At 71.0% G+C, this 57,671-nt stretch carries 49 protein-coding genes and 1 tRNA gene (2 of these 50 running past the window's edge); 26 read left to right on the plus strand and 24 right to left on the minus strand.

The features are described from left to right. The 4 genes from DER29_RS29105 to DER29_RS33975 form a co-directional block, all read left to right on the plus strand. Positions 1-24, plus strand: partial view of an SDR family oxidoreductase gene (locus tag DER29_RS29105; RefSeq protein ID WP_121400824.1) — the 3' portion only. 768 nt of this gene lie to the left of the window's left edge; only the last 24 of its 792 coding nucleotides appear in the window; its start codon lies off the left edge, out of view; its stop codon occupies positions 22-24. A 302-nt stretch (positions 25-326) separates the two neighbouring features. Further along, entirely contained in the window at positions 327-671 is a 345-nt protein-coding gene (locus DER29_RS29110) for a PadR family transcriptional regulator (RefSeq protein ID WP_233600204.1), read from the plus strand. Then, positions 668-1,729 carry a hypothetical protein gene (locus DER29_RS29115; RefSeq protein ID WP_148710114.1) on the plus strand — a complete coding sequence of 354 codons (1,062 nt, stop codon included), beginning with the start codon at positions 668-670 and terminating at the stop codon, positions 1,727-1,729. The genes DER29_RS29110 and DER29_RS29115 overlap by 4 nt, the downstream gene beginning before the upstream one ends. 58 nt (positions 1,730-1,787) lie before the next feature. Then, entirely contained in the window at positions 1,788-1,976 is a 189-nt protein-coding gene (locus DER29_RS33975) for a hypothetical protein (RefSeq protein ID WP_148710115.1), read from the plus strand. Positions 1,977-2,044: 68 nt separating this feature from the next. Here DER29_RS33975 and DER29_RS29120 read toward each other — a convergent pair whose 3' ends face one another. The 7 genes from DER29_RS29120 to DER29_RS36385 all read right to left on the minus strand — a co-directional run bounded on the left by DER29_RS29120 (position 2,045) and on the right by DER29_RS36385 (position 15,973). After that, on the minus strand, positions 2,045-3,751 hold the full coding sequence (locus tag DER29_RS29120) for a substrate-binding and VWA domain-containing protein (RefSeq protein WP_233600205.1): 1,707 nt from the start codon (positions 3,749-3,751) through the stop codon (positions 2,045-2,047). A gap of 479 nt (positions 3,752-4,230) precedes the next feature. Then, entirely contained in the window at positions 4,231-5,298 is a 1,068-nt protein-coding gene (locus DER29_RS29125) for a DUF2855 family protein (RefSeq protein ID WP_121400828.1), read from the minus strand. A gap of 178 nt (positions 5,299-5,476) precedes the next feature. Then, the gene (locus tag DER29_RS29130; protein WP_370040780.1) at positions 5,477-7,867 is read right to left on the minus strand and encodes a transglutaminaseTgpA domain-containing protein; all 2,391 of its coding nucleotides are present in this window, start codon (positions 7,865-7,867) and stop codon (positions 5,477-5,479) included. A gap of 2 nt (positions 7,868-7,869) precedes the next feature. Then, positions 7,870-9,042, minus strand: a complete 1,173-nt coding sequence (locus DER29_RS29135; RefSeq protein ID WP_121400829.1) for a DUF58 domain-containing protein — start codon at positions 9,040-9,042, stop codon at positions 7,870-7,872. Between the two features lie 12 nt (positions 9,043-9,054). Beyond that, complete coding sequence (locus DER29_RS29140) at positions 9,055-10,050, minus strand: MoxR family ATPase (RefSeq protein WP_121400830.1); 996 nt, start codon at positions 10,048-10,050, stop codon at positions 9,055-9,057. Positions 10,051-10,078: 28 nt separating this feature from the next. After that, positions 10,079-12,652, minus strand: a complete 2,574-nt coding sequence (locus DER29_RS29145) for a fibronectin type III domain-containing protein (protein WP_233600230.1) — start codon at positions 12,650-12,652, stop codon at positions 10,079-10,081. Positions 12,653-12,871: 219 nt separating this feature from the next. After that, complete coding sequence (locus DER29_RS36385; RefSeq protein WP_370040752.1) at positions 12,872-15,973, minus strand: tetratricopeptide repeat protein; 3,102 nt, start codon at positions 15,971-15,973, stop codon at positions 12,872-12,874. A gap of 221 nt (positions 15,974-16,194) precedes the next feature. Here DER29_RS36385 and DER29_RS29160 point away from each other — a divergent pair. The 3 genes from DER29_RS29160 to DER29_RS29170 all read left to right on the plus strand — a co-directional run bounded on the left by DER29_RS29160 (position 16,195) and on the right by DER29_RS29170 (position 17,899). Beyond that, positions 16,195-16,278, plus strand: a tRNA-Leu gene (locus DER29_RS29160). A gap of 282 nt (positions 16,279-16,560) precedes the next feature. Then, complete coding sequence (locus tag DER29_RS29165) at positions 16,561-16,887, plus strand: AbrB/MazE/SpoVT family DNA-binding domain-containing protein (RefSeq protein WP_233600206.1); 327 nt, start codon at positions 16,561-16,563, stop codon at positions 16,885-16,887. A gap of 403 nt (positions 16,888-17,290) precedes the next feature. After that, entirely contained in the window at positions 17,291-17,899 is a 609-nt protein-coding gene (locus DER29_RS29170) for a site-specific integrase (protein WP_233600231.1), read from the plus strand. Positions 17,900-18,918: 1,019 nt separating this feature from the next. Here DER29_RS29170 and DER29_RS36390 read toward each other — a convergent pair. Beyond that, complete coding sequence (locus tag DER29_RS36390) at positions 18,919-19,356, minus strand: helix-turn-helix domain-containing protein (protein WP_121400832.1); 438 nt, start codon at positions 19,354-19,356, stop codon at positions 18,919-18,921. A gap of 622 nt (positions 19,357-19,978) precedes the next feature. On the opposite strand from DER29_RS36390, the gene DER29_RS29180 reads away from it, so the two are divergent. The 17 genes from DER29_RS29180 to DER29_RS29260 all read left to right on the plus strand — a co-directional run bounded on the left by DER29_RS29180 (position 19,979) and on the right by DER29_RS29260 (position 36,810). Then, on the plus strand, positions 19,979-20,743 hold the full coding sequence (locus tag DER29_RS29180; RefSeq protein WP_148710116.1) for a hypothetical protein: 765 nt from the start codon (positions 19,979-19,981) through the stop codon (positions 20,741-20,743). 34 nt (positions 20,744-20,777) lie between these two features. Beyond that, positions 20,778-21,143 (plus strand): hypothetical protein, encoded by a 366-nt coding sequence (locus DER29_RS29185; protein WP_233600207.1) that lies wholly within the window; start codon positions 20,778-20,780, stop codon positions 21,141-21,143. Positions 21,144-21,155: 12 nt separating this feature from the next. Beyond that, positions 21,156-21,863: a hypothetical protein gene (locus DER29_RS33980; RefSeq protein ID WP_148710117.1), complete on the plus strand. Its 708-nt coding sequence runs from the start codon at positions 21,156-21,158 to the stop codon at positions 21,861-21,863. 208 nt (positions 21,864-22,071) lie between these two features. Further along, entirely contained in the window at positions 22,072-24,009 is a 1,938-nt protein-coding gene (locus tag DER29_RS29195) for a hypothetical protein (RefSeq protein WP_121400836.1), read from the plus strand. 13 nt (positions 24,010-24,022) lie between these two features. Next, the gene (locus DER29_RS29200; RefSeq protein ID WP_121400837.1) at positions 24,023-25,519 is read left to right on the plus strand and encodes an SCO6880 family protein; all 1,497 of its coding nucleotides are present in this window, start codon (positions 24,023-24,025) and stop codon (positions 25,517-25,519) included. After that, positions 25,516-27,090 (plus strand): hypothetical protein, encoded by a 1,575-nt coding sequence (locus DER29_RS29205; protein ID WP_233600208.1) that lies wholly within the window; start codon positions 25,516-25,518, stop codon positions 27,088-27,090. Before DER29_RS29200 ends, DER29_RS29205 begins: the two co-directional genes overlap by 4 nt. Further along, on the plus strand, positions 27,090-28,943 hold the full coding sequence (locus tag DER29_RS29210) for a type IV secretory system conjugative DNA transfer family protein (protein WP_233600209.1): 1,854 nt from the start codon (positions 27,090-27,092) through the stop codon (positions 28,941-28,943). The genes DER29_RS29205 and DER29_RS29210 overlap by 1 nt, the downstream gene beginning before the upstream one ends. Then, positions 28,943-29,539 (plus strand): hypothetical protein, encoded by a 597-nt coding sequence (locus DER29_RS29215; protein ID WP_121400838.1) that lies wholly within the window; start codon positions 28,943-28,945, stop codon positions 29,537-29,539. Before DER29_RS29210 ends, DER29_RS29215 begins: the two co-directional genes overlap by 1 nt. Next, the gene (locus tag DER29_RS29220; protein WP_121400839.1) at positions 29,536-29,796 is read left to right on the plus strand and encodes a hypothetical protein; all 261 of its coding nucleotides are present in this window, start codon (positions 29,536-29,538) and stop codon (positions 29,794-29,796) included. Before DER29_RS29215 ends, DER29_RS29220 begins: the two co-directional genes overlap by 4 nt. Next, entirely contained in the window at positions 29,793-30,017 is a 225-nt protein-coding gene (locus DER29_RS29225) for a hypothetical protein (RefSeq protein WP_121400840.1), read from the plus strand. Before DER29_RS29220 ends, DER29_RS29225 begins: the two co-directional genes overlap by 4 nt. Continuing rightward, a complete protein-coding gene (locus tag DER29_RS29230) occupies positions 30,014-30,517 on the plus strand; it encodes a hypothetical protein (RefSeq protein ID WP_148710118.1) in 504 nt (167 codons plus the stop codon). The genes DER29_RS29225 and DER29_RS29230 overlap by 4 nt, the downstream gene beginning before the upstream one ends. After that, entirely contained in the window at positions 30,514-31,593 is a 1,080-nt protein-coding gene (locus DER29_RS29235; RefSeq protein WP_121400842.1) for a M23 family metallopeptidase, read from the plus strand. The genes DER29_RS29230 and DER29_RS29235 overlap by 4 nt, the downstream gene beginning before the upstream one ends. A gap of 196 nt (positions 31,594-31,789) precedes the next feature. After that, positions 31,790-32,323 (plus strand): MarR family winged helix-turn-helix transcriptional regulator, encoded by a 534-nt coding sequence (locus tag DER29_RS29240; RefSeq protein WP_233600210.1) that lies wholly within the window; start codon positions 31,790-31,792, stop codon positions 32,321-32,323. Continuing rightward, entirely contained in the window at positions 32,320-32,775 is a 456-nt protein-coding gene (locus DER29_RS35670; protein WP_233600211.1) for an amino acid permease, read from the plus strand. Before DER29_RS29240 ends, DER29_RS35670 begins: the two co-directional genes overlap by 4 nt. Before the next feature lie 81 nt (positions 32,776-32,856). Further along, positions 32,857-34,269, plus strand: a complete 1,413-nt coding sequence (locus tag DER29_RS29250) for an MFS transporter (protein WP_233600212.1) — start codon at positions 32,857-32,859, stop codon at positions 34,267-34,269. A gap of 32 nt (positions 34,270-34,301) precedes the next feature. Continuing rightward, complete coding sequence (locus DER29_RS29255) at positions 34,302-36,107, plus strand: hypothetical protein (RefSeq protein ID WP_121400845.1); 1,806 nt, start codon at positions 34,302-34,304, stop codon at positions 36,105-36,107. Positions 36,108-36,429: 322 nt separating this feature from the next. Next, on the plus strand, positions 36,430-36,810 hold the full coding sequence (locus DER29_RS29260) for an Lsr2 family protein (protein WP_121400947.1): 381 nt from the start codon (positions 36,430-36,432) through the stop codon (positions 36,808-36,810). A gap of 418 nt (positions 36,811-37,228) precedes the next feature. On the opposite strand, the gene DER29_RS29270 is transcribed toward DER29_RS29260, so the two are convergent. After that, positions 37,229-37,429, minus strand: a complete 201-nt coding sequence (locus tag DER29_RS29270; protein ID WP_121400948.1) for a hypothetical protein — start codon at positions 37,427-37,429, stop codon at positions 37,229-37,231. Positions 37,430-38,019: 590 nt separating this feature from the next. Continuing rightward, a complete protein-coding gene (locus DER29_RS29275) occupies positions 38,020-38,745 on the minus strand; it encodes a hypothetical protein (RefSeq protein ID WP_148710119.1) in 726 nt (241 codons plus the stop codon). 457 nt (positions 38,746-39,202) lie between these two features. On the opposite strand from DER29_RS29275, the gene DER29_RS29285 reads away from it, so the two are divergent. Further along, the gene (locus DER29_RS29285) at positions 39,203-40,150 is read left to right on the plus strand and encodes a DUF5954 family protein (RefSeq protein WP_233600213.1); all 948 of its coding nucleotides are present in this window, start codon (positions 39,203-39,205) and stop codon (positions 40,148-40,150) included. 79 nt (positions 40,151-40,229) lie between these two features. Here the strand turns inward: DER29_RS29285 and DER29_RS29290 are convergent, their stop codons facing one another. Both DER29_RS29290 and mobF read right to left on the minus strand, forming a co-directional pair. After that, on the minus strand, positions 40,230-41,312 hold the full coding sequence (locus DER29_RS29290; protein WP_121400850.1) for a hypothetical protein: 1,083 nt from the start codon (positions 41,310-41,312) through the stop codon (positions 40,230-40,232). Then, entirely contained in the window at positions 41,312-45,574 is a 4,263-nt protein-coding gene (mobF, locus tag DER29_RS29295) for a MobF family relaxase (RefSeq protein WP_121400851.1), read from the minus strand. The genes DER29_RS29290 and mobF overlap by 1 nt, the downstream gene beginning before the upstream one ends. Positions 45,575-45,809: 235 nt before the next feature. Here mobF and DER29_RS34305 point away from each other — a divergent pair, with 235 nt between their 5' ends. Continuing rightward, positions 45,810-46,223, plus strand: a complete 414-nt coding sequence (locus DER29_RS34305; protein ID WP_158619090.1) for a hypothetical protein — start codon at positions 45,810-45,812, stop codon at positions 46,221-46,223. A 59-nt stretch (positions 46,224-46,282) separates the two neighbouring features. Here the strand turns inward: DER29_RS34305 and DER29_RS29305 are convergent, their stop codons facing one another. The 12 genes from DER29_RS29305 to DER29_RS29365 all read right to left on the minus strand — a co-directional run. Further along, positions 46,283-46,951, minus strand: coding sequence for a hypothetical protein (locus DER29_RS29305; RefSeq protein WP_121400852.1), 669 nt, complete (start codon positions 46,949-46,951; stop codon positions 46,283-46,285). 183 nt (positions 46,952-47,134) lie between these two features. Further along, complete coding sequence (locus tag DER29_RS29310) at positions 47,135-47,521, minus strand: hypothetical protein (RefSeq protein ID WP_148710120.1); 387 nt, start codon at positions 47,519-47,521, stop codon at positions 47,135-47,137. 11 nt (positions 47,522-47,532) lie between these two features. After that, positions 47,533-47,934 carry a hypothetical protein gene (locus DER29_RS29315; RefSeq protein WP_121400854.1) on the minus strand — a complete coding sequence of 134 codons (402 nt, stop codon included), beginning with the start codon at positions 47,932-47,934 and terminating at the stop codon, positions 47,533-47,535. A gap of 210 nt (positions 47,935-48,144) precedes the next feature. Beyond that, the gene (locus DER29_RS29320) at positions 48,145-48,591 is read right to left on the minus strand and encodes a hypothetical protein (RefSeq protein WP_148710121.1); all 447 of its coding nucleotides are present in this window, start codon (positions 48,589-48,591) and stop codon (positions 48,145-48,147) included. A gap of 117 nt (positions 48,592-48,708) precedes the next feature. After that, positions 48,709-49,347: a GGDEF domain-containing protein gene (locus DER29_RS29325; protein WP_158619091.1), complete on the minus strand. Its 639-nt coding sequence runs from the start codon at positions 49,345-49,347 to the stop codon at positions 48,709-48,711. 218 nt (positions 49,348-49,565) lie between these two features. Further along, positions 49,566-50,066, minus strand: coding sequence for a hypothetical protein (locus tag DER29_RS29330; RefSeq protein WP_121400857.1), 501 nt, complete (start codon positions 50,064-50,066; stop codon positions 49,566-49,568). 76 nt (positions 50,067-50,142) lie between these two features. Continuing rightward, on the minus strand, positions 50,143-50,520 hold the full coding sequence (locus DER29_RS29335) for a hypothetical protein (RefSeq protein WP_148710122.1): 378 nt from the start codon (positions 50,518-50,520) through the stop codon (positions 50,143-50,145). Between the two features lie 536 nt (positions 50,521-51,056). Beyond that, complete coding sequence (locus tag DER29_RS29340; RefSeq protein ID WP_121400859.1) at positions 51,057-51,731, minus strand: hypothetical protein; 675 nt, start codon at positions 51,729-51,731, stop codon at positions 51,057-51,059. Between the two features lie 1,690 nt (positions 51,732-53,421). Then, positions 53,422-54,948 (minus strand): ParB/RepB/Spo0J family partition protein, encoded by a 1,527-nt coding sequence (locus DER29_RS29350; protein WP_233600214.1) that lies wholly within the window; start codon positions 54,946-54,948, stop codon positions 53,422-53,424. 323 nt (positions 54,949-55,271) lie between these two features. Next, positions 55,272-55,808, minus strand: coding sequence for a hypothetical protein (locus DER29_RS29355; protein ID WP_121400861.1), 537 nt, complete (start codon positions 55,806-55,808; stop codon positions 55,272-55,274). Positions 55,809-55,945: 137 nt separating this feature from the next. After that, positions 55,946-57,085 carry a DUF932 domain-containing protein gene (locus DER29_RS29360; RefSeq protein WP_121400862.1) on the minus strand — a complete coding sequence of 380 codons (1,140 nt, stop codon included), beginning with the start codon at positions 57,083-57,085 and terminating at the stop codon, positions 55,946-55,948. A gap of 573 nt (positions 57,086-57,658) precedes the next feature. Then, a protein-coding gene (locus DER29_RS29365; RefSeq protein ID WP_121400863.1) for a hypothetical protein crosses the window boundary here: on the minus strand, positions 57,659-57,671 show its final stretch. The gene runs 497 nt beyond the window's last position; 13 of the gene's 510 nt are visible here — the last part of the coding sequence; the start codon falls outside the window, past its right edge; it ends in the stop codon at positions 57,659-57,661.

The following is a 57,671-nucleotide window of genomic DNA, read 5'->3' on the forward strand; positions in this document are numbered from 1 at the left end:
CTCGTCCGCCGTCTGCGGGCCTGAGGCCGGCCGCGCGGATCCGGTCCTCAGCCCCGTCACGACGACGCACGTCACTTCCTGCCGTCCGCCGACCTCCTGCGGACCGACGGCGAGCCGCTCACCGTCCAACCCGACGAGTCGCCACGTTGGAGCCCGGACAAGGAACTCTGGTCGCAGGGTGAGACGGCGTGGGCGCGCCGGGTCGACGAGCAACGTGTTCTGCCTGTCGTGCCGCCAGGCGAGTGTGCGAACTCCTCCGCATGCCGCACGTCGACTTCTGATATTTCGGCCTGGACGCATATTCTGCCTCCCGATATATTGTGGCCATGGCGACTCGACCGATGACCGAAGCGGCGTTCTTCGTCCTGGCAGCGCTGGCCGGTAGGCCCTGCCATGGCTACGGCATCGTCAACGAGGTGAAGGAGTTGTCGCAGGGGCGGGTGCACCTGAGGGTGGGCACGCTCTACGGCGTGCTCGACCGGCTCGTCACCGACGGTCTGGTGGAACTGGACCGCGAGGAGGTGCAGCAGGGCCGGCTCCGGCGGTACTACCGGCTCACCGACTCCGGCGGGCGGGCGTTGGCGGAGGAGGCTGACCGTCAGGCCGCCAACGCCCGTGCGGCCACTGAAAGGCTCGGTGTGTGGCGGCCCGCCGTGGGCGGTGCGGCATGACGAGTCGCCTGGAGCAGCGGTACCGCCGGCTGCTGACGCTGCTGCCAGCCTCCTATCGCCGCAGGTGGGAAGACGACATGGCCCACACGTTCCTGGAGTGCGTCGGCGCCGAGGAGGACACCGAGGACGCCGCGTACCTCCGGGACCACGGCCGGCCCGACGGTCATGAAGTCCTCAGCGTCCTGGCGCTCGCTACGCGGCTTCGGCTTGGCGGCGTCGGCGCCGAGCCGAGGTCGCGGCTCTGGGGCGATGCGATCCGTGCGGTGGCGCTGCTCGGCCTGCTCTTTCATGCCGTCATGGCGGCGATGGAAATCGGCGTCATGCCCTGGCTCGCCGACGAGTTTCCGCCACTGCCGTCGTCGCCCACCGAGCCGGCATCAGGCCTGCCAGGTGAAGCGTGGCGCCTGGTGTCCGATTCCGTTGGGCTGTTCGCGATCGCCGCGTTCATCGCGCTCGCGGTGAATCAGCCCAGGCCGGCCCGCTGGCTGGCGGTGGTGCCCCTCGGAGCGGCCTGGGTCGCCAGGATCTACGAGGCGGTGTCCCTGCCCGGCGGCACGCCCCCCGGCGCCTGGCTCATCGTGCTCGTCGACACGGCCTTGGTGCTGGCGCTGGTGGCGTTCCATCGGGAGGCTCCGCCCGTGCGCACCCGGACCTGGGTCCGTGCCTTCGTCGCCGGTGTCCTCCTGAGCCCCCTGCACGTCATCGGATTGTGGGCACTTCCCGTGGAGCAGGATGTGCGATTCGCGGCGCTGGACTGGTCGGGCCTGTGTGCGTTGTCGGTGTCCGCCGCGGGTATCGCCTACCTCGTCCTGCACCCGTCGGCAGCGGCCCGGGCGGCCCACTGGCCGCTGACTCTCCTGCTCCTGGGGCTTGCCGCCCTCGTGCTGCGCGGCGTGTCCATCGCCGATCACGTCCTGCGGGGCGGCGCGCCTGCCGCCGTGATGGCGGCCTGCGCTGCCGAAGCAGTGCTGCTGCTGGTGGTGTGCGTGCCGCTGGCGGTGCTCGCGCGGCGGGCGACCCGGGAACTGCGCATGAACCCCGCCGACATGGCGGGTTGACGTGACACGAGTCGTCGGGTGGCCGGCGACCCACTGTTGGGTGAGAGGAGACCCGCTGATGACGGAACCTGACATGCCGCGCAGGACGCCGGATCCCGATGGTGCGGAGAGGTACCGGCGGTTGCCGGCACGCGTGAGCCTCGACCAGGTCGTGACCACTCAGGCCGCGGCGACCCCGGCCGGCCTGCTGTGGCTGGCCAGTCCGGGCGACATCGGGGGCTGTGGCGGCGACGGCGACGGCGATTGACGCAGGGCACCTCCGCACGGATCGCACCCGCGTTCCGGCCCGGAAAGGTCGGTCACGCCTGAGCGCCGCTAGAAGCTGCTGACGAGCTTGACGAACGCGTCGTCGATCTTCGCCGGGTCGCGGGCGTCGAACGCCTTGCCCGCGGACGCCTTGGCGATCCGGTCCAGCGTCCCGAAGTCGGACTTCTCGTCGAAGGCGATGCAGAAGATCTTGATCGGTCGTTCCGGATCCAACGCGACATCCTTCAGCAGCCGGGCGAGGCTGTTGTCCTTGGTGTACTCGTTCGTGCCGTCGGTCAGTACGACCACCGCGTTGATCCGCGACTGGTCGTAGTGATCGAGCATGTGCCGGTGTGCCGCCCGTACGGTGGCGTACAGCGCGGTGCCGCCCTCGACGTGGAGATTGTTGAGCTCCTTGGTGAGCGTCTTCTGGTCGAAGGGTGACAGCCGGACCTCCTCGCTGTACGGCGACTTCGGCCGCTGCGGGGTCTCCGACGAGAACGACCAGAGCGCGACCTTGTCCTCGGAGTTCAGCAGGCCGAAGCCCTTGGCGGCGGCCCTGGTCGCCACCTGGAACCTGGTCCGCTCACCGATCTTCGCGTTCATCGAACCGGAGGTGTCGACGGCCACGAGGATGTTGGCCTTCTTGCGCAGCGTGCCCCAGCCGGTGAGGATCGCCTTCACCACGGCGGGATCCGGCGGGTCGAAGTAGGTGAGGTTCTCGGCCCCCCGCCCGCCGACGGCGGCGATCAGCGGGCCGGCCGCGTTCCGCTCGTGGTCGCGGAACCCGTGCCGGCTGAAGCTCTGCTGCTGCGGCGGCTCCTGGAGGAACTTCAGGAAGTCGGCGGCGGCGTCACGCTGCTCCGGGCTGGCCGAGGGGAGCACCACGTACGGGTGGTCGAGGTTGAACGTGCCCTCCTTCGGATACAGCGCGACCAGCGGGACCCTCGGCTTCTCGCCCGGAGTCGGGCTCAGCTTCCCCTCGTTGTACTGGTAGACCAGCTCCTCCTGCGTCACCACCGCGCTCATGTCCGTCGGGGCCGCCGTGTCGGCGCTGGACAGGTCCGCCTCGGCGCGGTCCTTCAACAGGTCCACGATGTCGTCGCTGTAGTGGGACACGTTGGCCTCGATGCGGCGGACGAACTGGGTCACCGTCGGATTCGCGACGTCGCTCTCGGTCAGGTCGCTGGCCCGGTTGATGGCCGCGTAGTAGCTCGCGATCGTGGCCGCCAGCCCGGAGGTGGACATGTTCGGGTTGACCTTGCCGAAGCTGAACCGCCCCCAGTCGGGGCGACCGAAGGTGGCCCAACCCGTGCGCCCGGACGAGCCCAGGACCTCACCCCAGCCGAGTGGGCCCTGTTGCTGGAGGTGCTTACCCTTCGACTGCGGCATGGCGATCACCAGCGGGCTGTTCGCGATCGACGGGTACCGGCCCGGGGTCTGCGCCGGGCGTCCGGCGGCCTCGTCCAGCAACTTCAACTGCCCGGTCCACAGGCTCGACGTCGGCAACCACACCTGCGGCCGTGGCAGGTTGGGCTGCTTGGCCGCCCAGTCGCCGGCCAGCGCGTCCGTCGAGGCGCCGGAGGCGAGGCCGTGCACGGTCACCACGGCGCACCGGTCGCCGACTCGCCGATCGCTCTTGTTGTAGCGTTCCGCCAGCTCGCCGAGCAGCACGTCCTTTTCGATCGATGAGCTGACCTCCAGCGGCGTGCACCCGACGTCCGCCGCCGGCCGGACGATCAGGTAGGCCGCCGCGATGACCGCGGATCCGGCCACGATGGCCGCGGTGTACGGCAGCCACGGCCGGGCAGTCGGTCGAGCTGAAACCATCGGGTCCCTCCAGGGGTGCGGCGGTGGCGTCGGCGATGGCCTACCGGGTTGACCGCCACCCGGTAGCCATGTCCGTCCCTGCCCGGGTGGACGGCGCCCCGGCCGCCCACGCCCGGCCGCCCGATGAGCTGGCAGGGCCCCGCCGTGCGCGGATCACACGAGCCCGGCGGCGTGGTGCCCGGCATCGCTGCCCCTGTCAGCCCAGCCATTGTGACTCCACCGAAACCTTGACGAGCCGCGCCGGGGCGACGGACGACAGAGGTATGGTGTCACGGCCCGCCAGCCCGAAAGCCACTCGCCTCCGGCGTGTCGTGCCGTCTCGCGGTTCGAGCGGAACTGACGATGGCGGTGGATCCCTCGCGCGAGAGGGCGGTGCGTGGTTCGTCCGCCAGCAACCGGTCGCGGGACCCGCGCCACAGTGCCGCTCACAGGCGGACGATCTGACCCACGCGCGGCGGCGTCCGGCCGGCGAGCACCTCCAGCCAGGCGCGCTCCAGGGCGGCGGGCCCGGATCCGGTGCGGACGTCGAGCCATCCGCCCACGACGCCGGTGAACCGTTGCCAGGCGTCCGTGAACCGCTGGTCGAGCCCGTCGCGGCCCCAGTCCTGGCGGCGCTTGCGCATCTGCACCGGGGCGAAGAACACCTCTCCGGCGGCGTCGGCGTTCGGGATCTGGGTGGTGAGCCCGACCGCGACGTCCCGCACGAGCCGGTCGCCGAGGTGCTCCCGCAGGGCCGCGCGGGTGGCGGGCGCGCCGGACAGGTCGAGATACGCGGTCGGTACGGCGTCGAGGGCGTGGATGTCGTCGTAGGAGACGACGTCGTCGTAGCACCCGAGTGACCGGGTGAACGCGAGGTTGCCGGGTGAGGTGAGCCCGACCAGGCGCGGGCCCCGGCCGTGCAGCTCGAAGGCGGCGGCGTACGCGGTCTTGCTCGATGCCGACGACAGCACCAGCGACCGCGCCCCGTAGAAGTCGTTGTCGACGACATGGTCGGCCAGCATGAAGGAGGTGAAGAACAACGGCCGGAACAGGACCAGCAGGTCCTCCTGGTCTTCCCGGTACGCCGGGTCGCCGGTGGTCGCCCGGTACACGTTGTACGGCGAGGGCAGGTCGGCCCGGTGTGCGCTCGCGTCGCGGAATCCGGAAGCGTCCACCCGGTCCGGCCGCACCAGCAGGTGACCCGCCGGCGGGAGGTAGCCGTAGACCCGCTGCCCCGCCGCGACCCCCTCGACCGTCGACTCGACCACCTCGGCGAAGCCCCACAGCGGCGGAAGTCCCCACTGCGGGCCGAGCCCACGGGGGCCGGGCGGGAAGAACTCCCAGTACCGCATCGAGTCGCCGAGCACCGCGTAGGTGACGTTGTTGGCGGTGAGGCCGACGCGGTCCACCCGCAACAGTGCCTCGCCGTCGGCGAGGGTGGGCGTCGTGCCTTCGACGAGGGTGGTCCGGCTCAGGTCGTCACGGGCCACGGCGAAGCTCCAGGAAGCAGGCATGATGCGACGCTAAGCAGCCCCGGAGTCCGAGACAAGTGCACTGCGAGTGCAAAATCCCACTCGCGGTCCGGTTGACGGAGCCACCACCCGGAGCCGGCGGCAGCGACGGCGGTGGATCGCGCCGCGTGCAGCTCGGCCCGAATGGGGGTGACCGGATCGCCGAGCCTCGCGGAGGGGCTCAGCGGTGCCAGCGGAGGGGACCGGGGCGCACGGACCAGAGGAGGCGCCGCCACCAGGGGCGGGCGGCGCGCAGCGCGGCGACGTAGTCGCCGGCCGTCGTGGCGGCCCGCGCCGCCTGCTCCGTCGTGGCGGTGGCAGGGGCGAACGCCGTCTGGTTGAGCAGCCCCGCCAGCTCCTCGACGTCCGCCCCGAAGGGGAGGACGGCACGGGCGTGGGCGGCGACCTCGGAGGCGGAGAGGTCCCCACCGACCGGGTGACCGGCCAGCCGCAGCGCGTCGGTGACCTCCCGCCAGGCGCCGGCGATCCGCTGGCCGGGGTCGCCCCGTTCCAGCCGCGCCCGGGTCAGTGCCCGGCGCATCAGCAGCAGGGCGAGCAGCGCGGCCACGACCAGCAGCAGCACGCCGCCCGTCCCGCCGCCGACCAGCAGCGCCGTCGACGGTCCGCCGGAGTCGGCCGGCCTGCCCGGTGCGGCCACCGGCTCCGGCGACGGGGTCGGCTCGACCGTCGGCTCCGGCACCTCCGACGGGGGCGGATCCTCCGGGGCGGGCCGGAAGTCCTCCTCCACCGGGCGGGGCTCCTCGTCGGGCCGGGGCAGCGGATCGAACGGCACCCAGCCCAGCCCTTCGAAGAGCACCTCCGGCCAGGCGTACGCGTCGCCGGCTCGGACCGGGCCGTCGCCGGCGGCGCGGAAGCCCACCACCACCCGGGTCGGCAGCCCCGTCAGCCGGCCCAGCACGGCGAACGCCGCCGCGAACTGCTCGGAGGTGCCCCGCTGGCCGCCGGCGTTGCGGGGCCCGAAGAGGAAGAAGTTCAGGTTCGGGTACGCGTGCCCGCTCGGCGCGTCCGCGACGAGGCGGTAGTGCTCGGCGAGGAACTGCTCCACGGCGGCGGCCCGCGCGTACGGGGCCCCGTTGGACTCGGCGAGCTGGGCGGCGAGCCGGCGCAACGGGTCCGGCACCCCGTCGGCGACCCGCAGCACCCGGGCCACCTCCTCGCCGGCCGGCACGTCCGCCGTGCCGAGCAGGTTGGCGTCCGGCGTCTCCAGCGCCGACGTCACGCTGTAGCGCAGCCCCGGGGTCAGGCCCTCCGGGCGGATCAGCGTCCCGGTCGTCGGGTCGTACGCCACCCGCGCGCCGGTGACCTCGCGCGGGGTGGCGACGGCGGGCAGCAGCCGGCCGCTCAGTCCGGCGACGGTGATCTCCTGCCGTACCGTCTCCACGGTGCTGTCGGGGGCCGGCGCCGTGGCGGGCAGGATCCGCCCCGCGTTGCGGTACGTGGCGCCGACCCGCCAGGTCACCCCGTCGTAGTCGCTGAGCACCGCCAGCCGGATCGGCACCGGTCGTGCGGCGGGGCCCGGCCCGGGGGCGGTCCCCGGCTGCTCGGCCGGCACGGGATCCGGCGGGCCCGACCGTCGCGTACGCACGTCGAGCAGCTGCTGTCCCGGGTTCAGCGCCCAGCCGGAGATCCGGATGAGCGGGTTCTCGTCGAGGGTCTCCACCTGCGGCGGCTCGACGTACCGCCGAGGGTCCACCGGCCGGCCGTCGACCTGGCCGGCGAGCAGCGGACCGAGCAGCGTGACCAGCCCGACCACCACCGCGAGGCCGGCGGCGGAGGCGGCGGCGAGCCGGGCCCGGACGGCGGCGCGGACCGCCGGCGCCAGGCCGGCGGCCGGGTCGACGCCGGCCGTGGCCCGGCCGCCCGCCGGCACCGCGAGGCCGAGCACCGCCACGGCCACGAGGGCCAGCGTCGGCCCGATCGCGGGATCGGCGTTCGGGCCGACCACGTAGAGCGCGGCGGCGTAGAGCAGCACCGGCGGCAGGTAGCCGAGCAGCACCCGGCCCGCCCGCATCGCCACCTCCGCCCCGGCGAGGCCGGCCAGCCACGCGGCGACCAGCGGCACCAGCACCGTGTCGGGGGTCGGCTCCACGGGGATCATCGCCGTCAGCAGCCGGGGGATGCCGTTCGCAGCGGCGTCCGCGGTCACCTGGGCCAGACCGCCGGGCAGTTCGGCGCGGGCCGCGGTGAGGCGCAGCGACCAGGCCGTCCAGCCGGCCATCGCGAGCACCGACACGGGTGCGACCAACCACGAGGGCAGCCGGCGGGCGGCCACGCTGACCAGTACCGAGCCCACCGCCGCCCCGAGCACCAGCCGGGTCAGCAGCGGGCCGGCGTAGACCCGGCCGAGCACCTCGCCGGCCAGGCCGATCATCGCGATCAGTGCCAGCGGCACCGGGACCGCCCGCAGCGCCCGTCCCAGCCAAGCAATCCGGCCGCCCTCGGCGCGGCCACGGCCGTCACCACCGCCGGCCCTGGTCGGGCCGGTGGTCGCCGTCGTACCGCCCCCGTCGGCCAACCTCCCCGGCGCGTCGTCGGGCGCGCCGCCGGGCACCGTCACCACCTGCGCACCCCGTCCCACTCGGCGGCGAACGCCGCCCCGTCCGCGGCGTCGATCACCACCAGGCCGGCCGCGCCCGACGGTGCCGGCTCCGTCGCCCCGAAGACCCCCACCACCACCGACGGGTACGCGGCCCGCAGCGCGCCCACCGTCCCCAGATCGTCGCGGCCCCCCGGCCCGGTGAGGAAGACCAGCGTGTCGCCGAGCCGCTCCCGCCGCAGCCGGGTGGTGGCGGGCTGAAGGTCGCCCTCGTCGGCGAGTTCCGCCGCCGCGAGCCGGTCCAGCGGCCCGTGCGCCGCCGCGTCGTCGCCGGCCGCCGCGTCGCCGCCCGCCGGCTCCGGCGCGACCAGCAGCAGCACCACCGGCAGACCCTCGCGGTACGCGGCGACCAGCACCGAGGCGGCGGCCTCGCACGCCGACTCGAACGACTCGGCCACCCCGTCGAGGCGCTGCGGGTGGGCGGCCGTCCGGTTGTCCAGCAGCAGCACGATCCGGGGCAGGCTGGTGTCCACGTTCTCCCGCACCATCAGCTCGCCCACCCGGGCGCTGGTACGCCAGTGCACCCGGCGCAGCTCGTCACCGACCACGTACTCGCGCAGCGAGTCGAAGGTGATCGACCCGTGTGGCACCTTGTCCACCCGGCCGTCCAGGCTGCGCCCCGCCCCCGTGGGCACCGCGTTCAGCGGGTGCACGCGCGGGTGCACCCAGACCGGCACCGTGCCGCCGTACGGGCGGGCCAGCGCCACCAGGCCCAGGGGGTCGCGCCGGGTCACCCGCAGCGGCCCCACCGGCACCACGCCCCGGCGGGCGGTCGGCACCTCGTAGCGGACCGTGGTGTCACGGCCCGGTCGCAGCCGCAGCAGCGGCACCGGGACCACCCGGTCGCCGCACCGGTCCTCGGCCACCAGGCTCGCCGCCCGCAGCCGCCCCGCGTTGCGCACCGTCAGGGTCATGGTGGCCGGCTCGCCCCGCGCCACCCGGTCCGGGTCGGCGCTACGGGTCACCTCCAGGCGGGGCCGCCACGCCGCGCTCAGCACGGCGTAGCCCACGGCGAAGCCGGCCGCCGCCCCGAGCAGCGCCAGCTCCGGGTACGCGAAGCGGAAGCCGGCGACGAGCAGCACGACGGCGGCGACGAGCAGCCCGACACACCGGGCGGTGAACGCGGACACCGGCGTCGCCGGTCAGCCCTGGACCGGGGCCGGCTGGCCCGAGGGGAGCGGCACCGGGACCGAGGCGACCGCCTGGCGCAGCACCTCGGCGGCGGTCACCCCGCGCACCTGCGCGTCGGGGGTGAGCAGCAGCCGGTGTGCGAAGACCGGCTCGGCCAGGGTCTTCAGGTCCTCCGGCATGATCCAGCCGCGCCCGTCGATCAGCGCGTACGCGCACGCCGCCCTGGTCAGCGCGATCACGCCCCGGGGACTGACCCCGACGCGCACCTGCGGGTGGGTGCGGGTGGCTGCGGCCAGCCGCACCGCGTACGCGTAGAGCGGCTCGGCGATGTGCACCCGGCGGGCCATGCGGACCATCTCCCCGACGGTGGCCGTGTCGGTGACCGCGGTCAGCGCCTCCGGGGAGCGGACCGTCGCCCCCCGCAGCACCTCCACCTCGACCGCCTCGTCGGGATAGCCGACGGAGAGCTTCACCAGGAACCGGTCGAGCTGGGCCTCGGGCAGCCGGTACGTGCCGTCCATCTCCACCGGGTTCTGGGTGGCCACCACCAGGAACGGCTGCGGCACCGGGTGCCGGACCCCGTCGACGGTGACGGTGCGCTCCTCCATCACCTCCAGCAGCGCCGACTGGGTCTTCGGCGACGCCCGGTTGATCTCGTCGGCGATGACGATGTTGGCGAACACCGGCCCCGGGTGGAACTCGAAGCCCCGGGTGGCCTGGTTGAAGATCGTCACCCCGGACACGTCGGAGGGGAGCAGGTCGGGGGTGAACTGGATGCGCCGCCATTGCCCCTTCACGGTCGCCGCGATGGCCCGGGCCAGGGTGGTCTTGCCGACCCCCGGCACGTCCTCCAACAGCACGTGCCCCTGGGCGAAGAGGGCGGTCAGCGCCAGCCGGACCACCTGCGGCTTGCCCAGCACCACCGCGTTGACGTTCTCGGCCAGCCGGGCGGCGAGGGCGGCGAAGCCCTGCACCTCCGGCTGGGTGAGCGGTTCTGGGGTGTTCACGGGCGGTGGTGCTCCTTGCCTGGGTGGGTCAGCAGGTGGGCAGGACCTTGATGTCGTCGCCGCCCTCCAGGTTGAGCCAGGCCCAGGGGATGTAGGTGCGTCCCTTGTAGTCGACCTGCACCCACCAGGTGCTGCGCTTCTCGTTGTTGTAGATGTAGGCGTAGACCTCTTCGCCCTGCTTCTTGCAGTAGGCCTTGAGCCGGGTGCCGTTCGCGACCCAGCCGGCCTGCTGGTCGTCGTCCTGCCGGGTGACCCTGAAGATCTCGTTGCCGTTGCGCTCCCCGGGGATCTCCCGGGTGCAGTAGCGGGCCTCCTCGCCGGAGGAGCCGTTGCGGCAGGTCGCGATCCCGTAGAGGGCGCCCGTGGCCTGGGCGCGGGTGGCGGTGCCCTTGCCGGCGGCGTTGCTCGCCGTCACGGTGAAGGTGTACTTCGTGCCGGGGGTCAGGCCCGTCATCGTGATGCTGGAGCAGTTCCCGGGCTTCGCCGGCTCGCCGTTCGTGCTCAGCGCGCAGGTCGCCCTGCCGCCGCCGGCGTCCACGGTGAACGTCACCGTCGCCGAGGCGGCGTTGGCCGAGGAGCCGGTCACGGTGACGCGGGGCTCGGCCACCGTGCGGGCCGTGGTGGTGGCCTCCGGGCCGGGGCCGGCCTCGTTGACCGCCCGCACCTTCACGGTGACGTTCTGGCCGTTGCCCAGCCCGTCCAAAGTGGCCCGGGTGTCGGTCACCTCGCTGCTGCGCCCGCCCACGTCCACGAGGTACTTCGTCACCGGCCGGCCGTTCGCCGCCGCCGGGGACCACTGCACCGCGACGGCGCCCGGCCGATCCGCCACCGTGGTCGACCGAAGCTCGGTCGGCCGCTCCGGCGGCGCGTACGGCACGACGGTGTTGCTCACCGGCGAGGCCGCCGAGCCGGCGCCCCGGTCGTTGACCGCCACCACCGTGAACGCGTACTGCGTGCCGTACTCCAGTTCGCCCGCCGGCACCACCAGCTCGGTCCTGCGGGACTCGCCGGCCGGGGCGTTGGTGCCCGCCGACGTGGCCGTGACCACGTACTTCGCGATCGTGTTGCCCTGCCCGTTGGCGGCCGGCCACTTCACCAGCACCGTGCCGTCCGGGCGCTCCTGGGCGGTGACGGCGGCCGGCGGGTCCGGCACGGCGGCCGTGGGCGTCACGGGGTTGCTGGTACGCGCGGGACCGTCGCCCTTCGCGTTGACCGCGTGCACCGAGAACCGGTACGTCTCGCCGTTGGTCAGGCCCTTGATCTCGACCGCCCGCTGGTTGGCGCCCACCTGCACGCGCTGGCCCGCGCCCTGCACCACGTACCGGACGATCTCCGCCCCGTTGGCCGGCGCCGGGCGCCAGCTCACCCGGGCCTGCGCGTTGCCGGCGGCGGCGGTGACACCGCGCGGGGCGCCCGGCTTGCCCACCTCGGGCTTCTTCGGCGGGGGCGGCGGCGGGGGAGCCGGTGGCGGGTCGCCGCCGAGCACGTCGTTGGCGTACTTGTCGACCTCGCGGACCTGGTGCTTGTCGTCCACCACCTGGGCGGTGGCCGAGTCGGGGGCGTTGATGAACAGGTGGTTCTCCCGCACCTCCAGCTCCAGCGGCCCGGTGCCCCGGCCCCGGATGGTGTCGACGAGCTGCCCGCCGGAGTCGAAGACGTAGACGGTGCCGGACGCCTCGTCGGCGCAGTAGTAGCGGCCGGCCCACGCCACGGCCGGGCTGAGCTTGTCGCCCGCGCCCGGCACGGTGAACGCCCGCACCGCGCCTGCGTCGTCGACCACGTGCACCCGCCGCTCGCCGGGCACCGTCACGGGCACGTCCGGCCCGCTGGTGCGCGCCGGCAGCGCGCCCGGCGCGGTCATCGTCAGCGGCGTGGTCCGCACCTCGCCGCGCTGCACGGTCACCAGGGCGCCGGCGGTGCGGTCGAGCACCGCGACGCCGTCGTCCAGAGTGGAGACGACCAGCTCGTGGCTGGCGTCCGCGACGTCGTACGTCTCGACCTTCTTCGGGCTGAGCCCGGCTCCCGCGGGGGCCGCCGACGCGGGCGCGGAGGGCAGCGGCGCGGCGGTGACCGCCGAGACGGTGCCCTCGCTGGGCACCGCGATCCAGAGGCGTCCCTCGCCGTCGAAGGACCCGCCGGTGATGCCCGGCGGGTAGCGCACCGGCTCGCCGATCGGGGTCAGCGACCGCGGGTCGAGCTGCCGGACGACGCCCTGCACGGCGTCGACGACGAACGCCGCGTCCTCGTGCAGGGCCACGTTGACGCCCAGCCCCGGGGTCGTCCGGGTGGTCGCGGTGATCTGGAGGGTGGCCAGGTCCAGCGAACTGACCTGGCCGGTGTTCAGGTCCCGCAGGACGAGCAGCCGGTCGGTCTGGGTGACCTGCACCGGGTGCCGGCGGGCGCCCGGGACCCCGACCCGGGTGTCGACCCGCGCGGTGATGCCGTTGACGCGGGCCAGCTCGCTGCGCGCGGCGCTCCACAGCCAGGAACTCGCGTCGTGGCTCGCCACCGCGTTGTCCGCCGCGCCGAGGCCGTGGATGGTGAGCCCCATGGCGGCCAGCAGCGCGGCCACCGTCGCGATGGTGACGACCCCGCCCCGCATCCGGCGGGGCCGGCGACGCGGCGGACCGGTGCCGGCGTGCCCGGCGTCATCGATGGTGGCCACTACCGGCTGCCTCCCGTGTCGTCCCTGGCAGGTGGCGCGCCATGTCCGGCGACCCTCCCCTGAGCCGGGTGCCATCATATGGCCGGGTCGGGGGCGTGGGAACCCGCACCGTCCCCCTGTGGACACCGTGCGTGTGCGCCACGCCGCAGTGGACGGTCAGCTCGACGGCGTGTCGCCCTCCCGTTCCGTGCAGACCTGCCCGGACGTGGCGAACGAGTCCGTCGAGTAGACCGCCAGCACGGTGAAGCAGTAGTCCACCCGCGAGTTCAGTCCGTTGACCGTGTAGCTGGTCTGCCCCGGGTCCACCGTGGCCATCACGCCCAGCGCCTGACCGGTCCGGCCGCCGGCCACCATGAACGGCACCCCGCCACCCGCCGGGTCCGTCCAGTTCAGGGTGATCGTCGCCGAGTCGTCCTTCAGCGTCAGCCCGCCCGGCGGCGGGCCGGCCGCCGACGCGGACGGCGCGGCAGCCGACGGCGAGGCGGGTCCCGCCGGCGGCGCCGCGTCGCGGTTGAGCACCAGCACGCCCACGCCGACGAGCGCCACCACGGCCAGGACCGCGACGACCACCGCGACGATGACCGTCGTGCGGTTCCGGCCCCCCTCCTCGGGCTCCGGCATCATCGGGTACGCCGGCGGCGGCGGGAAGGCCGGCGCCTGCTGCTGCGCGGGGTGCTGGGCCGTCGGCCGGGCCCGCACGGGCTGCGCCTTCATCGGGAACGTCTCGTCGATGTCGAGGTACGCCGGCGGCAGGTCGTCGACCTTCTCCCGCTCCGGCTCCGCCTGCTCCACCTCCTCCCGTTCCCGTTCCCACTCGGCCCGTTCCAGCTCCTCCTCGATGTCCGGCTGGTCGGTGTCGGCGTCGGTCGTCGCTCCCGTGAGCGCCTGTGGGGGAGCCGTGCTGCTCCACGGCGGCGCGGACATGCTCCACGGCGGCGCGCTCACCGGCGGCTGGCCCCCGGGCGGCGCGCTCACCGGCGGTTGAACCCCGGGCGGCGCGCTGAACGGCTGCGGAAGAGCGGGCGGCGCGCTGACCGGCGGTGGCATCACCGACGGTGGGGGCGGGATCGGCGGTAAGGGGGGAACCGGCGGCGTACTGACACCCCGCGGCGGTGCGCTGACGGGTGGGCTGCTCGTCGGGTACGCGGGCGGTGCGCTGACCGGGGGCGTCGGTGGCGCGCTGACCGGCGGTGCGCTGACCGGCGGTGCACTCGGCGGCGCGCTGACCGGCGGCGCGCTGACCGGGGCGGCGTGCGTCGCTGCCGGTGACATATCGGGCGGCGGCGTCTCGGACGATCGGGCGGGGCTGACCGGAGCATCCGGTGCGGCGGGAGTGCCGGCGGCGCGAGCGATCTCCTCGGCGAGCAGCGGCTCGATCTGCTTGACCTGGATGGTCGGCTTGGCCCAACCGGGTGCCGGGCCGGCCGGACGCTCCGGCGCCTCCGACGCCGGGGCGGTCGCCTCCGGCGCCGACGCGCGCGGGGCCTCGCCGACGGACTCGGCCAGCGGCGAGGACGGGACGTCAGGCGCGGCAGGCTCGGCATCCGGCGTACGGGGTCGGGGTGACGCGGCGCTGGTCGTACCCGTGCTGGAGGGTGGTTCGGCGGCGGGCCCCGCGGTCGTTCCGGGCGGCGTGGTGCTCGACGGCGACGCGGCTTCGGACGCCGCCGTCCCGGCCGACGCGCCGACGGTCGGGGACGCCTCGTCGGCGGCCCGGTGTCGCGGCGCAACGGCGGGTCCCGTCGGGGACACCGCAGTCCCTGCCTGCACGGGCGGCTCCGCGCCGGCCGGCGGAGGAACGGGCGGCTTCGGCGCGGCCGGCACGGATGGGGCGGGCGGCTCCGGCGCGGTGACGACGGGGGCGGCGGCCGCGTGGCGCAGGGGCGGCGGGACGGGTGGCGTCGCGGCAGGCGGAGACGACACCGGGGCCGGCGGCTGCGCCGTCCTTGGGGCCGGAACGACCGAGGCCACCCCGGCCGCCGCCGGCGGAGCGGGGCGCGGCGCAGGTGTGGCGGGACCCGGCGTCGCCGGCGGATGGGCCGGTCCGGGAGGAGGCGCCCAGGGAGACCGCGGCGCCGCCGGTGCGGGGCGTTGCGCCGGGACGACCGGGGGCGGCGGCACGGGCACCGACGGCACCTGAGGGTGCGCCGGGGCGGCGGTGGACGCCGACGGCACGACCGGGGGCGGCGGGATGGGCACCGCCGGGGCGTACGGCGGCTGCGCCGGGGACGGCACGGCCGGAGGCGGGGGTACGGCGGCACGGGCCGGCCCCGGTGGCGTGGGCACGACCGGCGGCGGCGGGATCCGCTGCGGCGGGGTGGCGTACGGGGTCGCTTGTCCCCGCCCGGGGGCATACGGTGTCTGCGGCGGGGGCGGCACGTGCGGTGGCGTCGGCGGGGCCCACGCCTGCCGGGGCGGGGCGGACACCACCGGCGGGGGCGGAACCGGGGCACCCTGCGGCGGGGCCGGATACGCCTGCGGCGGCGTGGGCGGCATCTGCGGCGCGTGGCCGCCCGAGCGCGGCGGCTGCGGGCCCGCCGCAGGACGCGGCGCCGGGGCGACGGGAGTGGCCCGTCCCACCCCACGTACGCCCGGAACGGGTGGCGGCGGCGGGATCGGCGGGGTGTGCGGGGCGTGCGGAGACGCCGGTGCGGCCGGCGGGCCGCTCGCGACGTGCGGCGTCGGGTGCGCGGCCGGCGGCTGCGGCGGGCCGACCGCGGCGGGCTCGTGCGGCCGCCAGGTGGTGGAGAGCACCGCCAGCGACATCGTCGGCTCGGAGAGCGCGGACATGTCGGGCCGCGCGGCCGGCGGCGCGGGCTGAGGGGCGGGAGCGGCGTCGCCGAGATACTGCCGTGCCGTGCGTACCGCAGGGTGGTCGACGCCGAGCACGGCGGGCCCGAGGGCGGCGACGCGGGTGTAGTTGCGGCGGGCCTCGTGCCGGTTGCCCAACTCGTCCGCCACCGCGGCCAGCTCGAAGGAGAGCGCCAGCATCAGCGGATCGGACGGTGGCCAGAGGCGCTCGCCGGCGGCGAACGCCTCCTCCAGCACCCGGCGGGCGGCACCCGGGTCGTCCGCCTCCCGGTGCAGGCGGGCCAACAGGTGCGCGGTGCTCAGCACATCCGGGTGGTCCTTGCCGTACGGTGGCCGGGCGGAGCCGACGGCGTCGTTGAGCAGCCGACGGGCGGAATAGAGATCGCCCGCGGCGCGCAGGGCGAGGGCCCGGTGCTGCACGGCGGCCAGGGGAGAGGGATGGGACACATGGCCATGCTGCCGCGTGAGGCCCGTCGGACGCTACCCAGCCCCTCCCGTTTGCCACGGTTCGCCCGGGGCAAGATGCCTTCCGACCTGCGGCGGTCCATCGGCCGGAAGCCGATGTGCATGATCCACCCGGGGCGTGTACAGTAACTCCCCGTGCGGCCCACCAGGGCGGCCGGCGGGTGGAAGGTCACCTCGGTCGACACGGTAGGCTGGACGAGCAGGTCCGGGTGGCGGAATGGCAGACGCGCTAGCTTGAGGTGCTAGTGCCCGTATAGGGCGTGGGGGTTCAAGTCCCCCCTCGGACACGAGTACGTCTCATATGTGCGACGTAGACGTAGCGGTGGTTGAGCATGCTTGACCACCGCAAAATTCTCTCCAGCGCCGCGTCAGGCGCTACTCTCGGTGACCGGCGGGCGGCGAGTCCTTCGTCGCCACGCGGCAGCTCGTCAGTGATCCCCGCCGTTGCCTTGCCCGGTCAGGCGACAGCCAGGCGCGGTGCTCCTGGCTCCCCCGCGACGGTCATGAGACGTCCTCCACTGCCGCTTCCGAGTCTTGCCGTGCCCCGAAGCCGTACAGCTGTCTATGGCGTGGCGACCCTCGATTCGCATGGTCGGATCGCCGACCGGTCGGCGATGAAGGGACTCCAGTGGAGTCCCGGACTGCGACTGCACATCAAGGAGCGCCGTGGGCTGATCGTCGTATCAGCCGATAATCAGGGCGTCTTCAAGGTGACGAAAGAAGGCCACGTCCGCCTGCCGGCAGTGGTCCGTCAATGGTGTGGTCTTGCCGCCGGCGACCGCGTGCTCATCGTGGCTGAACCAGCCAGCGGGCGCCTGGTGGTCCACCCTCCGGGAAAGCTCGACGAGATGATTACCCAGGCTCACGATGCGGTGTTCGGGGGCGAGCATGAGTGATGGCGCGGCTAATAGCGCTGAGTTGGAGGCGGCTCGGCTGCTTCTTGCTCGTATGGGCATCTCGCCTGCTGAATTAGTGGGGACTGGGGTGGCTCGGCCTCCGTCGCCGACCTTTGCCGAGTACGTCCCGGTGGTGGCGGCTGCGGTCACGGCGGGTACGAGGCGTGCCTACGGCTCTTATTGGAAGCGGGTGGTGGAGCACTGGGGGCAGCGGAGACTAGACGAGCCCACACCCTCGGAGATCGAGCGGTTGGCGGAGTACGTCAGGACACACGTTGTGGCTCGGCGGAACGCCCGTGGAGGTCGAAGCGCGGCGGAGCATCTGATTGCCGCTCTGCGTTGTCTCTACAAGAGGGCAGTTGCTGATGGCTTCATCGCGGCGTCGGATAATCCTGCGTTGAAGGTGGCGAAGCCGCGACGTCTGCCGAGCACGCGGCGGGCGGTGGCGGACAGCCGGCTGGCCGAGATCAACGAGGTTGCAGCCAGTACGGGCGACGATCCGGCGCTCGACACGTTGCTTCTGCGGTTGCACACCGAGACGGCGTGTCGGCGCGGTGGCGCGCTGGCGCTTCGGCCGGCCGATCTGGACCCGGATCAATGTCTGATTATGCTGCGCGAGAAGGGGGACTCGATGCGATGGCAACCGGTTTCTCCTACGCTCATGCGGTATCTGCAGCGGCATGCTGAGGAGCGGGGTGCGACGGAGAAGGCTCAACTGCTGCGCTACCGGAATGGGCAGCCCATCACGTACCGACGGTATGATCATCTCTGGGTACGGATCGGCGAGCACCTTCCGTGGGTCTACGTGCAGCAAATCAGCACCCACTGGTTACGTCACACCACCCTGACATGGGTGGAAAGGAACTTCGGCTACGCCATCGCGCGAGCATACGCCGGTCATTCGGAAAGCGGCGGTGATGTTGGTACTACAGCCACTTATGTGCGGGCGACAGTGCAGGAGATCGCCGCAGCCTTGTCGGCGCTTACTAATGAACCGCATCCCTTGAGCTAGCTGTGTGGTGGGACCTGGCCTTGTAGGGCTGGGTCCCATCATGCGACGCGGCGGGGTTGCGGAACCGGAAAAGAGTTTCGATAGCGGTTGTCTGCTTCTCTAGTAGTGGCATGTCCAGAGCGCGCCGTAGCGGATTGCCGAGTGGCCGGTTCATTCAATGAAGCGGCGCAGACCTGCCGCAGTTGGGGAAGGAACAGTAGCCGTTGGCTCCCTGGATGTAGGGGTGGCGCTGGCTGGTGTTCGATGATCCCCGCGCGGTGGGGCGATGTTTGGTGTTTGAATCCGGTCCGATGGTCGGACCAGATCTGTCCGGCTGCCGGACCAGCGCTAGTTCTGTGGTCGAACCAACTAGCATCTGTGGGGGGATTCGAAGGCGGTAGGCAGTCCTTGCTTTCTTGCGACGAGCGTCGTCCACCTTTGGCCTGAATCGCGTGACCCAGCCCGCCTCCTCAAGTTGGTTGAGCCAGACGGCGATTGTGGAGCGTGCCATTCCTGTTGCCCGTTCCAGGTCTGTCAAACTCGGTGAGAACTGCGCCGGGATTACTGCGGTTGAGGTGTCTGTCCACGTTAAGAGTGTGAGGATAAGGTGACGTCCTGAAGGGCTGAGGCGGCATTCAGCGTCTCGAACTGCGCGCTCTACGGCCCATCGCTCTACCATGCGGTTCATCCTTTCCGTCGCCGCGTGCGGTCGTTGGTTCCCTGCTTCCGTCTGGCACCTGAGCCTCGTGACCGTAGTGGTGCGTTCCTGTTCTGGCCAGGCGCGGAGCTGCTTGTGGCGTGGGCCTGGCTGCTCGGCGGCGGCGGTGACCTGTGGTTCCGGTCTTCGCGGGGATGCGGCCACAGTTGGCTGCATCGGTTGGGGGATCGGGCCGGCTGGTAGCTGCGAGGCAGTGGCGGGCAGGCATGGACGTGCTTGACCGCCGCCGGCGGTGGGCGAGGAGCCTGGCTGGCTGGCGTCGAGGCCAGGCTTGTCGACCGGAGTGGGTCTGTCTGGCCCTGCTGGCTGCGGATCGCCTCGCTTACTCGCCCGTGTGTCCGTGCTGGTTTGTGGGCGAGTTGGGTGGAGTCTGGGCCGCTTGCTCCATAGTCAGGATGTTCTGGATGATCGCGGCGATGCCTTCGCGTGCTCCGGGAGACAGCTTCTCGATGGACCGGGTGAGCACCTGGACGTCGGCGCTGCTCTGGGATGAGTCGAGGAAGAAGGCTGGCGAGACTCCGAAAAACTCGGCCAGGGCCGTCAGTGTCGCGGCTGTGGGGTTGTTGTGCTCGTCGCTGCGCAGTCTGCGTAGGGTCTCCGGAGAGATGCGATGACCTCGGGCTTTGAGTGCCTCAGATACCTCGGCGTCCGTGTATGGACCTCGGCCCTTGGGGTGGTGATGGGCGTAGAGGTATCGAAGTCTGTCTCTGATGAGTGCTGGGCCGGAGCCACCTGGTGGGTCCTCGTGCGGTGCCGCCATGACGCCCCAAACTGCGACTAGAGTTGGTTGTACCCCAACTTTATGTGGAAGTTCCACGTCGGCTGTGCTTAACTCTCAGTGCCCGAGCCACACCAAGTTGGCGTAGCGCCAACTTGGTGGGTTGAGGGTAGCGCATCGGTCGGCCTCGCTGGAGGGGATGTGGGGCTCCGATCCGCTTCGTTCGAGGACCGCGAAGCCCTGTGGTGACACGGTCTTCGATGGGCCTGCTCGTGTGGTCGACGTCCAGGTCGTGACAGTAACGGGGGACCGGCCAGCGGCGACGGCGTCTCGTCGCCGCTGGCTAGTGCTGTACGGCGAGCCTTCGGGGGAGGCGGACGTGTCGGATCCATCGACTGGCCGAGCAGGTGACTTCGCCAGCACCGCGACCTCTTCGGAGGTGTCGGACGGCGAACGGGGGAGGTTGGCGGAGCGGGCGACGCCCGCTCCGCCAACCGCACCCCGCCGGTCCACGGCGCACCGCGCCAGTCCGGAGAGCGTTGCGCCCTGGTGGGCACCGGGCGTCAGGCAAGGCCCACGAGAGATTCCGCGCGAGTTCGGCGGCGGCAGCCGGGTCGAGTCGCTGTGGCTGCGTGTGTCGTCGCTGCGCGCGGGCTGTCCCTTGGTGAGCGTGTCGTCGGCGGATGGCGGTGTGGGGCGTTCGACGCTGACGGCGGCGCTCGGTGGGGTGTTGGCGCTGGCAAGTCCCGCGCCGATCGTGGCGGTGGATGCGACCGGACGTGCGTGGGGTGGTTTGGGCCACCGCGTGGTTCGAGGTGGCTCGGCTTCGGCGTGGGACGCCAGCGTTGCGGAGCAGCAGTTGGCTGATCCGCTGGTCGCCGAGGGGCTGATGCAGACGGGGCCGACTGGCCTGCGTGTGCTGGTCGGTGAGAGCAGGATGACGGTGCAGCGGCGTCCTCCCACCTGGTCGGAGATGTTCGGTGTGATCGGCCATCTGCGGTCGGTGTACGCGATGGCGTTGCTGGATCTTCCTGCGGCGGACAACACCCCGACGTGGCGGGCGTTGGGGTGGGCGACCGTGCCGGTGCTGGTGACCCGTGCCACCGTCGATGCCCTGCAGCACACCATGCGGCTGCTGGCTCATCTGAAGGCAGCGGGACTGGGCCAGGTGGCGGAGTCCGCGGTGGTGGTGGTCATGACGACCACCCATTCGACCGCGCGGGAGGTTCGCGCGGTCGAGCACCTCGCGCGGCAGGCGGCGACGCATCTGGTCCGGGTGCCCTTCGACCCGGTGCTCGCGCGTCCCGACCCGCTGGATCCTCGGTCGCTGAGCAAGGCCACGCGAACCGCGTTGACCGAGGTCGCCGCAGCGGTTGTCGACCGCTGCCCTGCTGCCCCTGACCCGCGCGAGGGGGCTCCTGTCGCCTGAGGACGGCGGCTCGTCTACGGGGGAGGAACTGGTTGTGATCGTGAATTGGGTAGCGGCTGTGTTGACGGCGCGGGCGCCTGCGGTGGTGGCGGTGCTCGCGCCCGATCCGACGCCGACGCCGTCCGGCGGGGGGTTCGACTTCGGCCGGATCAGCCCCGACCCGGCGGCGGTCCCGCGCTCGGATCTGTTCTACAAGCTCGCCAACGCGGCGCTGTTTCTCGGCGTGATCTCTGCGGTGGCGGGCCTGGCGGCCGGTGCGATCGCGTTCGGCATCGGACCGATCTTCGGCGCACACATCATCAGCGATCGAGGTAAATCGATGATGTGGAAGGCCGGTCTGGTGGCGATCGTCGTGGGTTCGGCGACGTCGATCATCGCGTTCCTGCTCAGCGAGATCTAGGAGGTGTCCCGCGTGCGGGAATCCGGTTACAAGACGGTCGACGCTCGGCGTGGTGGCGCGAGAGTGCTGCTGCTCCTGTTCGCCGTGGTGGTCGCGGGGACTGCGGTCTTCGTCGCAGGACGCGCCAGCGCACCGGAGCGGGCTGCGCCGGTTGGTTACAGCGATCGGCTCGTCAGGGGAGTGCCGGTCGGGTTCGCGGGGACGCCTCGCGGGGCGGGTGACGCGGCGGCGGCGTACGTGGTGGCGGTGGCCGCTGCGGCGGGCCGTCCGGATGTCGAGCGGCAAACGCTGATCGACATTATCGCTGTGGACGGTTCGGGCCCGGCGGTGGCCGAGATGATGGGCGCGGGCACGCCACCGGCCGGCAACGCGGGCATCTCCCAGACGATGGCCGCCCGGGTCTGGGTCTCCGACGTGGACCTCAACGCCCAGGTGCCGGCCGGCGGCGAGGTGACAGCTCGGCTGCTGGTGTGCGCTCTCACCGGGTCGATGACCGATGGTGTCGTGGCGGGCCCGCAGACGGGCCTGGCGGGTGGCTGGTACGTGCAGTCGGTGACGGTGCGCTGGACCCAGGGCCGCTGGCGGGTGGTGGTGGCGCAGCGGCCGGTGCCGGTGCCACCGCCGGACCAGCGGGGCGCGCGCCGTGACGGCGGCCCGCGGGACACCCAACCACTGCTGGACGTGCTCAGCGCACGCTCGTGGGTACCGGGAACGGTCTGAGCCCATGGCGTGGTTGATCTCGCTGCGGCGTGGAGTCGGCGTGGCCGTCGGCGTGCTGGTCCTGGTGGGCGCGGTAGCCGTCCCCGCCGGTCCGGCCGTAGCGGCGCCGACCCCGAGCCCCGCTGCGTCGGCCCCGGGTGAGTCTTGTCCCGCGCCGCCCCCTGCCGACGTAGGGGTCCCGCCCGGAGGAGAGCAGGCAACTCCGCAGGTGAACTGGTGCCTGCCGTGGGCGCGCTGGAAAGCAGGCGACGGGTGGGTCACCCACTGCACGAAGGCCACCGGCGCGGTCGAGCAGGAGCGGTGCGACGCGGTGTCGCTCACGGTGCAGTCACCGCCGCCGGAGGGCACGCCATCGGTGCTCGACGAGCGGCTGCCGACCGGCGGCGCCCCGCCGGTGAGGTGCGAACGATTCGCCGACCGCGCGACGGAAGATCAGGGCAACGCCGAGCGGTGGACGGCCAAGCAGCAGCGCTGCGAGGCCCTGCGCGCGTCGCTGCTGCCCTTCTCCTCTCTCAAGCCAGCCACCTGCGACACCCTCGATGTGAGCTGCAAGGTGGGCGAGCAGGTCAAGCAGGCCGCGAGGTCGGGGTTCGAAGGGTTGGCGGACATCGCCGTCGCGGGCTTCGCCTGGACGTTGGGCAAGTTGGCCGAGGTGGTGTTCGAGCAGTCCTCCGCGGTGCCGGACGAGCCGTTCTACGGCGTCTACAACGACATCTCCGGCGTCCTGATCGTGATGGTGCTGCTCGTCTTCCTCATCTCCACCGCCATCAACGGGCTGCGACTCAACGGCCCCGGTCCCCTGTCCACCCTGGGTGGGTTGGTGCGTGCCCTGTTCGGGATCGCGTTCGCCGGCGGTATCGCCTACATCCTCATGGCCGCCTGGGACGAGGCGACCGTGGCGCTGATCGCCCGCAACCAGCAACGCGACTGGCAGCCGAGCATGTGGGTGGACGCGCTCAACGCCCTGACCGCGGACACCGGCACGATTCTGCTGGCCTTCGTCATCGCGGTGATCAGCGTGATCGGGCTGGTGCTGGTGTTCGTGATGCTGCTGTTCCGCTCCCTGCTGGCCGCCGGCGCGGCGCTGTTCGGGGCGATGGCGATGACCGGTCAGGTCATGGCCGAGACCCGCTCATGGGGTCGCAAATGGTTCTGGACCTGCAACGCCCTGGCCAGCAGCAAGTTCTTCATCGCCGCGCTCTGGATCTACGGCACGCGCACCACCTACGAAAGCGACAACGTCATCAACGTGCTGCGCGGCATGTTCATGATCATCCTGATGGTGCTCGCGCCGTGGATTCTGCTGCGGTTGACGAGCATGTGGGACGGCTACCTGGCCGACGTCGACGCGCGAGGCTTTCTGACCTCCGCAGCCAGCGCGGTCGGTATGGACGCGGCTGCCCGACGGCTCAGCGGTGCCCTCAGCGGCGGTGATGACAGCGGTGAGGGTCCGGATGCCGCATCGCTGATGCAGGGCAACGCCGATGCCATCCCCACGAACCCCACCAGCGACGCCGGCCCGCAACCTGCCAAGGTCCCCGAGGCGGTGGAGGCACTGCACGGTCGCGGTGACGCAGACCAGGTCGGGCAGTCCAGCGGCGCACCGGAAACCGGCCACGAAGGCGGGGAGAACGCGCAGGAGGCCGAGGGGGTCGAGCGCGACTCCCGCACCGCCCAGACCGATGTGGCGACGGGACAACTGTCCGCACCCGGTGACGCGGACGGCCAGGCGGCGCTGCCGGTCACGCCGAACGCGGTCGCGCAGAAGACCACCGGCGCGGATACCCCGGCATCCGGCAGCCCTGCGGTCGCGCAGCCGCACAGTGGCACCGCCGCAGACGCGTCCCCTGGCCCGACACCGCCTGCCAACTCGCCGTCCCCGGCGCCGACGCCCGGTGTGACGCCGCCTGCCAGCACATCGCCGACTAGCTCGCCACTTCCAGCGCCGACGCCCGATCCGCAACCGCCTGCCAACTCGCCGTCGCCGTTGCCCGGTGCGACCGGGCACGGCTCGCCGGAGGCCGCTGGCGCAGCGTCCAGCGCGAATCCGCCTGCGCAGGGCGACCCTGCGGCCGGTGCGGGCGCCGGTCGTGCGGGGGGCGCTGCCGCTGGCGGTGCCGCCGAGCTACCCATCGTTCCGGTTTAGGTGAGGAGACCAGGTGACCCAGTTCCAGTTTCCACCGCGGTCCACGCGCGGCTCGATCATGGGTTTCTCGTGGGGGCAGATCGGCATGGCCGTGGCCGGCGTGATCTGCCTGGTCGTTGCCGCGAATCTGTTGGCGGCCGGCCGGCAGGGTGTCGCCGGGGGGATGCTGTTGGCAGCGCTGCTGCTGCTCACGGTGGGTCTGCTGCGGCTGCGGGGCCGCCGTGTCACCGAGTGGGCCCCCATCGTCGCCGGGGCGCTCGCCCAGCGTGCCGCCCGGCAGGATCGGTACCGCGGTGGTGTCTTCGCCGCCAACCCGGGCAGCACGCACCTGCACCTGCCCGGTCCGGCCGCCGGGTACCGCTGGCTGCCGGCGTTCGCCGCTGACGGGCTGACCGAGGTGGGGTTGTTGCACCACCGCCGGGAGAACACCGTTACCGCGGCCCTGCTGTGCGCGGGCAGCAACCTGGTCCTGGCCGACACGTCGGTGCAGCAGCAGCGCTTGACGTCGTGGGCGGAGGTGCTGAATCTGCTCGGCACCGAGTACGCCGACGCCGGTCTGAGCCGGTGGGCGCTCACGGCCCGCGCCGTGCCCGATGTCGGCAACCGGGCGCAGCGCCACCTGGTGCAGGCGGCGGTCGACACCGACACGCCCGCGTACCGGTCCCTCGCGGAGTTGACCGCCGGGGCGGCGCCGTCGACGCAACGCCACGAGGTGTACCTGAGCGTCGTGTTCGACACGAAGAAGCTGTCGGCGGAGATCGCCAACGCGGGTGGCACCGACGCGGCCATCGCCACCGTGGTGCTGGACAAGCTCGGCGGTGTGCGGGCCGCGGTCGAGGAGGCCGGCGTCGACACGGTGGGCTGGTTGACGCCACGGCAGTACGCGGCGGTGCTGCGTACCCAGTTCGACCCCGCAGACCAGCCGCACGTGGACATGCAGACCGTGGACGCGGGCGGGGTGGCGCCGCACATGGCCGGACCGGTCGCCGCCGAGAGCGTCGGCTGGTCGTCGTACCGCCACGACTCTGGGTTCTCGCAAACCCTGTGGGTGTATGAGATGCCACGCCAGCCGGTGGCCATGACGTGGATGACGGCTCTGTTCACCCGCACCACCGGCCGGCGCGCGGTGACGCTCGTCGCCGAGCCGGTGCCCGCGCAACTGGCCCAGTTGGCGACGCGGCGTGACAAGGTCGCCCGCGCCGGTGACGAGATCACCAAACGCAAGATGCGGCTGGTGCGCACCGCGCGCGAAGACGAGGAGGCCCGCTCGGTGGAGCAGGTCGACCGGGAGCAGGCGGTTGGGCACGTGCGCTACCGCTACGCGCTCGTCGTCACCGTCACCGCCGGCAGCGAAGAGCAACTCCGGCACGACGTGCGCGCGATCAAACGCGTCCTGGGCCGCACCGGCTGCCAGGCGGTGGTGCTTTACGGCGAGCAGGACCAGGGCTTCGTCGCCGGGGCGCTGCCCCTGGCGCGCGGGCTCAAGCCGATGCGGGGGTGGTGGGCGTGAGCCGGGCACGGGTGCGGCGGGAAGGGTCCCTTGGGCAGCGCATCGAGCAGGCGGCGCAGCGGCGGGACCTGGCGGCGGCGCAGGCCGACCTAGCGCGTGAGCAGCGCGCCCTGTACCGGATGTCGGAGCGGCTGCTGGGCGCGCCGCCGGTCGACGGGCGCGGCGCGCTGGGGCGGGCGGCGGGGCGGGTGTTCTGGCGGCTGCGGCTGCCGCCGCTGGTCACCACCAGCGCGCAGCTGTGCAGCGTGTATCCGTTCGTTGCCGACCCGGGCCTGGGGGTGGACGGGCCGCTGATCGGGCAGGAGGTGTACTCCCGGACCGGGTTCGTGTTCTCAATGCGGGAGCTGTACCGCGCCGGGGTCCTCAGCGCCCCGAACATGGTGGTCACCGGGGAGATCGGGTCGGCGAAGTCGTCGCTGCTCAAGACGATCGCGTTCCGGGGCATCCCGTTCGGCACCCGCTTCTACATCGTCGACGTCAAGGGCGAATACGACGCCCTCGCCGAGGCCGCCGGTATCCGGCCGGTGCGTATCGGTCCCGGAGCGGGCGTGGTGATGAACCCCCTTGCAGGCATCCGCCGGCAGCCGGGGCAGGGAGAGGCGCAGTGGCTGCAGATCCAGCGAGCCCGCCGGCTGCTGCTGCTCGAAGGGCTCCTGGAGATCCAACTCGGCGGCCTGCTCGGTGAGGCCGAACGTTCGCTGATCGAATACGCCCTCGACGCGGTGACCCGGGCCGATGACGGCACCAGCGCCGACCGGCTTGCCACGCCCACCCTGTCGCTAGTGCTCGCCGCGATGGGTGACCCGCAGGCATGGGCGCATCGCCTCGCCGGAGTGCACTACGACGTCGACCAGTTCGCCGCCGACAGCCGCCGGGTCCGCCTCGCGCTGGAGCGGCTGATCACCGGCGCCCTCGGCGGGATCTTCGACGCCCCGGTGGCGTCGACGTTGACGGTGGACTTCGACCAGCCCGGCGCGATCCTCGACCTGCGGGCGGTGCGGACCTCGGACCAGATGACCGCGATGGCGATGACCTGCGCCCAGTCCTGGCTGGAGGCGGAGCTGACCCGCCCCGACGCCCCACCTCGGGTGTGCCTGTACGACGAGTTCGCCTTGATCACCCGCCACCTCGGCCTCGTGCGGCGGATGCGTGAGCAACTGAAACTCGCCCGCGCGCTGGGCACGGAGAACATCCTGGCGTTCCACCGCTTCTCGGACCTCGCGGCCAGCGGCAGCGCCGACTCCGAGCAGGTCCGCATCGCCCGCGGACTGATCGAGGACACCGGCGTGCGGGTGTCCTACCGCCAGGCCGCCGGCTCGCTGGACGCCGCCCGCGAATTCCTCGGCACCACCGACGTGGAGACCAACCTGCTGCTGCACCTGCGCCGTGGCGTCGGGCTGTGGAAGGTCGGGATGCGCTCCTACGTCGTCAAGCACCAGTTATCCACGTTGGAGCAGGCCATGGTCGACACCGACAGCCGCATGCGCGTTGACCCTGACCGGCCAGGGCGGGAGCTGACCGAGGCGGAGTACGAGGCGCGGGAGTCCGCCGCCGTGGGGCAGGTGCCGTGATGGCCGGCTCCCTCATGTCCCCCGGACACCGGCTGCCCAAGCGCGGCATGCCCCGCGCTGACATCCTGGCGCGGCTGGCGCTGCTGGGCATTGCCGCGACGCTCGTGCTGCTGGGCGCCATCACGCTGTGGCTGGCCGGACAACTCGGCGGGCTGCTTACCCACCTGTCATGGCCGGACAGCACGCCAGCGGACGCGCCCAGCATCGCCGTACGGATGATCTTCCACCGCGGCGATCCCGCGGCGGCGTGGCCCGCTTCCGCCCGCGCGGACCTGCCGCCGACCGGCCTGCTGTACCTGCTGTGGCTCGTGTTGTTCAGCGCCACCGTTGTGGGCCTGGCGGTGCCGGTGGTCCGGTTCGCGCAGCGGCGGGTGCAGCGGCACGGGTTCGCCCGCCGCAAGGACCTCGACCAGGTCGTCACGGCGGTGGCGGTGCTGCGCCGCGTCGATGTCCTGCGCCCCGGCCTGATCGTTCAGGTAAGCGACCGGCCCGAGGTCGTGCAGGCCAAGTTGCGCCGTCGCGCTGATCCGCTGGAGGTGGCGCGGCGCCTCGGCGAGCACGCGCTGACTGGCGAGCCGTTGTACCTGGCTAACGAGTACACCGAACTGCTCGCCGGCGCGGCCCGCTTCGCGGGTAAGACCAGCCGCTACGTCGTGCCGCGTGTCGCGGACGCTCGCGGCGCGGTCATCACGACCTCCACCCGCCTGGACGTCGCCGCCGTCACCTACGACCTGCGCGCCGAGATTGGCCCGACGTGGATCTTCGAACCGCAGGGTCAGCTTCCCGGGGTTCCTCGGCTGCGGTGGTCACCGATTGAGGGTGCGGAGGATCCCGACATCGCGGCGTTGCGGGCGAAGGGGTTCGCCGCCGGCGCCGGCCTCAAGGCCGACGCCGAGAACGGCCAATACTTCCAGGACCAGGCTGCGTCCATCATCCGCGGCCTGCTGCACGCCGCCGCCCTCGACGAGAACACCACCCTGACCGACGTGGCCAGCTGGGCGGCCAACCCCAGCGACCCGCGTGCGGAGCGGATCCTGCGCCACCACCAGCAGACGGTGTGGGCAGACCGGTTGGCGTTTCACCGCGAGTCCACCGGCCGTAGCCGAGACGCCATCCAGTCCGTCGTCTTCGGCGCGCTGGATGCGTTCAGCAACCCGCGGATCCTGCACGCCTGCTCCCCGCCACGCGGACAGCAGTTCCGGCCGGAGCCATGGCTCGATGAGTCCGGCACCCTCTACCTGGTCGGCACCCGCAGCGGGCAGTCGCTGGTCGCGCCGCTGTTCGCCGCGATCGCCGAAGACATCATCTACCGCACCCTGCAACGTGCCCTGACTGCCGTGGGCGGCCGGGTCGAGCCGTGCCTGTACCTGGTCGGCGACGAGATCACCAACATCGCGCCGCTGCCGTCGCTGCCCGAGCTGGTGTCCGAGGGCGGCGGGTCTGGTGTCGCCCTGTCGCTGTGCTGCCAGAACACCCACCAGTTGCAGCAGCGGTGGGGACGCGACGGCGGCCAGGCCCTGCGCGACGGCGTGAACGCCCGCTTCGTGATGGGCGGCATGCAGGACGTGTCCGCGCTCAAAGACGCGCAGTCGCTTCTTGGGCAGGTGCAGGAGGTGACGTCGGCAGCGTCCTGGGGCGGCGGGCGCGCCAGCGTGCAGGAGAACAGCCGCCGGGAGAACCTGATCGATCTCGCGGAGCTGCGGACCCTGCCGGCCGGTCACGCCTTGGTGCTGCTCGGGAACATGCCTCCGGTCGAGGTGGTGCAGCCGGCGTGGTGGGAACGCCCGGACGCTGACCGGTTCCGCGCCGCGCAGGCCGCTTTCGCGGCCCGTCTCGAAGGGCGGCGTCTCTGATGGCGCAGCGCACATTCCAGTTCGAGCTGCCGCAGCAGGCATCGGAGGAACAGCGGGCCCTTGCGGAGCTCGCCGGGCTCATCGACACCCTGCGCGGCAGCGTGGAGCAGCTCGCTGAGGCGCACGTGGCCCTCGCCGAACGCGTCGACGCCCTCGACGCCCCGGGCGGGTGGGTGCCGGCGGGTTACTGCTGGCGCGACTTGGACGCCGACGCCGCACGGCAGCTGTGGGCGTGGCTGGCCGCGTGGACGCGGTGGCTCGTGGACCGCTACGGCCTGGCGCAGGACCTCGGGGCGTGCTGGCCGGCACATCCTGCCCTGGTGGAGGAGCTGACCGCGCTGAGCGTGTCCTGGCACCACGCCTACTCCGGCAAGGCCGACCCGGACGCGCCGCTGCGCTGGCACGAGGCGCTGCACCGCGCCCGCCACCGGTGGCAGGGCTGGGACACCACCCGCTGCCGGCACGGGCACCACACACCCCGCAGCGGCGACACCGTCTGGTCGCAGCCGTGGCCCGACGACGCCGAGCGGGCCGTCACCGACGACATCGACGCCCGCCAGCGCGCGGCGCCGCAACCGGAAGGTAGGACGACATGACGCAACCAGCCGAGGTCACCAGCGTGTGGGACTGGCACCGCTTCGAAGCCGCGTTGCTCGGACTGCGCGAAGGCATCGACACGCTCCAGGACTACATCGCCGAGATTCACGACGCGCGTCACGACTGGCGCGACGACCACCAGGAGGACACGCAGCGATGGACGGAACTCGACGAGGTGACGCGGCGGGAGACGGAGCTGGACTTCGCCAGCGACGGGCACCTCGACGGGAACTACACCCGCGACGTCGACGAATGAGCGGCACCGTGCGCAGCGCCAAGGCTCCGATGGCCCGCATCAACGCCGACTTGGAGCAGCTACGCCACGACATCGACGCCCTGGTCGACGTCGTGGACCGCCACCCGCACGCGCGCCCGCAACTCGTGGAGATCCATCACCAGGTGCGGCTGCTGGGACAGCACCTCAACACCGCTCTCGCCTCGCCCACCGAGCCCGTGCCACCCGAGGAGAAGCAGTGACACGACATCCCGTCAGGGCGGCCATCGCGGGGGTGGCCACCCTACTGCTCACCGCCTGCGCCGCATCCCAGCCCGCTCCGGCCGGCAGCGCACCCACCACCGGCACCGCAGCCGAGCCTGCGGTGCCGACCGGGACGCTGCCCGCCGATCCTGATGGCGTCTTGCCGGCCACGTCAGTCGCGGCCGATCCGGCGGCGGTGACCACCGCGCTGCGGTTCGTGCGTGCCTGGGCCCGCCCGGACCTGCCCGCCGAGACCTGGTGGGCGGGCGTGCGTCCCTACGCCGTTCCCGCCTACGCGGAGCTACTCGCCACGGTGGACCCGGCCAACGTCCCCGCCACCCGCCTCACCGGCGGCGGGCAGGTCGTGGCAGCCACGGCGCAGCGGGTCGACGTCGATGTCAGCACCGACGCCGGGGTGCTGCGGGTGGTCTGTGTGCGCAGCGGCCACCGGTGGCTGGTCGCCACGCTCGGCGTCGCCAAGGAGGCTGCGGCGCGGTGAACCGTGGACGAATCGGACTCAGTGTGGCGGTCATCGCCGCGCTGCTGTTGTGCGTTGTGCCGGTGACGGTGGTGCTCACCGACGACACGCCGGCAGCGGCGTGCACCGCCACCGGCCCGTCGCCCTCATCCACGAGCAAGGTAAGGGCTGTGGGGCGGTGGAACGCCGAGCAGGTCGGCAGCGCCGCGCAGATCGTCGCCGTGGGACGGCAGCGTGGTGTGCCGGCCCGGGGGTGGATCATCGCGGTGGCCACCGCGATGGTCGAGTCGAGCCTGCGTAACCTGCGCGGCGGCGACCGCGACTCCCTCGGCCTGTTCCAGCAGCGGCCCAGCCAGGGATGGGGCACGCCCGCACAGATCCTCGATCCCGTCTACGCGAGCGGCAAGTTCTACGACAAGCTGCTGCGCATCGACGGCTGGGAGCGCCTGCCATTGACCGTGGCCGCGCAGCGGGTGCAGGTCTCGGCGTTTCCCGACCGCTACGGCCAGTACGAGCACGACGCCGAGCAGGTCGTCGCCGCAGTCGCCGGTGTTACCACGATCGCCGAGCTACCCGGGGCCAGCCTCGCCACGTGTCCAGGCGGTCCAGTGACGGTGGCGGCGTCGGGGTGGACGGTGCCGTTGCGCGCGGCGGTGGGCAGCGGCTACGGGCCACGCGCCGGCCGGCTGCACGCCGGCGTGGACCTCAGCGTGCCCCGCAACACCATCATCCGGGCGGCCAGCGCCGGGCAGGTGGTGTGGGCCGGCTGCGACCCGAGCACCGGCAACTGCGACATCGACGGCAGCCCGAGCACCCGGGGATGCGGCTGGTACGTCGACCTCGTGCACGCCGGCGGCTACGGCACCCGCTACTGCCACCTGGTCCGCCGTCCTGATGTCGCCGAGGGCGACACCGTGCAGGCCGGACAGCAGATCGGGCTGGTTGGCACCAGCGGCCACTCCTCCGGCCCGCACCTGCACTTCCAAACCCACCAGCGGGTCTGCTCCGGGTCGCGCTGCGACCTGGCCAACGCCAACTCCACCGATCCGGTGCCGTTCATGCGCCACCGCAGCGCGGCACTCGGCGAAAGGGGGTGAGGCGCCAACAGCAGACGTTGGCAGGTAGGTCATCAGCCACAACGGGGGGAGACAACATGTATGACGAGGATGAGGAGACCGAGCGTCCGCGCCGGCCGGCACCGCAACCGCCGCCGCCGACCGACCGCGGCGGGCAGATCGGGCAGCGCCGCAACCGCAAGCCCCACCGGCGCGCGCCACGGCGCAGGTGGATGCGATGAACGCCGCCACCGACCGCCGGCCACGTCGCGTCGGCGGCGTCTACCGGCCGCCGGTCAATGCGGCGCGGATGCCGACGCCCCGGCCGGGTCCGCTGGCGCAACTGGTGCGCACCGCCAACACCCTGCGCGCCCAGATCGAACGCGACGTGCTGCGCGACGAAGGGTTGACGTGGACCACGTACGACGTGCTCGTGTTGGTCTGTGCCCGCCGGGCGGTGGAGACCCGCGCGGCGGCCGTCGAGGTCGGCATCGCCAAGGCCACCTTGACGGCCGCCCTCGTGTCGCTCGTCGATCGAGGGCTGGTCCGCCGGGACCTGCACGAGGAGGACCGGCGGCGGGTGGTCCTGCGCCCGACCCAGGCCGGCGTGGAACTGGCCCGCCGTGTCCAAGGCCCTGTCGAAGCCGCACAATCCCGGCTGTTCAGCGAGCCGGGCATGCCCTCGGAAGACAGCCTTGCCCGCGTCCTGCGGTCCCTCGCGACCCGCTCACAGCAGGACAGGACCGCCGACGAGCCGGATGAAACCCGGTGACCGGGCGCATCGGGGTAGCCCGCGGCACCGCCCTGTACGTCGGGGCGGTGCTCGGGCCCGGCGTGCTGGTGCTGCCCGCGCTCGCCGTGCAGGCCGCCGGACCGGCGTCGCTGCTGGCCTGGACCGCGATGCTGGCGTTGTCGGTGCCGATCGCAGCGGCGTTCGCCGCGCTCGGCATCCGCCATCCCGACTCCGGTGGGGTGGCGACCTTCACCCGACGGGCGTTCGGACCAACGCCGGCGGCGGTCGCCGCCGCTGCCTCGACGTGGTGGCGCTACCACCCGGCGCAGCGCGACCTACCGGCCGGCAGGCCGGTGCCGAAACCCGCCGGGGGCACGAGGCCGCGACGCATCGCGGAGGTGGACGTTCAACCCCGCCGCTCGTACGACCTCGTCAATCCGGCAGCCAGGACCGCCGCAACCAGCCGAACCCATCGCAACCGACAGCGGTGACGTCCGTTGGTGGTCGTCGGCACTGTCCTGGCCGGCGACCACCAGCGCCTCCTGTCCCGAGACCGGTAAAGGAGCCCTCTGGTGACATCCACTGTCGCACCTACCGAAGCCTCGGCAGCCAGCGTGGCCTGGCGCCTCGGCGCCCTCTACGGCCCGGCGGTCTACGGCGTCAGCGCCGCATCCGTCGCGGTGCCCGCCGCCGCTGACGACCTCCACACCGCGCCGGCAACGGCCGTATGGATCCTGACCATCCACGCCCTGGGTCTCGGAGTCGGTGCCGCCGTCGCCGGCCGAGCCACCGACGTGTGGGGGCCACGACGCGTCCTCACCCTCGGGGCAGTGCTGCTCGCGGCCGGGACGATGCTCTGCGCCGTGGCGACCGCTCTCGCCGTAGCTGTCGCAGGCCGCGCACTGCTCGCCACCGGATCGGGAGCGATGACCGCGACCGCTCTCACCCTGGCCGCCGGCCGGTCGTCATCGCAGCGGCCGGCGGTGCTGGCCCGACTCGGCGCCGCCATGGCACTGTTCTCTGCCACCGCACCGCTCGCCGGGGCCCTCGCCGTCACCACGTCCTGGAAGACGGCGCTCATCCTGCCCGCCCTGTCGCTGACCGCTATACCCCTGTGCTGGCCGCTCGCCCAATCCCGCCCCGCGCTGCCGGCACGGGTCGACTGGGCGGGCGCGGGTCTGCTGGTCCTCACCGCGGCGGGGCTGCTGCTGACAATTCAGTCCGCCACCCTGCACTTCCCACCGCTACCCACCCTCGGTCTGATCACGGGCACCTGCGCGCTCGCGATCCTGCTCAACCGGCACCGCCGCCGGCACCCCGACGGCTTCATCCCCGCCGTGACCAGCCAGCGACGGTTCCTCCTCGCCGGCCTGGCCGGCGCCGGCATCTACGGCGGCCTGTTCGGCTGCGTGTTCGCCGTCCCGCAGATGCTCACCCACCTCGGGTACACCGCCCAGAGCATCGGGTTGCTGCTTCTTCCGGGCGCGATCGTGGCGGCGGCGGCTGCCCGCCTCGCCGGCCACGCCACGGCCGATGTGACCCGACGGCGGGTGCTGGCTGCCACGAGCGCGCTGTTCAGCGCCAGCCTGCTGCTCGCCGCCTGGAGCCAGCAGCCGGTAACCCTGATCTGCGCGGCAACTGCCGGGTTTGCCGCCTTCGCCATCGCCCAGACGACCCTGACTCCCGCCGTCACGGCTCACATCGACCGCGGGCAGCGAGGCGGAGCGCTCGGTCCGCTGAACCTCATGTTCTTCATCGGGGGCGCGCTGGGCGCCGCGACGTGCTCGGCGTTGTGGCAGCCGTGGGGACTGCCCGCGGCCCTCGCCACCATGGCCGCGCTACCAGCAATCAGCGTGGTAGCCGCACGTGCGGCGCTGCGCGAGCCACAGCGGGCCAGATGGAGCGGAACGAGCGGTGGTATGCGCCCTCGGGCAGGAGAGGCCGCTGGGCAGACCGGCAGCACACCCTTTCGTAACATCCTGTAGTCGATCGGTAGCTGTGAATGGGGAGAGTTGGTATGAGCCACGGCAGCGCGGCAAAGGACCGCGAAGACCAAGCTGAATCGATTGGCGAACCGGCCGTCGACCTACGGGAGGTGCTGCTCAAGCTCGGTAGGCACCTGTGGGATGAGGTGCGGAACACTCGGGGCGACAACTGGCCACCGCCCTGGCTGGTCCTCGCGGCGGCTGGCATCGGGGTTGGCGTCGTGCTGATGCTGATCGTGCCGGTCGTGCGCGGATTGCTTGGCGGCGCAGGTGACGCGCTCGCGGCCCTGGCCGGCTGGACCCACGACCAGGCGTACGCACAGGTCGTGCTCGCGCCGGTACGCCGATATCTGCAAACCCACGCTGAGGGTCTGCCAATCGCGGCGGAAACGCTGTGGTGGACATGGTGCGCCACCGGCATCGTGCTGCTGGCCCTGTGCGTGCTGCGCGTCGTCGCCGCACGCATCGGATGGCTCCTGTACGGAACGGCCACCACCGCGATGGTGGTGTCCGCGACGCCTGGCGGCGGGCGCTGGATCGCGGCGGCCGTCAGCGCCTTGTGGTGGGTGCTGTTGTCGATTCCCGCCTTCGGCAGGCGCGGGTCCTCACCGGTGGTGGTGCTTCCCGCACTACCCACTGGCGCAGCACCTGCGTTGCCCGAGGCTACGGACGCGGCGGCACAAGTGGACTTCGGCGGGAGCGACCTACGGTCTCCATCAGTTCCCGACGATCACGCGGCCTGGGCCGCAGCACTCTACGAGCGACAGCTTCGTAGAGCCAACTTCGCCCCACCCGCCGCAACGCCCGTGACCTGGACGGCTGCGGCTACAGGCCCGACAACCTTCACCGCCGTGGAGGGCAACCGCCGCGTCAGCGGCATCGTCATCAACGGGCTCGCCGCCGAGGACCTGCTGCGACAACTGGCAACGCCCGCAGGCGCCAGCGCCACCGTGCAGTGGACGACCAACCCACCCCAAACACCCCGACGCCGCCGACCGACGGATCAGGGCTTCGCCGGGACCCCGCCGATCGCCGACTTCGTGGTGGACAGTACGGACGCCCTACCCGCGCTGGTCGCAGCAATCATCGAGACCAGAAGCCGGTGGCGCGACCTTGACGTCAACGAGCACATCTCAGCTCGTGCGGACCTGCTCAACCGCACCGCCCCGCTAATATCCAATGCCGCCGACTGCATGCCCGAATCCGACGACGGCGTCTACCTCGGCAGCATTCGGCTCAACGACTGGATCTCCGTAGACACAGTCGTCGGCGGCAACGCTTCGCGTTGGAACGACTTCGACCTACACCGCCCGTACATCGTTGGGCTGATCATCCAAAAGCTGCTGACGGCAGCCGACCCCGAAGCAGCCGTCACCGAAATCCTGACCGACGATGGCCATGCCTGCATGCGCCGTTACAACGGCCCCGCAGGTCCCCTGCACCGCCTTGGCAGGAACGGCACCCACCGCACACACGCTTTCCGCATCCTCGGCCTACCGATCATGGCCGCCGAAGTAGCAATCGACGCACTACCGCTGCGCATCGACGCCATGAGCACCTGGGGACAGGGCAACTGGGGCGACAGCTACGACGGCCCAGCTGACCGGATGTGGCACGCCCTGCGCGACCGCGGCCTACTCGACGGAAACATCACCGGCAGCGGCCCGCACGCCAAACTAGAGCCATACCGCACCGCTGCTCCCTGGCTCCTCGGTAACCCACGCACCGCCGCCGCCGTCAGCGCGGCGTACGAACGGATCTATCCAGGAGCTCTCGGCATCCCGGCCGACGCGATGACCGGCCCGCAACAATGGCTCCGCTGGCTACTTCGCGCCTAGCGAAGAATTCTGCCCGATATGCCTGACTGGCGCCCGGGGGTCAACCACATGCCAGGCTGGGGATGTGCCTGACGTCGGCGATCCGCAGGCTCATGTTTCTGTGATGAGGGTATTACGGTCAGCGGTGAAGGTGAGGCAGTTGCCTGGTGCGCGCAAGTCACTGCTTGTTCTTGGGGTGACATCGTGGTCGGCCGTCCCCGCGGCGGTTATGGATGAGGTTGGGGAGGCATGCCCGGTATTCAAAGGTGAACCCTTGGAATTCCGTTATCCGATGCAGGGGGCTATTATCCGGGGCACGCAACTCAAGCTGAAGGACGACGCGGTGGCTAAGCAGACCATTCATAAGCTCATCGACGACCTGGACGGAGGTGACGCTGACGAAACCGTCAAGTTCGCTCTCGACGGTGTCCAGTACGAGATTGACCTGTCAGCTTCCAACGCCGACAAGCTTCGGGACCTCTTCAAGCCCTATACCAGCCATGGGGCGAAGGTTGCCCGCGGTGGCATCGCTGCCGGCGGTCGAGTAGCCCGAACTTCTGCGACTCCAGCCGCTTCGCGTCGTGCCGGCAGCGGCACCGCCGTCAATCGGGAGCAGAACAAAGCGATCCGGGATTGGGCAAAGAGGACCGGGAAGGCTGTTTCGGACCGGGGACGGATCCCGCAGGAAGTGGTGGATGAGTATCACCGGAGCGCGGGGCGCTGACCAGCGTCCAGCGGCATGCCAACATCGCGCCCTGCGTAGCAATCCTGCGTCGGGCGGCGCCGCGCCTGCAAGGGCGATGGCGCGACGGCGGCGCGTCACGACGAGTCGCCGCCAGCGGAACGACCCTGATGAGGCGGAGATCCGCTGTGCTGCTCGCGCCATCGCCCTGCGGTCTCAGCCCGCAGGAGTCGATCGACCATCGCTTCGGCCTCGTCGTGGGAGTCGTACGTCCACCGCAGCACCTTCCCGCTCTCGGTGTCCCCTGCTCGCGCGACGACCTGCCACCGTGTCTGACGAATCAGCCACACGTCGCGCCGGGCCAAGCGGCCCCAGGTCCCGTTCCACCACCGTCGGGTGATCTCCTCCTCCACCCCCGGATCGTACACACGTTCGACTGCTGCGCGGCGGGTGGACAGGCTCATTCGCAGTGGTCTTGGCCGCCGCGGTCTCGCGGCTGGCAGCAATCGGGTCGGTGACGGTAGATGCGCAGGCTCGGGCCGTTGCGCTGGTGACCGTGGTCGCCGGTGATCTCGTAGAGGCGCGCCCGCCACAACGCCGTCTCGCCGCCTGCGGAGACGACCTGACCATCGCCTGGGCCGCCTCTGAGCAGCACGTCCATCACCTAACGGTACGCATCTGCGTCGGTTCGAGTCGGACTTGGCCGCTGCCCGCAGCCACGGCGAGGGTTGTAAGGTTCAGCCTGTAAGGGTGCTAGAATTTTATGTTTAGAAGTGGCAGGAAGACCCCCGCCCCGGCTTCCCAGGCGAGAGGCGGAGGCCCTTCCTCACCGGTTGGGGCTCAGTTGACGGTCAGTCAGTTGGGCCCACATCCGTTTCCGGCCAGCGTCACCGCCAGCCCTACGGCGTAGGTGAGCACCTTGAGTATCAGTGCCACCCACTCCCCGACGTCTCGCCACCGGTTGGCGTCGGTTCGCCGGTTCCTGGTGGGCCGTGAAGGCCCCTTGCGGCGCATGGTCAACTGTGTCCTCCGGGTTGTAGTTGAAGTGGAGGACGGTCGTCCCCCGGCCGGAGGAACGACCCCGGTCCAGCTTCAACCCCAGTTCAAGCAACCCAAAGACACCGCAGCCTTAACAGCGCTTGGCACACAATAGCGAGCGATGGCGGCGGGTTGCGTCTCGCGCTGCTCTTTCGCACGTATGTCTTGAATGGCTGAGGCGGGGGTCAGCGTGAACCGACCGCTGCAAGGTCTTTATCGGGACGTGGCGGGGAGGGGCACGTCGTCGATCCACGTGGGCGCGAGTTGACCGTCTGGACCGGGGAGGATGAACCGGTATCCGTCCGCGTCGGCGACGACCTCCACTGCGTCGATTGCGTCGAGTAGGGCGTGGATGCGGGGGAAGGCCGCGCTGCGGATCCGTGACGCGATGTCGGGGACGTTCATGATGGACAGGGCCCAGCCGGCGAGGTTGGCCGGACTCTTCGGATTGATTTGTTCGGCGCGTCGGGCGGCGTCGCTGTCGAGCACGAACGCTTCGGTGTCGAGGACCCGGTACATGAGCTGCGTGCCCTTGCGGGGGATGGGGATCTCCGTGCCGGGCCACAGCTCGGCCGGCAGCGCGTGGCTGGCGGCGCCGACTCGGCCCACCAGGGGCATCGGCTCGCTGGCCAGCTCGGGGAACTGCTGGATGGTGGGGTCCACCAGTCGCTGCATCTGCGGTAGCCACAGCACGACGTGCCCCGCGTAGGCGTCGGTCTCCCATCTGGCGTTCTCCCCGTAGAGGCTGGTGCTGGCCCCGGGCGGTTCGACGAGCACCGAGACGGGCGTGATTCGGGCGTCGATGCCGAAGATCGCGTAGAGCCGTTTCAGGATCAGGCAGGCGTCGATGCAGACGTTCGCCGCTTTGCCCCGCAGGTGGTCGACCAGGAGCACCACGGGCAGGAATGTCACGGCGAAGTCCGGTGGTACCTGCGTCATCATCAACACCGCCCGCTCCGTGTCGACGTGCAACCGGCCAGACCGGTACGTCACTGTGCGGGACTCACCGCCTGGCCCGATCAGCGTCTTCGACTGTGCGGGGCCCAACGACTTCCCGGGACCCAGCGGGACCCGCTTCGGCTGACGCTTCTTCGACTTCGGCATGAGGGGTGCCTCCGATGATCAGGCGACATCGACCCCCAAGAATACGTAGCGAAGTCGTCATGTGACGTCCCGTGTCGGCCCGGTGCGGCTATCGGCCGATCGTGTGCGCCGGCACGACGGATCTCACTGTGTCTCACCTTTCTTGGCTGCTCACCGGCTCAAAGCCCTGGACTGGCGACTCTGCCGGTCCCGGCGGCCCATGTGCCGTCGACGCCCGCCCGCCGGTCACCGGTGGCGGACACGCCACCTCCGCTGCCGACGGGGAGTTCGGGGTAGTCACACAATGACTGCTATGGGTGATGATGAGATGTCCATGCCAGTGGTCTTGCGGGTGCAGCGGCGTGATGACCCGGTGGGTGCGGTCACGGAGCACGACGCCGCGCGGCGGGCTGAGGAGTACCCGCGGATTCGGATCGGTGCTCCGTTGTTCGGGCATGCCGTGCAGGCCGAGGCCGGACGATGGCGGGTGTGTGCGGTGGTGTCGGATACGCCGCCGGCGGCGCGGGACTTCCTTGCGCATCAGTTGCGGGAGCTGCTGGACGAGACCGAGGATGTCGGGCTGGCCGCAGAGTTGACCGCGGTGGTCGATGTGTTGGACCGGGAGAAGCGCGACGAGGTGACGGTCGCCGGCCGGGCGTATCGGATCCTACGGGTGGACACGTTCGCGCGGTTCGGTCCGGACGGTCCCGAACCACCCCGGCCCACGGACCGGGATCCCCGCGACGCCGACGACCACGACGGCTTCCTCGATGAGGAGATCGTCGCCGATCCGGGAGCGGTGACCGGAGTCAGTGAGGCGATGTTGCGGGTCGAGTTGATGACGGCGCACTATCCGCGCGCGCAGGTGCCCGCCGAGGTGTACGCCGACAGCGTCGCCGCCGTCACCGACTACCCGGTTGGGGTGGTTCTTCCGGCCCGTTACGCTGCCGCTGAGTGCGTCGGCGGGTCGTGGCGGCCGTACAGCCGGGCGGTGGCCACACCTCAGTTGGCGCGTGACGAGATCGCCTTCGGCCTGCGTCACATCGAGCCGCGTCTGCTGAGGCTCACCGATGAGCAGACGGTCGTCCTGCGGCAGGCTGCCGACGAGTTGGACGCCAATCCTGTGGACGACCTCACCGTGTTCGGGCGCCGCTTCCGGGTGACTCGCATCGAAACCCTGCTGCGCATGTCCAATGTTGCTCCGGAGGGACCACGCCCGTCGGATCCGGACCCGGAGCAGCCGCCGGCGGCTGACCGATAGCCGCGCCGCATGCGCGACCCGCGCCGGCTCGGTCGCGGCGTTGTCGTCTGTGAGCTGCCGGTGTCATGTGTGTCCGGCTCTACTCCGCGATCTCGGGCTGGTTGGCAGGCTGGACCTCGTCGTGGAGATCAGGGCGTGGTCGGGGAGTAGCCGCCTGGCTGGGCGTCGTGTCGGTTGTCGCGGCTGTTCGTGGAAGCATGCGGTCAACCGTCTTGCTGAGTTGTTCCACGCGTTCGGCGATGTGCTGGACGTAGCCGAGTACCTCACGGGTTAGCTGGTCGGCAGCTGGTGTTCTGGCCTGGTCGGCTTGGGCGACGAGGCTTTGCAGGATGGTGCCGGTCTGGTGTGGTTCGGGGCTGGCGGAGTACACTGTCGGCGGAAACATGGCCTGGGCGCCCTGGCTCAGGTTGTGGGGGTCGCGTTCGCCATCTGGTGGAGCGGCCCTTCTCTCGTTGAGGTGCAGTTCCGTGCCGGTTGTTGCTTCAATGACGGTGGCGACGTCGGCGATGCGGTTCCACCACTGGGGTTCGTCGGCGCGGATGGCGCGGCCTGCGGACCAGGCCACGGAGTCGGCCATCCAGAGCCCCGGGTCGTTGTGGCCCTCGACGTGGATGAGGCGCATGCGGTGGCTGATGGCGCCTTGGTCGAGTAGTCGTCGGTAGGCGCGAATGTCGTTGCGGTCGGTGGCGGGTAGGCGGCTGCCGGCGTCGCGGGCTTGCTGCCACTCCGTTGGACTGGCCCGGGTTTCGAGGTAGACGTCGCGGACCCGCTGGCCATCGAGGTAGCGCAGGAGGCGTTCCAGGCTGACTTGCCGGGCGTGTTCACGTTGGCTCTCTAGGTGGGCGCGGGCGTGTTGAGGATTGGGTGGTGGAAGGTCTCTGGTGCCTGCGTTGAGGGGCACCTGTGCGGAGACGACGGACCAGCCGGCGTGTTCGGCGACGACGTCGAGCATCGCTTCGATGGTGCCGACGTGTCCGCGGTGGTAGAGGGCGGTGGAGTGGTAGCTGTCGTGGATTCCGGCGGCAGTGCTGGCGGCGGCTTCGGCGGCGGGGACGTCTTCTTGGTCGATGATGACGGCGGCCATGAGGTAGGCGCCGGGGCTGCCGCGTTGTTGCAGCCACGATTCGTCGACGAACGCGATGGGGTGGGGTTGAGCGGCCATCAGTCGAGCTCCGTTTCCTCGGTGACCGTCTGGTCGGGTGTGGGGCTGACGCGGTGGCGGGCGGCGTCGGCCTGCTGGGTGAGGTGCGCGGTGACGGGTGCGGCGTGGGGTTGTGGGCGGGTGTCGTCGATGGCGCGGACCCGGGCGGTGGTGGCGGCGACGGCGTCGGCGAGGTTGGCGCGGCGGGTCGCGGCGCGGCGGGTTTGTTCGGCGGCGGCGGCGAGTCCGGCGTAGCGGGTGGGCAGGGCGTTGGTGTACCAGCGCTGCCAATCGCCGTGGCGGGCTTCGAGGTCGGTGACGCGTTCGCGGCGCTGGTCGATGCCGGCGCTGAGGGTGGCGAGTTTCGCGCTCAGGCTGGCGTGGTGGCCGGCTGCGGCGGCGGCCCGCTGGTGTGCTTCCTGCTGGGCGGCGAGCATCCGGGCGCGGGAGGGGCCGCGTTGCCACCAGCGGGGCTTCTGCTGCTGAGCGGTGGCGGCGCGTTGGCCGGCGGTGGTGATGGCGGCGAGGAGCAGGGTGAGGTCGTGGTGGCGGTGCTCGGCGTCGGTGAGGTCGAGGTGCGCGTCACGGAGTTGGTCGGCGACGTAGGTCGGCGCGGTGGCGTCGATGGTCTGCTGCGCGGTGATGAGTTGCGCGAGTTCAGCGTTGTCGGTGGTGGTGAGGTGTCCGGCGAGGGTCGCGGCGCCGAGCGCGACGCGGGCGCGGTGCCAGGCGTTCCACCGCGAGATGTCACTGGTGGGGGGTTCGGCCCCGATGGGGTGGTCGCTGGTGAGCTGGTAGCGGTCTCGGTAGGTGACCACGATCTCGGCTCGGGCGAGCCACTGGTCGCGGCCCGCCTCATCCTGCGGTACGGCCCCGAGCGCGCGGGCCCAGGCCGGTTGGTGCTCGGCGGCGAGGTCGGCCAGGGCGCTGACGCGGCGGTCGCAGATGGCGGCGACTTGCCGTAGGGCGTCTCCGATGTCGCCGGTGAGGTCGGCGGGCATGCGGTCGGTGTAGGACGCGGCGAGCGCCGCGGTGGTGGCGATGGCAGGGTCGGCGGTGGCGCGAGCCATCAGGCGGTCGATGCGCCAGGACAGCACCGCGGCGATGTCGTCGGCGGAGCCGAGTTCCCGGGGCCGAATCGCGCGGCGCAGCACGTCGGCGGGATTAAGGCCGGCTTCTCGCAGGGTGGTGAGTCGGGCGATGAGCGCGGGCAGCGCGAGGTCGCGGGCGAGCCGGTCAGCCGTAGTTTGTCCGCTGATGCGGGCGACGATGGCGAGGTATTCGGGGATGCGGGCGCGGGCGGACAGGTCGTCGTAGATGGGTGTCCAGGTGTGCAGGGCGTCGACGTCGGCCCAGAGTTGATGTTCGGTTTCGGTGGCGGAGCGGTCGGGGGTGGCGCGGCGCATGATGTCGGCCAGGACGGCGACGCGGGCAGTGGGTGGCTGGGGTGGGGTGCCTTCGCGGGGGTGGTCGTCGGTGACGACGTACGCCTCGTTGAGGGTGTGGCCGCGGGTGAGCATGACGTACAGCCGGGCCAGGGTGGTGTTGTCGTCGACGAGCGCGCGGGCGGTGTGCACGGTCTGCCCTTGGACGGAGTCGACGGTGAGGGCGTAGGCGAGCTGCACGTGCCGCGCGACGTACGTGGCGGGCAGGACGGCGCTCGCGTCGGTGCGCAGGTTGGTGACGTGGAGTCGCCCGTCGCGGGTGACGGCTTGTACGCGCCACTGGTCGCGGTTGGCGACGAACGCGCCGCCGGCGCCGAGGCGACGGTCGTTGCGGCGGGTGACGATGATGTCGCCGACACTGGCCTCGTTGCCGTCGCGCAGGCGTACGGCCGGGCCGGTGCGGACGAGGCCGGCGCGCAGGAGGATGTCGCGGGCGCGGCGGGCGATGTCGGCGGCTTCGTCGCCGGTTTCGACGAGCATCATGCTGGGGTGTCCGGTGGCCATGTCGGCGGCCCACCGGTCCAGCATCTGGCCGATGAGCAGGGTGCGGTGCCCGCCGTGGAGCCGGCCGCGGCGGTCGTATTCGTGCAGGACGGTGAGGTCGCCGGTGCGCAGCCGCAGCGACGCCGATCCTTCCCACGGCTGAGCGAATCGGTGGACTTGGGTGAGGTGGGTGGTGGCACCGAGGCTGTCGAGGTAGCGGAACAGTCCGCCGGGTCCGATGGCGGAGATTTGCGCGGGGTCACCGACGAGGATGAGCCGGCCGCCGACGGCGTCGAGTTGGGTGACGAGGCGGGCGAGGTCGTGGCTGGACACCTGCGACGCCTCGTCGATGATGACCCACTGCCCGGGTGCGAAGCGCCAGTCGGCGCGCGTGCCGGGCGGCGGCCGGTCGTGGGAGTGCAGCCAACGGGCGATGTTTTCGGTCCGCAGCATCGTGCCGTCGGGTTGGCGGGTGGCGTCGGCGAGCAGCTGCGCGGCGGACTGTCCCACGGTGAGACCGATTACCGGCACGCCGGCGTGCTGGGCGGCGGCGGCGACGGCGCGCTGGAGGTAGGTCTTGCCGGTGCCGGCGGGCCCGACGACGCCGGTGACGCGCCGGTCATCGCCGACGAGGAATCGCAGCGCCGCGGCCTTCTCCGGCGACAACCGGAACGCGGCGGTGGCGGCGTCGATCGCCGCTCGCGGAGCGGGGCGAGCGCCGCGCCGGCCGGCGTAGGTGATGACTTCCTTTTCGGCGGCGAGGACGGCGTGGGTGGTCATCTGCAGGTCTCGGTGGCGGGTGTATTCGCTGTGCTGGTCGCTGCCGCGCAGCAGCGTCGGCCCCCACTGCACGAGGGCGGGCGGTGTCAGCACCCGCAGCCCGCCCAGGTTCTTGGCGATGGCCTCACCAGCGAGTGTCTGCACCTTCCGCCAGTCGGCGTGCGGCGAGTCACCGGGGGTGATGTCGAGGACCCGGCCGATGGCCAGTTCGAGGTGTTCGCGGCCGAACACGGCCCGCTCGCGGCCGAGGGTGTGCACGGCGCGGGCGAGCGCCAAGCGCACGTCGCGGCGTACTGCCGCGTCAACGACCCGGTCGCGTGCAGGACCGGTGATTCGCAGTTCGTCGGCGGCGGTGCGCAGCGCTTCCTCGTCCACACCGGCCGGGTGCAGCTGGCGGGCGTGGCGTAGGACGCGCCGCGCTGCGTCGGCGGTGTCGTCGTGCACCTCACCGGTGAGAACGCGGCGTACCTGAGCGGGGGTGTCGAGCCCAGCTGTGCGGTCCTCGGCTTGCCATCGCTGCACGGCCTGGTCGGTGGACTCCGCGCCCTTGGCCGGGCGGCGGGTCCGCAGGGTCGCGTCCTGGGCGCGTCGGCGCCACTGCGCCGCCGCCGAACGCGCCGGTGGTCCGGTGCGGTCGACACGGCGGTCCATCTCCTCGGTGATGGCGGCGCGCCGCTTGCTGTAGTGACGCAACGACGCCTCGCTGATGCCGACGATCTCGCGGATCCCGGAGTCCGTGCGGGCGGCGAAGGTGACGCCGCGGCGCGCGTGTAGTTCGAGTTCCACGGCGCGTTCGTAGGCGACGCGGGCGCCGACGGTCGCGCGGTAGAAGGCACGCCCGTCCAACGCCAACCACTGTGGATTGCCGTTCCCGTCGACTGTCTTGACCTTCGCGGAGACGACGATGTGTGAGTGCAGCTGCGGGTCACGCTCGCGGCTCATCCGGTGGTCGAAGACCAGCGCGGCCAGCCCTTGGGTGTCGAGTTGGCGGACGCCACCCGCGCCGGTCCGGGTGAAGGCCCCGTGCCGCTGAAGGTGATCGAGCAGCGCGCGCACGCCAGCGTGGTGAGCGGCCATGACATCCTGCTTGACGGTGTCGTCGCCAAAGGCCCACAACAGCGACACGGACTTCACGGGATGGGCCGTGACGTCGTATGCGGACACGGCCCGCCGCTCGGGGGCGTTCATGATGTCGTGCCACACCTTGTCGCGCTGTTCCACCGTGGCGTCGTCGGGCAGGTGCGCTAGTGCGCGTCGTACCGCTTCGTCGCGGTATTCGTTGGTCATCGGCGCGTAGATGCGCCATTTCTGGCCGAGCTGGAAGCCCGTCGTGGGATGCCGTCCCTGACCGATCAGATTGCGCATCTGCTTCTCGAAGACCCAGCCGCGCACGCCGAGCACAGCGGCGCCATTGCCCGCCCACCAACCGGGGCTTTCACCCCGCGCGGCGTGGTTGATGTAGTAGGGCGTCGGGCCCCCGTGACCGACAGGGCGCAGGTCATGGCGACCGGCGGCGACCTGCTCCATGACATAGCGGTAACCGTCGCCGGGCGAGATGCGCGTGACGGTCAACATGCCTCGACCGTAGAAGATCAACTACAGAAGTGGCAGTCGAGAATGCAAGGGGGTGTATCCCATGTAAGTGTGCAAGAAGTGAGGGGGAGGGGGTCTAGGCAGGTCAGCGATGCTGTGGCCAAAATTGAACGGGTGCGGTGAGAAGATGCGGAATTGTGGCTAGGTTCGAACGATTCGGTAATTCATGTGGGGTGTGGTCTGGTGGGCGGACTTGGGCAGTGGTTACTGTCGGGAAATGGCGAGTAGAACGGGGAATGAGGCGACTCGGGCGCTGCGGCGGCGGCAGGAATTGGAGCTGCGGGCGGTGCGGGCGGTCGAGCAGGCGGCCGGCACGGTGCAGGAGGTGCAGCGGCGGCGGCATGATGCCGTGGCGCGGCTGGATCAGGAGGTCGACGCGGCTGCGGCGGCTCACGGCTTGGCCGTGGCGGTGCTGGCGACGGTGCTTCGCGATGACGGCTTGGCGGCGAGCTTGACCGGGGTGGACGTTGCCCGGGTGCGGTCGTACCGGCGTGGCGCGGATGGTGCTGCGGTGCGTGCGCGGATCGGGGAGTTGGGCGAGGTGCTGCCGCGTCGGCGTCGCACGGCGGTTCAGGTGCCCGACGCGCGAGTGCCGCCGGTCGGGGATGCCGGCGGGAATCAGATGACCTGAGCTGCGAGCGTTGGCCGGTCCGGGGTGCGACCGGACCGGCCAACGCTGCGGGGTTGTGTCTACGTGCAGTCGAGTCCGCACCCGGTACAGACGACGATGAGGCCACCGGCGAGCGTCTGCGTATCGCTGTCCGTGGCGGTGCAGTGCTCCGGGATGGCGGCAGGCCAGTCCCCTTCGATGACGGTGCGGCCGGGGTAGACCCAATCGAGGGGTTCGCTGCCGTGGTACATGACGGGCGGGCCGGGGATCGGGGCGGCGAGGGGGAGCGTGACCCTGCGGAGTAGCGCGGTGCCGGTGAGGTCGGCAGGGATGAAGGGCGGCGTCTTCTTGCGGGTGGCGGTGCGGAACTGCTCGTAGTCCTTGAAGGTCGGCGAGGCCAGTTCCGCGCGGTCGATGAGGGCTAGCGCCTCGTAGGGCTCGGCGGCTTTGTAGTGGCGGAGGGCGGCTTTCAGGTAGCGGTCGGCGTAGGCGTCGCGCTCGGCCTGTCGCTTGTCGCGTTCGGCCTGAGTCGTGCATGGTGCGGTGAGTAGGTGGGGGTGGGCGTCGAGGTGGGCGGCCACGGCCTCCCAGACCGCAGAACGGCCGTACTTCAGGGTGAGTCCGTCGAGGTGGCCGTCTGCGATGTAGCGGACAGCTGCGTTCTTACCGCCTGGGATGCGGAAGTAGTTGGGTGCCCAGTCGGCGCAGGTCTGTGCGATCGTGACGAGTGCGGCGCGGGCCATGTCCACGGGCGGTGTCCTCTCGAAGTAGGGGCGCTGGGTGCTGGTGCGGAGGGCCGGTACGCGACGGGAGCGGTTGCGGCCGGCGGCGTGCTCGATGAGCGCAGGAGTCGTCGCGGTGGGGTGGCCCGGCCGCCTCGTATGCGGCCGGGCGCTCGGCGGGTAGTGGCCGACGGGAGAGGGCCGGATAGGTCAGCGCTGGGTTTTGATCTGACGGGTTTCTGCGACGGTGAGTAGGTGCGCGGGTAGCTGTGGTAGGTGCTCGCGCCAGGCTCGGTACAGGCGGTGGGTGCCGTCGATGAGTAGCGGTGCTGGTGCTGCGCCGGGGATGTCGACGTGCGCCACGATCAGCGGTTGCGTTAGGTCGGTGGTCATGGCGTAGGTGCGGTTGATGGCGTTGTGAGCTGGCCCGATGAGACTGATCGCCCAGGGGTTCGGGTTGTCGAGGTGCGTTAGGCCGTAGGCGGTGGCCCAGGCGGTGACGTCAACGGGGCTGGTGGCGCGGGGCGTGGCTGCGATGAGTGTTCGTGCGGCGTCGATGTCGAACACCCACGGCCCGAAGTGGAACCACTGCGGCATCCGGCCGTGGCTCACTGCGCGTTGTTCCTGGCGTGCAGGCGGGTGTAGATCGCGACGCATCGCAGGATCAGTTCGTGTGATGGCAGGGTCAGGAGCCGCTGTCGTTTGTCGTCGCGGAGGTGGTCCCAGATCAGGACGGTGACGGCAGCCGACCAGGTGTCGACGATCACCCCGTCGATCTTGGCGTACTGCTGGTTGGCGACGATGCGGCGCAGCGTGTCGATGAGGGTGGCGTCGCCGGTCGGGTGGGTGGCGTCGTCGGGTCGGGCTGCCTCGGGTAGCTGGGTGTAGCAGTCCTCGCAGGTGTAGTCGATGCGCGGGGGGTGTTCGGTCTCCCAGCGGCGTACGTCGGCGACGGGGAGCCCGCATACCGATTGGCGCGGGTCGCGGGGGTGGCGGATGTGCCATGACATTGAGGGGCCTCCGGGCGGGTCTGTCATTTGGCGTGGTTGGGCTGCGGCCTCGTGGTGGCTGTCGTCGCGAACGCAGGCTGCGCGGTGGGCCTTCGGCGGTGGCTCCTGCTGAGGCGCGGAGGGCGAGCGCCGGGAGTGGTCACCGGCTGGTGCGCTCGAACGACGTTCCTTCGGGCTGCCCGGCCGCTGCGGGCGGCCGGGCAGCGTGGGTTAGTCGCGTTGGCCGAGTAGGCGGGCGGGGTTGCCGGTGATGGTCCATCCGGCGGTGTCGTTGATCAGTCGGTGGGTGCGGTGGGCGAGCGTGAGGGGGTACAGGTGGGGGCGTTGTACGTAGTGCTTGCCGTGCTGCCAGAGGTCGAGCAGCATTGCGGCCAGTCGCAGGGTGGCGCGCATGCGTCCGGGGTTGCAGTCGGTGCAGTGGTGCCGGCGGGCGTAGGCGATCAGGGCGACGGTTGCCGTTCGTAGTTCAACGGCGGTGGTGAGGTCGTATACCCCGCTGGTCGGCCAGGCGGGCCGGTGGTCGCATAGCTCCAGGTGGTTGATGACGTCGGCCATGCGGTGGCGAGCGTCGTCGAGCATGGTCAGAACTTGGCTGGTGCGGTGGACGGCGGGGGTTGTGGTGGGGAGGGCCATGGTGGGGGCTGTGAGGGCAGACATGCGGGCTCCTCGTGCTGGGGTTAGTGAGGGGCGGCGTCGCCGTGCCGCTGTGGTGCGGGGTGGGGTGGGCGGCCCGGGTCGGGGAGGGGGTGGCGCTGACCCGGGCCGCCGGTGGGCCTACCGGTAGCGGCGGCGGTGGTTGCCGGTGCGGGGAGCGATGGTGAGGCCGGGGCGGTATTCCTGGACGCTGCCGCCGCGTTCTTTGGCGACGCACATTGCAATGTCGGCGTGGTGAAGGAGTTCAAAGGCGGTGCGGTGGCTGTTGTTGGCGACGGCGAGTCCGACGCTGGCGTGGCAGCCGAAGGTCTGCCACTGGATCATGATCATTCGGTGGTTGAGGGCGTCGGCGACAGCGTGGGCGTAGGCGCGGCTGAGATCGTCGTCGCCGTCGACAACGACGGCGAATTCGTCGCCGCCCATGCGGCCGGCGAATGCACGGGGCATCCGAAGTTCGGTGAGGACGTGCGCTACCTCTCGCAGGACTGCGTCTCCGGTGGCGTGGCCGTGCTCGTCGTTGATGTCCTTGAAGCGGTTGAGGTCGAGCATGATCACGGAGACGGGCCGCTTGCGGTCGCTGAGTAGGCCGTTGAGGTGAGCGACCAGGGCGCGACGGTTCGGCAGCCCGGTTAGCGCGTCGTGGTCGGCGTCGTGTCGGGCGGCGTTCAGGGCGGAGCGGAGGTGCCGGTTCTGTGCGATGAGCGCGAAGCAGCTCGCGCTGGTGCCGAGGAGGAGCGCGTAGGTGATGGGGTCGTGCACTGAGGGCTCCCTGGGGTTGGGTTGGTGGGGGGTGTTCGGTTGGGGTTCGCCGTCCCTCCCGAACAACTATTACTATACACCATGGATGAATGTGGCTCTACCCGTGCCGGTGCCAGAGTGGCTGTTATTTTTCGATCTTGAGCGGTGTTTCTTGTGCAAGGGCCCGGCGGCGTCTCCTCGGGATGCCGCCGGGCCCTCGCCCTAATAGGCGGCTAGAGCTAGCGGCGGATCGGTCGGATGCGGAGGATGTCTCCGAGGGCGATTCGTGCGGCGGGCTGGCGGGTCTGCGGATCCAGGAAAGGGGTGTAGTCCGTCGTCCACACGAGGTACCAGGTGTGGGCGGCGTGTCCGGGGCGGGCGTTGCGTGGGTCGCCGGAGGCTTCCCCGTTGGTCTGCTGCTCGCTTCGGTATCTGGTCATCGTGCCGGCGAGCATCGGGCAGGCGGTGGCGCTGTAGTGGGCACACTCGGGGTGCATGGGCGGTTCGGGAGCGATCAGGCGGGGTAGGTCGACGTCGCGCATGGCGAACACGAAGGGCCGGAACGTCGGCTCGCCGCAGATCTGGCACCGGTGGTCGCGCAGTGATGCGCCCAACCGTTGCGCGTCGATCGCGCCGAATCGATAGCGCCCGTCGGGCATGTGGGCGGTGATCCACGGTACGACCAGTCCGGCGAGCGTGGGGCGGTGTCTCAGGGCGACGAGAATGTCGATTTTAGTCATGGTGATTCCTCGCGCGTTGGTTGCCGGTGCCGGCCCTTCCGGGCCGGCACCGATCGAGGGCTGCGGCGGTCGTGCCCTACAGGGCGAGGCTGGCGCGGAGGTTCGGCCGCATCTCGTGCACCGGCACCAGGGCGCGCGTCGTGGTGCCGTCAATGGTGACGCGGAAGAGGTAGCGCGCCGGGACTCGGCTGCCTTCTCGGTCGCGGTCCGCCTCAAGGTCGATTCGCAGCGTGTCGGGGATGTGGGCGTAGGGCCGGACGGCCTCGATGACCTCGTCCGGGTCCGTGACCCGCTCCATTGCGCCCAGCCAGACGGGCAGGGCGTCGGGGCTCGTCTCGTCGGTCTCGCCGTGGTTCAGAACAACGGCGAAGTACGACGTCAGCGGACGGTCCCAGCCCACGCTGACCTTGTGGTCGATTCGGTGGGGAAGGGGGGTGAGGTTGTGACGACTCATGACACCTCTTCTGGTTGGGTCTTGTGGGCGTGTCCGGCGGGAGTTCGCCGTTCCCTCCGGACAACTATTACTATACACCATCGAGGGCTGTGTTTCTACCCTTCCCGGTCCTGGGGTGACCTGGGATCTTCATGATCGTGAAGGGTGGCACCTGGCGGTTGCGCTGCGAGCGTGGACCGGTGCGGAGCTTGCTCGCCCCCCCACTTCTTTCGGCGGTGGGGGGCGAGCTTGCTCGTCCGTGGCGCGCGCAGTGGAGGTCAAGTTCGGCCGCGGGGTTTCGAGCAAAAGATCATGCGGGGTGTGCATGATGTTTTGTGAGCCGCGGCCGAACTTGACCGGAGCGAGCACGTCGCTAGCCTGTTGCGGCCCCCACCGTTGAAGGGAGGGGTTTTGGCAGTGCGGCCGGAGGCCGCTTCCGGTTTGCCTGGCCCGTCAGGGCCGGGCGTCTTGACGGCGAGCATCCGGCGCAGGTCTGCGAGGGCGGGGTTTGTCGTTGTCCTGGGGTCGGCGCTTGTTGAGCGGCGGGCGGTTCGGTGTCAGTTGGTGCGCTGGTCGAGGATGGTCCACAGGGTGGCGCGTCGCCATTTGAGGCGGCGGCGTCCGGCGGGGCCGGTGTTCTGTTCGTCGGCGCGGTCGAGCACGGGAGTGGGCAGGGCGTTGGGGTGGTTGTAGCCGAGGATCCGGGCTGCCTCGGCTTTGCCGACGAGTTCGTCGGGGTCGCCGGTGCGGTCGGGGTGTCCGTGTGGGCTGCCGATCGGCCGTCCTGTGCTTTCGGCGCCGCCTCTGCCGACACGGTCTTCGGCGATCTTCCAGACGGTTTCGCGCTTCCAACGCCGGCGTGTGCGGCCCCCCGCGCTTGCAGAACTTTCGTCGGGGCACTCCTTCAGGCGCAGCCATACGGGGTTGTTGCCGTGTAGGGCGCTGCGGTTGGTGTAACCGAGGATGCGGGCTGCGGTAGCGACGTCAACGAGTTCGTTGGGGTCTCCGGTGCGATCGATGCTGGCTTGGGTGCTGCGTCTGATTCTGTTGCTGGGTGGCTCGTATCGTGCGATGTCTTCGCGGTTCCAGGTGCGGCCGTCGGCGGTGCGTTCGGGAAACCCGGTGGTGCTGCGCTCGCGGTAGAGCCGGTGCAGGTGGCTGACGGAGATTCCGAGCAGCGCTGCTGCTTCGACGTGGTTGACGACGTCGGGGTCGGGGGAGCGCGTGGGCATGCAGTGATGATGCCGCATGCCGGGTTGAGCGGGGTGGCTTGCCGGTTGGTACAGGGTGGGAGTGCTGCTCATGGTCTGCTTCGCCGTCGCCGCTGGGGGTTGTCGTACGATGGGTGCCACGTGTTCGGCGTTGGGTTCGTTGGGGCCTGTGGGCGTCGGACGCCAGGCGGCCGGGGGGAGTTCGCCAAACTAACCCCCCGGCCTCCGCCGTTAGGTCGTTTCACCTCTGCGGCATGGCGGTTGCTGCTGGGCAGGGGGCATGCAGCGTCGGGCGGCGCGTGCCAAGACTCCGTACTGCGTGTCGCCCCTGGCGACTACCTGTCCGGATGGGAGTCTACGGGCCACGTATTCGCGGCGTTGGGCGTCCCAGCCGCCGACGCACACGGCCGACGGCTCAGCGCGCATCTCCCATCGTTCGCCCTTGGCCGTCGTGATGTGGACGTGGTGCTCGCGGGTGAGCGTCCACCTGTCTCCGTGGGTGTCGAGGCGTAGGCCGTGTGGGTTGTTGTCGCGGAAGAGACGCCAGCGGCCGTCGCGATCGAGCAGCCGCGCGATGTCGTCGCGTGCGTCGAGTGGGCCGTGGGGTCGTGGTGCGCTGACCGCGTGGGGGTGTGGCGGCATCGACATTGTGGCTCCGTGGGGTTGTTGGAGGGCGGTCGCTCGGAGGTTCGCCGTCCCCGAAGACCGGCTATTACTATACACCTTGCTTGTTGGGCTTGCCATTCTGCGTCAGGGCAAGCCCGTGGTGTGTGCGCGGAGCTGGCAGGGCGGGCCGGCTGCGATCGGTGGGTTGCTCGGAGGCCGTCCGGCCCGCCCGGTGACCGCGGGAGCAACGGTCAGGTGCACGACGACGCGAGGACAAAGAAAGCTGATGACCCGGGACAACCCTGCGCAACCGCGCGAGACGTGGGCGTCATTCGTCTGACCGGGTGTCGGTGATGGTTATAGATGACCGTCGCCGGTGAGGCGTTGGCGCAGTTCTGATAGGGGGAGTCGGTGGCGTTGGCGGTGGCGTTGTTCGGTGAGGATGGCGACGTCGCCGAGTTTTTCGCGTAGTTGGGTTTCGGCTGCTTCGGCGGCGGTGTAGTGGTCGGGCAGGACGTGTAGTAGTCGTGCCCAGTGGTGTTTGCCGGCGCGGACGCATGCTCCTCCGCAGTTGTTGTGTGGTAGGCCGAGGTCGTAGAGCCGTGGTGGGCGTAGTCCGAGTTGCCGGGCCGAGTCCAGTAGTTCCTGCTTGGTGAGGTGCGGCGGGTCGAGTAGGGGGAAGGTTGGGCGGCGACGCGTTGGGCGGCGGCCCAGCTTCCGATGCCGCCGGAGTATTGGACGACGTGCAGGTGTTTATCGGGGTTGCTGAGTGTGGGGCGCGGGTTCGGGGCCGGTGTGGGCATGGGGTTCCGTTCGGATGCTTCTTTGCGGGCGGACGGTAGGGAGCCGTGCCGTGCCTAGCTGGGCGGACGGTAGTGGGTGGGGAGGCGAGGGGGGCGCGTGAGCGCTCCTCGTCCGGAGCCGGGCGCTCGATGCGCCCTGTATCCGGCAGCGCGCGCGGTCGAGCGGTGCTGATTGACCGGTAGATGGTTGAGGACGGCGGTCGGTCGTTGGTGTTTCGTATCGCCCACCGGAGGGCTGGTGATCTTCGTTGGTGTAGCGGGGGTGCCGGTCGGGGGCCTGGTGTGGCCCCCGACCGGTTGGATCAGGCGGCGAGACGGCTTTCCGGCTCGGACCCGGCAGGTTCGTCGGTGTCGTCCGAGGGGCCGGGCGTCCCCTCGTCCGGCCGGGGCGCGATCTCGTTGTCGGCGGTGTCGGTGTCGAGCCCAGACAGCAGCTCGTCGGGCTCCGGGGCCGTGACGACGGTGAGGTCGGCACGCTGCTTCGTGCGGTTGGCGACGGAGTCGATGATGAGCTGTTCGACCTTGCCGACTTGGAAGCCGTTGGAGACGCACCACTGCAACCACTTGGCGACCGCCGGGTCGGGTGCCCGCCAGGAAGACCGGGTAATGCCGCTTTCGTTGGCGGCGGCGATTGCCGTGAGCGACATGACCGAGTAACGGCCGTCGCTGACACCTCGCGCGGGGACGCGCTTGGTGCCGGGTCGCTTGGTCTTGCCCGGTGACAGGAGTTCGTCGAGCATCTTCCGTCCGCCGTTGACCCAGGTAGAGAGGATGTAGCCGGAGTCGGCCAGCATCTCCGCGATGAGCTTCGCGGTGCCCTTCGGCGGGGTCTTGGCGGTCAGGAACGTCGCCAGCCATTCACGACGGACCGTGTTGGCGACTTCCATGGCCTTGTTGTTCTCGATGACCAGTCGCCGTTCGGCCTTCTCCTGTTCGGTCATGGGACCGCTGCGGGTGGAGGTCATGGCGTAGGCGGGCAGGGCGTGGCCGTGCGCGCGCCAGTCGGTGCAGTAGGTGGTTTCCGTCAGTCGGTCGTCGTAGGTGAGGAACAGTCGGACGGCGTGGCCGGGGCAGCCGGTGTGCCCTTCGGGGTCGACGTGGTTGCCCTCGGCGTCGCGTAGGTCGCTGACCTCCTTGATCTTGGGGTCGTTGTACCGGGGGTGCTCGGACAGCAGCGTGATTCCGGCAGCGACAAGTTCGGCGCGGCGGGCGGCTTCTGCGGCGATGGCGGCCCGGGTGCCGCGATATTGCTCGACGGCACGGGCGAAGGCGAAGGGCCCATTCTCGGCCTCGTCCAGCAGTGCTTCGACGCATTCGGGTTCGTCGGCGAATTCTGCGAGCGCGGCGACCTGGGTGAGGTCGAGCCCGAGGGTGTGCGTGCGTTCGGTGGTGCGCTTGTCCAGGGTGGCGAGTTGCCGCCCGGCTTTGATCTGCTCCGGCTGGTAGCCGGTGTGTCGGGCGATGTCGTCGTCGGTCATGCCGTCGAGGGCGAGTTGCTGGATGCCTCGGGCCTGCTGGGCGGCGGTGAGGTCGGTGCGGTGGACCTGCCGGAGCATGCTGATGAGCTGTTCGCGGTTGGCGGCTAGGTCGTCACGAACGATGACCTGGATCCACTTCTGCTCTGCCTCGACGGCGGACCAGTAGCGCTGCTCGCCGTCGATGATGAGGTACGGACCGTCGTCGTCGCCCAGCCCGAGCGGCGTGACGATCAGCGGCGAGAGCAGGCCGCGAACACCGTCCTGGTGCAGGTTCTGCACGATGCCGGGGAGGGCCTGCGCGTCGTCGCGGGCGTTACCCGGGTTGGGCTTGATGTTGGCGACCTCGACCATGCAGTGCCGGCCGGGCAGCTCGGGCATGTCCTGGTCGTCGCCGGTACCCTGCGAGCGGGCGTCCGTGTCGGTCGAAGCTGCCTCGGAGGACTCGGGAAGATCGTCGGCTGCCGGGGCCTCGCTGTCGATCTGCGGTGCGGGTGCGGTTTGCGTGAGCACGGTCCGTGCTCCCTTCGGGTTGTGGGTGTGTTGGTTGGCCGGGGCGCGTCTGGGGTTGCCGTCCAGAGCACTCCGGTGGTTCGTGGGACCGCTGCCGAAGGCAGCGGTGGTGGTGGGCTACGTGCGGGTCGCTGTGGAGTTGTCAAGGAACCGGGCTGGATCAGTCAGGCGGCTGTGGCGAGGGCGGTGAGGTGTGGGCGGTTGGGTGGTGACGGCATGGTGCAGTCGGTGCAGGTGCCGCCGTCCCAACGGTGTTTGCTGGCACCGTCGCCTGCCGGGCACGGCATGAGCTGTAGGTCGGCGAGGTGTGCGCGGTTCAGGCAGACGGGGCACAGGCCCCAGTTGGCGGTTGGTGCGCCGGAAATCGGGGTGTCGCAGTGGGTGCAGCAGCATCCGGCCTGCCGGAGGGCTTGACCGATGACGTCGGCTGCGGCGATCGCGCGGCGGGCATCGAGGGCGAGGCCCTTCCACGCGGCGGTCTTTTGCACGCGCTGCCAGTCCTCGTCGGTCAGTGCGGGGCTGGGCAGGGTGGCGGGGTCGTCTGCCTGGGCGTGTAGGTACGCCTCGACCTCCGCGCGGCCGAACAGGGGGCCAGTCCACTGGAAGGTGCGGGCGAGTACGGATACGAGGTGTCGCGCGTCGGGCTCTGCGAGGTTTCGGGGCAGTGACACGCCGTGAGGCAGCCCGATGAACATGGGCATGGGTGCTCCATCGGTGGGAGAAGATCGGCACGGGATGGCACGCGACAACCGAGCGTGCAAAGCGGGAACACCGGCGGAAGTTGCGGGTGCGGGCCGCTGGGGGTCGGGTGCCGCTGGCGGCGGCACCCGCCCAACGGTCAGAGCGTGGCAGCGATCTCCATGGCCCGGATGCCGACGCTTTCCATGTCGAACGCGGCATCGGGGTCGCTGAGGGTCTGCGCGGCGCTGGTGACCGCGTGCAGCATGCCCCCGGCGGTTCGGTCCCCGCCGTCGATGAAGTGGTTGAGGATCAGGCGCTGCTGGTCCTCGGTGAAGCGAAGCCGCTGCCCGACGACGCGGATGGTGTGGTCGGGGTCCGCGATGCGCCGGCCCGCCTTCTCCTCGATCTCCTCGATCTTGCGGCGAACGTAGCGGACATCAAGGAAGCGGCGCACGGCGTCGCGGGCCTGCTTACCGATAAGGCTGAGATTCGCCTCGTGGGTGTCGTTGCTCCACCGGATCGTTCCCTCGTCCATCTTCGCGCCCAGGTGAACCGCACGCAGGGCATCTTTGGTGACGGTCACGCCGTTGTCGCAGACCTGAACGACGATACGCGGGGTGATGGTCATCGCGCCGGCACCGGTCTCGCTGTTGGTGAAGACGAGCCCAGCGAAGACAGTCGGGTTGTCCGCCCCGGTCGCTCCGGTGAAAGGGCTGCGGTAGTTACGCAGCAGAGTCGGGGCGAGCGACTTGATCGCCTCGGAGTGGACCCGCACGACCATGCGCCGCTCGCTCAGGTCGCACGCGAGGTTCACCCGCAGCCCGGACTCACGGATGCCGGTCAGCGCGGACATCAACACGTCCAGGTGGTCGATGATCTTGTAGCCGTCGCTGAGGAAGGCGCGCAGGATGCCGCCGCCGTTGCCGTCGGACAGGCAGCGGGCGAGGTATCGCTTGCCGTGTTGGAGATCGAGCCAGCCGTTGACGTTGGTGTCGTAGAGGTGCAGGGCCTGGGCGCGGGTCTTGCGGAGGTAGGCGGTGGGGATGCCCAGCTTCTCGCCGAGTCCGGCGTCGCCGAGTTCGGTGGGCAGGTACAGCCCATCGGCGGAGGTGACCCCGGTGTCGGTGAGGACCGGCTCTGCCCCCGTGATGCGCAGGTGGCCGGCTTCGGCTCGCAGCATCCCGGTGCCGGCCACGATGTCGAGCTTGTGGCCCTGCTGCTGATTGAGGATGGCGGTCAGGTCCGCCAGGGAGGCGTGTCGGGCCGACAGGGGGATGGTGCTGATCGTGTCGCTCACGGCACTTCCTTCGGTGAGGTTGGAATTGTTGGTCATTCGGTCGGGGGTTGCCGCCCCTCCCTCATGTATATAAGGATACATGGGTTCTGTCTCCATGTCCACTTGAATCGCGCTCTCTTTGAAAGTTATGAGCGGGCTTTATGTCATTCGCCGGCTTGGTTTGGGGGCGATGGCTGATAGGAGAGTGCGGGGCGTATCTCGGTGGGGAGTGAGGGCTTTGGGGCGTGACATGGCACCAAGTCGGCTTTCGTGTTACGGCCCGAATCGGCTCGGTCGCTGCCACCGTGGCGCAGTTGACCTCACCTCAACCGCATCGGTGCAGTTAGGAGCAACGCCGGACCGGACACGACGAGCGCCGCCTCCTCCGCCGGTGATGGTTCTTGACCTCACCCCGACAAGATATCCGTCGGCGCAGCGGTTCACTGGGTCGATCACGACGGACGCCGTCGCCATGCTTGAAGCGCGAAAAGCCAACTAAAGGCGGTGCTGGGCGGCGAGACGCTGATCGAGTCGGAGGCTGTTGGGTGTAGGTCGGTTCAGTGAGTTAAGGTAGGCGCCGGCGTGCTGTCCAACTTACTCGGTCGGC

This window comes from Micromonospora sp. M71_S20 (genome assembly GCF_003664255.1).
In the GTDB taxonomy this organism is placed as follows: Bacteria; Actinomycetota; Actinomycetes; order Mycobacteriales; family Micromonosporaceae; genus Micromonospora.

Bases quoted from the DNA above. Each gene is read 5' to 3' on its own strand.
- DER29_RS29110 (WP_233600204.1), top strand. From the start codon at position 327: ATGGCGACTCGACCGATGACCGAAGCGGCGTTCTTCGTCCTGGCAGCG.
- DER29_RS29115 (WP_148710114.1), top strand. From the start codon at position 668: ATGACGAGTCGCCTGGAGCAGCGGTACCGCCGGCTGCTGACGCTGCTG.
- DER29_RS33975 (WP_148710115.1), top strand. From the start codon at position 1,788: ATGACGGAACCTGACATGCCGCGCAGGACGCCGGATCCCGATGGTGCG.
- DER29_RS29125 (WP_121400828.1), bottom strand. From the start codon at position 5,298: ATGCCTGCTTCCTGGAGCTTCGCCGTGGCCCGTGACGACCTGAGCCGG.
- DER29_RS29145 (WP_233600230.1), bottom strand. From the start codon at position 12,652: ATGCGGGGCGGGGTCGTCACCATCGCGACGGTGGCCGCGCTGCTGGCC.
- DER29_RS36390 (WP_121400832.1), bottom strand. From the start codon at position 19,356: ATGGCGGCACCGCACGAGGACCCACCAGGTGGCTCCGGCCCAGCACTC.
- DER29_RS29210 (WP_233600209.1), top strand. From the start codon at position 27,090: ATGGCCGGCTCCCTCATGTCCCCCGGACACCGGCTGCCCAAGCGCGGC.
- DER29_RS29215 (WP_121400838.1), top strand. From the start codon at position 28,943: ATGGCGCAGCGCACATTCCAGTTCGAGCTGCCGCAGCAGGCATCGGAG.
- DER29_RS29220 (WP_121400839.1), top strand. From the start codon at position 29,536: ATGACGCAACCAGCCGAGGTCACCAGCGTGTGGGACTGGCACCGCTTC.
- DER29_RS29225 (WP_121400840.1), top strand. From the start codon at position 29,793: ATGAGCGGCACCGTGCGCAGCGCCAAGGCTCCGATGGCCCGCATCAAC.
- DER29_RS29240 (WP_233600210.1), top strand. From the start codon at position 31,790: ATGAACGCCGCCACCGACCGCCGGCCACGTCGCGTCGGCGGCGTCTAC.
- DER29_RS29255 (WP_121400845.1), top strand. From the start codon at position 34,302: ATGAGCCACGGCAGCGCGGCAAAGGACCGCGAAGACCAAGCTGAATCG.
- DER29_RS29270 (WP_121400948.1), bottom strand. From the start codon at position 37,429: ATGGACGTGCTGCTCAGAGGCGGCCCAGGCGATGGTCAGGTCGTCTCC.
- DER29_RS29275 (WP_148710119.1), bottom strand. From the start codon at position 38,745: ATGACGCAGGTACCACCGGACTTCGCCGTGACATTCCTGCCCGTGGTG.
- DER29_RS29285 (WP_233600213.1), top strand. From the start codon at position 39,203: ATGGGTGATGATGAGATGTCCATGCCAGTGGTCTTGCGGGTGCAGCGG.
- DER29_RS29290 (WP_121400850.1), bottom strand. From the start codon at position 41,312: ATGGCCGCTCAACCCCACCCCATCGCGTTCGTCGACGAATCGTGGCTG.
- mobF (WP_121400851.1), bottom strand. From the start codon at position 45,574: ATGTTGACCGTCACGCGCATCTCGCCCGGCGACGGTTACCGCTATGTC.
- DER29_RS34305 (WP_158619090.1), top strand. From the start codon at position 45,810: ATGGCGAGTAGAACGGGGAATGAGGCGACTCGGGCGCTGCGGCGGCGG.
- DER29_RS29310 (WP_148710120.1), bottom strand. From the start codon at position 47,521: ATGCCGCAGTGGTTCCACTTCGGGCCGTGGGTGTTCGACATCGACGCC.
- DER29_RS29315 (WP_121400854.1), bottom strand. From the start codon at position 47,934: ATGTCATGGCACATCCGCCACCCCCGCGACCCGCGCCAATCGGTATGC.
- DER29_RS29320 (WP_148710121.1), bottom strand. From the start codon at position 48,591: ATGTCTGCCCTCACAGCCCCCACCATGGCCCTCCCCACCACAACCCCC.
- DER29_RS29330 (WP_121400857.1), bottom strand. From the start codon at position 50,066: ATGACTAAAATCGACATTCTCGTCGCCCTGAGACACCGCCCCACGCTC.
- DER29_RS29335 (WP_148710122.1), bottom strand. From the start codon at position 50,520: ATGAGTCGTCACAACCTCACCCCCCTTCCCCACCGAATCGACCACAAG.
- DER29_RS29340 (WP_121400859.1), bottom strand. From the start codon at position 51,731: ATGCCCACGCGCTCCCCCGACCCCGACGTCGTCAACCACGTCGAAGCA.
- DER29_RS29350 (WP_233600214.1), bottom strand. From the start codon at position 54,948: ATGGTCGAGGTCGCCAACATCAAGCCCAACCCGGGTAACGCCCGCGAC.
- DER29_RS29355 (WP_121400861.1), bottom strand. From the start codon at position 55,808: ATGCCCATGTTCATCGGGCTGCCTCACGGCGTGTCACTGCCCCGAAAC.